The sequence below is a fragment of the Sphingomonas sp. P4_G2 genome (genome assembly GCF_056401155.1).
Map to the genome: position 1 here is coordinate 514048 of NZ_JBFUJY010000001.1, position 57671 is coordinate 571718.

The 57671-nt window shown below is 65.3% G+C and carries 47 protein-coding genes (2 of these 47 only partly in view); 30 read left to right on the forward strand and 17 right to left on the reverse strand.

Annotated features, from left to right (window positions below; translation table 11 throughout):
- Both AC1DRD_RS02325 and AC1DRD_RS02330 read left to right on the forward strand, forming a co-directional pair.
- Window positions 1–402 carry the 3' end of a polysaccharide deacetylase family protein gene (locus AC1DRD_RS02325; protein ID WP_478040038.1) on the forward strand. It extends 543 nt beyond the left edge of the window, so only the last 402 of its 945 coding nucleotides appear in the window; the start codon falls outside the window, past its left edge; the stop codon is at window positions 400–402.
- Entirely contained in the window at window positions 399–1316 is a 918-nt protein-coding gene (locus AC1DRD_RS02330) for a GNAT family N-acetyltransferase (protein WP_478040040.1), read from the forward strand. Before AC1DRD_RS02325 ends, AC1DRD_RS02330 begins: the two co-directional genes overlap by 4 nt.
- A gap of 35 nt (window positions 1317–1351) precedes the next feature.
- Here the strand turns inward: AC1DRD_RS02330 and AC1DRD_RS02335 are convergent, their stop codons facing one another.
- Window positions 1352–2857, reverse strand: coding sequence for a serine hydrolase domain-containing protein (locus AC1DRD_RS02335; protein ID WP_478040042.1), 1506 nt, complete (start codon window positions 2855–2857; stop codon window positions 1352–1354).
- 424 nt (window positions 2858–3281) lie between these two features.
- On the opposite strand from AC1DRD_RS02335, the gene AC1DRD_RS02340 reads away from it, so the two are divergent.
- From AC1DRD_RS02340 to AC1DRD_RS02385, 10 genes are all read left to right on the forward strand, one after another.
- Window positions 3282–5723 carry a TonB-dependent receptor gene (locus AC1DRD_RS02340; protein WP_478040044.1) on the forward strand — a complete coding sequence of 814 codons (2442 nt, stop codon included), beginning with the start codon at window positions 3282–3284 and terminating at the stop codon, window positions 5721–5723.
- Between the two features lie 17 nt (window positions 5724–5740).
- Window positions 5741–6976 (forward strand): parallel beta-helix domain-containing protein, encoded by a 1236-nt coding sequence (locus tag AC1DRD_RS02345; RefSeq protein WP_478040046.1) that lies wholly within the window; start codon window positions 5741–5743, stop codon window positions 6974–6976.
- Window positions 6973–8139 carry an SO2930 family diheme c-type cytochrome gene (locus AC1DRD_RS02350; RefSeq protein ID WP_478040047.1) on the forward strand — a complete coding sequence of 389 codons (1167 nt, stop codon included), beginning with the start codon at window positions 6973–6975 and terminating at the stop codon, window positions 8137–8139. The genes AC1DRD_RS02345 and AC1DRD_RS02350 overlap by 4 nt, the downstream gene beginning before the upstream one ends.
- 39 nt (window positions 8140–8178) lie before the next feature.
- Window positions 8179–8799 (forward strand): TetR/AcrR family transcriptional regulator, encoded by a 621-nt coding sequence (locus tag AC1DRD_RS02355; RefSeq protein ID WP_478040049.1) that lies wholly within the window; start codon window positions 8179–8181, stop codon window positions 8797–8799.
- A gap of 115 nt (window positions 8800–8914) precedes the next feature.
- Window positions 8915–9763 (forward strand): chromate resistance protein ChrB domain-containing protein, encoded by an 849-nt coding sequence (locus AC1DRD_RS02360; RefSeq protein ID WP_478040051.1) that lies wholly within the window; start codon window positions 8915–8917, stop codon window positions 9761–9763.
- On the forward strand, window positions 9760–11163 hold the full coding sequence (chrA, locus tag AC1DRD_RS02365) for a chromate efflux transporter (protein WP_478040053.1): 1404 nt from the start codon (window positions 9760–9762) through the stop codon (window positions 11161–11163). Before AC1DRD_RS02360 ends, chrA begins: the two co-directional genes overlap by 4 nt.
- A 45-nt stretch (window positions 11164–11208) precedes the next feature.
- Window positions 11209–11910 (forward strand): superoxide dismutase, encoded by a 702-nt coding sequence (locus AC1DRD_RS02370; protein WP_478040054.1) that lies wholly within the window; start codon window positions 11209–11211, stop codon window positions 11908–11910.
- Between the two features lie 10 nt (window positions 11911–11920).
- Window positions 11921–12910 carry a YncE family protein gene (locus AC1DRD_RS02375; RefSeq protein WP_478040056.1) on the forward strand — a complete coding sequence of 330 codons (990 nt, stop codon included), beginning with the start codon at window positions 11921–11923 and terminating at the stop codon, window positions 12908–12910.
- 86 nt (window positions 12911–12996) lie between these two features.
- Window positions 12997–13263, forward strand: a complete 267-nt coding sequence (locus tag AC1DRD_RS02380; protein ID WP_478040058.1) for a metal-sensing transcriptional repressor — start codon at window positions 12997–12999, stop codon at window positions 13261–13263.
- Window positions 13260–14156 carry a DMT family transporter gene (locus AC1DRD_RS02385; protein ID WP_478027766.1) on the forward strand — a complete coding sequence of 299 codons (897 nt, stop codon included), beginning with the start codon at window positions 13260–13262 and terminating at the stop codon, window positions 14154–14156. Before AC1DRD_RS02380 ends, AC1DRD_RS02385 begins: the two co-directional genes overlap by 4 nt.
- 75 nt (window positions 14157–14231) lie before the next feature.
- On the opposite strand, the gene AC1DRD_RS02390 is transcribed toward AC1DRD_RS02385, so the two are convergent.
- The 3 genes from AC1DRD_RS02390 to AC1DRD_RS02400 all read right to left on the reverse strand — a co-directional run bounded on the left by AC1DRD_RS02390 (window position 14232) and on the right by AC1DRD_RS02400 (window position 19359).
- The gene (locus tag AC1DRD_RS02390) at window positions 14232–15404 is read right to left on the reverse strand and encodes an NnrS family protein (protein ID WP_478040060.1); all 1173 of its coding nucleotides are present in this window, start codon (window positions 15402–15404) and stop codon (window positions 14232–14234) included.
- 51 nt (window positions 15405–15455) lie between these two features.
- Window positions 15456–17741 (reverse strand): nitric-oxide reductase large subunit, encoded by a 2286-nt coding sequence (locus AC1DRD_RS02395; RefSeq protein WP_478040061.1) that lies wholly within the window; start codon window positions 17739–17741, stop codon window positions 15456–15458.
- A gap of 379 nt (window positions 17742–18120) precedes the next feature.
- On the reverse strand, window positions 18121–19359 hold the full coding sequence (locus AC1DRD_RS02400) for a threonine ammonia-lyase (RefSeq protein WP_478040063.1): 1239 nt from the start codon (window positions 19357–19359) through the stop codon (window positions 18121–18123).
- A gap of 96 nt (window positions 19360–19455) precedes the next feature.
- On the opposite strand from AC1DRD_RS02400, the gene AC1DRD_RS02405 reads away from it, so the two are divergent.
- Window positions 19456–21111: an amidohydrolase gene (locus tag AC1DRD_RS02405; protein WP_478027770.1), complete on the forward strand. Its 1656-nt coding sequence runs from the start codon at window positions 19456–19458 to the stop codon at window positions 21109–21111.
- A 380-nt stretch (window positions 21112–21491) separates the two neighbouring features.
- The gene (locus AC1DRD_RS02410; RefSeq protein ID WP_478027771.1) at window positions 21492–21707 is read left to right on the forward strand and encodes a hypothetical protein; all 216 of its coding nucleotides are present in this window, start codon (window positions 21492–21494) and stop codon (window positions 21705–21707) included.
- 2 nt (window positions 21708–21709) lie between these two features.
- Here the strand turns inward: AC1DRD_RS02410 and AC1DRD_RS02415 are convergent, their stop codons facing one another.
- From AC1DRD_RS02415 to AC1DRD_RS02435, 5 genes are all read right to left on the reverse strand, one after another.
- A complete protein-coding gene (locus AC1DRD_RS02415) occupies window positions 21710–21913 on the reverse strand; it encodes a hypothetical protein (RefSeq protein ID WP_478040065.1) in 204 nt (67 codons plus the stop codon).
- Window positions 21914–22046: 133 nt separating this feature from the next.
- Window positions 22047–22232 (reverse strand): hypothetical protein, encoded by a 186-nt coding sequence (locus tag AC1DRD_RS02420; protein ID WP_478027773.1) that lies wholly within the window; start codon window positions 22230–22232, stop codon window positions 22047–22049.
- A gap of 61 nt (window positions 22233–22293) precedes the next feature.
- Window positions 22294–22506 (reverse strand): cold-shock protein, encoded by a 213-nt coding sequence (locus AC1DRD_RS02425; RefSeq protein ID WP_478027774.1) that lies wholly within the window; start codon window positions 22504–22506, stop codon window positions 22294–22296.
- Between the two features lie 310 nt (window positions 22507–22816).
- Window positions 22817–23518 carry a response regulator transcription factor CtrA gene (gene ctrA / locus AC1DRD_RS02430; RefSeq protein WP_478027775.1) on the reverse strand — a complete coding sequence of 234 codons (702 nt, stop codon included), beginning with the start codon at window positions 23516–23518 and terminating at the stop codon, window positions 22817–22819.
- Window positions 23519–23676: 158 nt separating this feature from the next.
- Window positions 23677–24591, reverse strand: coding sequence for a LysR family transcriptional regulator (locus tag AC1DRD_RS02435; protein WP_478027776.1), 915 nt, complete (start codon window positions 24589–24591; stop codon window positions 23677–23679).
- Window positions 24592–24703: 112 nt separating this feature from the next.
- On the opposite strand from AC1DRD_RS02435, the gene AC1DRD_RS02440 reads away from it, so the two are divergent.
- From AC1DRD_RS02440 to AC1DRD_RS02450, 3 genes are all read left to right on the forward strand, one after another.
- Entirely contained in the window at window positions 24704–25426 is a 723-nt protein-coding gene (locus tag AC1DRD_RS02440) for a pirin family protein (protein ID WP_066805806.1), read from the forward strand.
- 113 nt (window positions 25427–25539) lie between these two features.
- Window positions 25540–26142, forward strand: a complete 603-nt coding sequence (gene wrbA / locus AC1DRD_RS02445) for an NAD(P)H:quinone oxidoreductase (RefSeq protein WP_478027778.1) — start codon at window positions 25540–25542, stop codon at window positions 26140–26142.
- Window positions 26143–26231: 89 nt separating this feature from the next.
- Window positions 26232–26846: a hypothetical protein gene (locus tag AC1DRD_RS02450; protein ID WP_478040067.1), complete on the forward strand. Its 615-nt coding sequence runs from the start codon at window positions 26232–26234 to the stop codon at window positions 26844–26846.
- A 228-nt stretch (window positions 26847–27074) separates the two neighbouring features.
- Here AC1DRD_RS02450 and AC1DRD_RS02455 read toward each other — a convergent pair whose 3' ends face one another.
- Window positions 27075–29132: an alkaline phosphatase D family protein gene (locus AC1DRD_RS02455; RefSeq protein WP_478040069.1), complete on the reverse strand. Its 2058-nt coding sequence runs from the start codon at window positions 29130–29132 to the stop codon at window positions 27075–27077.
- Between the two features lie 196 nt (window positions 29133–29328).
- Between AC1DRD_RS02455 and AC1DRD_RS02460 the strand changes: the two genes are divergently transcribed.
- Window positions 29329–29997, forward strand: coding sequence for an FABP family protein (locus AC1DRD_RS02460; RefSeq protein ID WP_478040071.1), 669 nt, complete (start codon window positions 29329–29331; stop codon window positions 29995–29997).
- On the opposite strand, the gene AC1DRD_RS02465 is transcribed toward AC1DRD_RS02460, so the two are convergent.
- The 5 genes from AC1DRD_RS02465 to AC1DRD_RS02485 all read right to left on the reverse strand — a co-directional run bounded on the left by AC1DRD_RS02465 (window position 29994) and on the right by AC1DRD_RS02485 (window position 37114).
- The gene (locus AC1DRD_RS02465) at window positions 29994–31412 is read right to left on the reverse strand and encodes an efflux transporter outer membrane subunit (protein ID WP_478040073.1); all 1419 of its coding nucleotides are present in this window, start codon (window positions 31410–31412) and stop codon (window positions 29994–29996) included. The genes AC1DRD_RS02460 and AC1DRD_RS02465 overlap by 4 nt on opposite strands.
- Window positions 31409–34597 (reverse strand): efflux RND transporter permease subunit, encoded by a 3189-nt coding sequence (locus AC1DRD_RS02470; RefSeq protein ID WP_478040075.1) that lies wholly within the window; start codon window positions 34595–34597, stop codon window positions 31409–31411. The genes AC1DRD_RS02465 and AC1DRD_RS02470 overlap by 4 nt, the downstream gene beginning before the upstream one ends.
- Window positions 34598–34601: 4 nt before the next feature.
- Window positions 34602–35810: an efflux RND transporter periplasmic adaptor subunit gene (locus AC1DRD_RS02475; RefSeq protein ID WP_478040077.1), complete on the reverse strand. Its 1209-nt coding sequence runs from the start codon at window positions 35808–35810 to the stop codon at window positions 34602–34604.
- 80 nt (window positions 35811–35890) lie between these two features.
- Window positions 35891–36361: a hypothetical protein gene (locus tag AC1DRD_RS02480; RefSeq protein ID WP_478040079.1), complete on the reverse strand. Its 471-nt coding sequence runs from the start codon at window positions 36359–36361 to the stop codon at window positions 35891–35893.
- A gap of 33 nt (window positions 36362–36394) precedes the next feature.
- Window positions 36395–37114 (reverse strand): FadR/GntR family transcriptional regulator, encoded by a 720-nt coding sequence (locus AC1DRD_RS02485; protein WP_478040081.1) that lies wholly within the window; start codon window positions 37112–37114, stop codon window positions 36395–36397.
- 220 nt (window positions 37115–37334) lie between these two features.
- On the opposite strand from AC1DRD_RS02485, the gene AC1DRD_RS02490 reads away from it, so the two are divergent.
- Window positions 37335–38156 carry a CDP-diacylglycerol diphosphatase gene (locus tag AC1DRD_RS02490; protein WP_478040083.1) on the forward strand — a complete coding sequence of 274 codons (822 nt, stop codon included), beginning with the start codon at window positions 37335–37337 and terminating at the stop codon, window positions 38154–38156.
- Between the two features lie 78 nt (window positions 38157–38234).
- Window positions 38235–39152, forward strand: a complete 918-nt coding sequence (locus AC1DRD_RS02495) for a haloalkane dehalogenase (RefSeq protein WP_478040085.1) — start codon at window positions 38235–38237, stop codon at window positions 39150–39152.
- A gap of 34 nt (window positions 39153–39186) precedes the next feature.
- Here AC1DRD_RS02495 and AC1DRD_RS02500 read toward each other — a convergent pair whose 3' ends face one another.
- The gene (locus AC1DRD_RS02500) at window positions 39187–40272 is read right to left on the reverse strand and encodes an MBL fold metallo-hydrolase (protein WP_478040087.1); all 1086 of its coding nucleotides are present in this window, start codon (window positions 40270–40272) and stop codon (window positions 39187–39189) included.
- A gap of 110 nt (window positions 40273–40382) precedes the next feature.
- Here AC1DRD_RS02500 and AC1DRD_RS02505 point away from each other — a divergent pair, with 110 nt between their 5' ends.
- Genes AC1DRD_RS02505 through AC1DRD_RS02515 form a run of 3 tightly spaced genes read left to right on the forward strand, consistent with a single transcriptional unit; the run spans window position 40383 to window position 43062 of the window.
- Window positions 40383–40769, forward strand: coding sequence for a hypothetical protein (locus AC1DRD_RS02505; RefSeq protein WP_478027801.1), 387 nt, complete (start codon window positions 40383–40385; stop codon window positions 40767–40769).
- Complete coding sequence (locus AC1DRD_RS02510) at window positions 40766–42460, forward strand: sulfatase-like hydrolase/transferase (protein WP_478040088.1); 1695 nt, start codon at window positions 40766–40768, stop codon at window positions 42458–42460. Before AC1DRD_RS02505 ends, AC1DRD_RS02510 begins: the two co-directional genes overlap by 4 nt.
- The gene (locus AC1DRD_RS02515) at window positions 42460–43062 is read left to right on the forward strand and encodes a TetR/AcrR family transcriptional regulator (protein WP_478040090.1); all 603 of its coding nucleotides are present in this window, start codon (window positions 42460–42462) and stop codon (window positions 43060–43062) included. The genes AC1DRD_RS02510 and AC1DRD_RS02515 overlap by 1 nt, the downstream gene beginning before the upstream one ends.
- Before the next feature lie 238 nt (window positions 43063–43300).
- On the opposite strand, the gene AC1DRD_RS02520 is transcribed toward AC1DRD_RS02515, so the two are convergent.
- Complete coding sequence (locus AC1DRD_RS02520; protein ID WP_478040092.1) at window positions 43301–43810, reverse strand: N-acetyltransferase family protein; 510 nt, start codon at window positions 43808–43810, stop codon at window positions 43301–43303.
- A gap of 340 nt (window positions 43811–44150) precedes the next feature.
- Here AC1DRD_RS02520 and AC1DRD_RS02525 point away from each other — a divergent pair, with 340 nt between their 5' ends.
- From AC1DRD_RS02525 to AC1DRD_RS02555, 7 genes are all read left to right on the forward strand, one after another.
- Window positions 44151–44867, forward strand: a complete 717-nt coding sequence (locus AC1DRD_RS02525; RefSeq protein WP_478040094.1) for a response regulator transcription factor — start codon at window positions 44151–44153, stop codon at window positions 44865–44867.
- A 704-nt stretch (window positions 44868–45571) separates the two neighbouring features.
- Complete coding sequence (locus AC1DRD_RS02530; RefSeq protein WP_478040096.1) at window positions 45572–46102, forward strand: hypothetical protein; 531 nt, start codon at window positions 45572–45574, stop codon at window positions 46100–46102.
- A gap of 173 nt (window positions 46103–46275) precedes the next feature.
- The gene (locus AC1DRD_RS02535; protein WP_478040098.1) at window positions 46276–55245 is read left to right on the forward strand and encodes a hypothetical protein; all 8970 of its coding nucleotides are present in this window, start codon (window positions 46276–46278) and stop codon (window positions 55243–55245) included.
- A 118-nt stretch (window positions 55246–55363) separates the two neighbouring features.
- Window positions 55364–55798: a hypothetical protein gene (locus AC1DRD_RS02540; RefSeq protein ID WP_478040100.1), complete on the forward strand. Its 435-nt coding sequence runs from the start codon at window positions 55364–55366 to the stop codon at window positions 55796–55798.
- Window positions 55799–55817: 19 nt separating this feature from the next.
- Window positions 55818–56348, forward strand: coding sequence for an OmpH/Skp family outer membrane protein (locus AC1DRD_RS02545; protein ID WP_478040102.1), 531 nt, complete (start codon window positions 55818–55820; stop codon window positions 56346–56348).
- 199 nt (window positions 56349–56547) lie between these two features.
- Window positions 56548–56811 (forward strand): ArsR/SmtB family transcription factor, encoded by a 264-nt coding sequence (locus tag AC1DRD_RS02550; RefSeq protein WP_478040104.1) that lies wholly within the window; start codon window positions 56548–56550, stop codon window positions 56809–56811.
- Between the two features lie 8 nt (window positions 56812–56819).
- Window positions 56820–57671, forward strand: partial view of a PhzF family phenazine biosynthesis protein gene (locus AC1DRD_RS02555; RefSeq protein ID WP_478040105.1) — the 5' portion only. 15 nt of this gene lie beyond the right edge of the window; the window shows 852 of its 867 coding nt (coding positions 1–852); the start codon lies at window positions 56820–56822; its stop codon lies beyond the right edge, outside the window.

The window sequence follows — 57671 nt, forward strand, 5'->3', positions numbered from 1 at the left end:
GTCGCGTACAATGGCGTGACCGAGGTCCCGGTGACGGTGATCGAGGACGTGCCGGGCAATCTGCGCCATTTCCAGATCTGCGCGTTGTCGCTGGGCGAGATGCGCGCCGCGCTCGATCATGCGGTGGCCGAGGAGCATGAGGCGGTGACCGTCGTCAGCCACGGCTTCGAGCTCGCCAATCGCGCTGGCACCCGCGCCAACGGGGTCCATGTCACGCGGTTCGAAGGATTGTGCGCGATGCTCGCCGACGCGCGATCGACGCTGCCGACCACCTGGTTCCGCGACCTGCCCGACTTCGCCAGTGCGAGTCAGGCGACTCCGCTCGCCCCCAACATGCTGCGCACGCGCTGGCGCCAGGCCGAGCAACTCTGGTCGAACCTGGTCGAGGAACGCGCGGCGTGAGCACTGCGCGCCCGCTGCCGCTCAAATTCCAGATCGGCGCGCGCACGCTCGGCGCGATCCGCCGCGACCTCGTTCGCGTGCCGCTCAGCCTCGACGACGCGATCGATGGGGACCTGCCCGATCTGCCGGCGCTCGATCCGACCGCTGACGGCTATCTCGTCACCTCGCTCGCCGAGCACCACCGCCATGCGCTCGCCTATGCGGCCAGCCCGGCGATCGCCTTCACGCGGCAGCGCTACACGCGCCGCTACGCCGACCTGACGATCGGGTTTCAGGCCTATCTCGATTGCCTGTCGTCGAACACGCGCTCGGGCATCAAGCGCAAGGCGAAGAAGGTCGCCGCCGCCTCGGGCGGTACGCTCGACGTGCGCCGCTTCGCGACTCCCGCCGAATTGCGCGAGTTCCACGAGGTCGCCCGCCGCCTCGCGCTCGCCACCTATCAGGAAAAGCTGATGGGTGCGGGCCTGCCCGACACGCCCGATTTCCTCCAGCGCATGTACGTCATGGCGGCGGAGGGCAATGTCCGCGCCTGGCTATTGTATGTCGGCGGTGAGCCTGCCGCTTATCTCTATTGTCCCGTCCATGACGGCACCGTGATCTACGAATATGTCGGCCACGATCCGCGGTTCGGCGATCTGTCGGTCGGCGCCGTCCTCCAGGTCGAGGCGTTGCGCGACCTGTTCGCCGACCCCGCCTGCCGCCGCTTCGACTTCACCGAGGGAGACGGCCAGCACAAGCGCCAGTTCGCCACCGGCGGCATCGATTGCTGCGACCTGCTGCTGCTGCGCCCGACCCTGGCCAATCGCCTTGCCGTCGCCGCCCTGGCGGGGTTCGACGGCACCATGGCGCTGGCCAAGACGGGTGTGGAGCGGCTGGGGTTGCAGGATTTGGCGAAGAAGGTCCGCCGCGCTTGAGTGGAGATGGACTCCGCTGAGTCACCTATTTCCGTTTACGATCCATCCGGTTTCGTCACAGGTGGCGCTGCCTTTGAGCGGACCAGCTTGATCGGTGGGCCACCTTCGACGAAGGTGAAGCTCGAATAATCGGGAGCGAACTCGGCGGTGACGCCCATGGCGGTCGACAGGAAACGCGTGCTGGACAGTGCGATCAGACGTTCGGGGGTGGGGCCGCCGGTATACGCAAACAGTCCCTCCGGCCGCGCTTCCAGAACGACCGAGAGCCCGGGCCCCTGGAAATACCCGGCAGCTTTGGAGAGCTCAGCGAACGATAACATTTTCTCCTCGGTCGCCGGCGCCGCAATATCCGTCCAGCCATAGTCGGTCGCGACGGCGCGAACGACTTCGTCCATCAGCCGCCGGCCCTGGCCTCCGTTGGTCAGCGCGACGATGCCTTCGCCCTTGCCGACATAGGCAATCATGAAGGATTGGAAGCCTTCGTTCACGCCGTCATGGCCAAATCGCGCGGCGCCGGTCGTGTATAGCGCGGTGCCGAGTCCCCAATTGTCTTTGACCGGCGTCAGCATCTCACGCGTCATGGCGGGCGAAAGGCGGTGCCCCTTTTTGCCCGCGGCGGAAGCTTGAACGTCCATCAGCAATCGCGCGAGGTCACTCGCGCTGGTCCACAATCCTGCCGGTCCCTGTTCGGGGTAGACATGGTAGTTACCGGGGATCGGCACGCCATTGGCGTGACCGAATGCCATGTCGGCGCGGATCGTTGCCGAAGGTGGTTGCGCATATGCACTGCGCGTCATGCCAAGCGGGCGCAGCAACTCGCGGTCGGCCAGTTCGGCGAAGGGAATTCCACTCACGTCGGAAAGGGCGAGTTGCGTCAGCACGTAGCCGCCGCCGGAATATTGATATTGTCCGCCGGCCGGCAGCACGCTGCGCACTGGCTCGCTGTTGCTGGGCGACGCGCCGTCCAGGATCTGGATCGGCGTCGGCAGCGGCGCGCCCGGTAAATAGCCGGCGAAACCATGAACCCCGAGTCCGGCTGTATGACTCAGCAATTCGCGAAGGGTGATGCCGTTGGGCGCCAGCTTCGGATCCTTTGGCAGCTGCCATGAACGAAGCGCGTCGTTGATGTTTCGGTCGAGCCCGATCTTGCCCTGCTCGACCAGCCGCAGAGCCACCATCGCCGTCGCGACCTTGCTGATCGATGCCGCCTGGAACGCGGTCTCCGGCGTGATCGGCGCGCAACTCGCAGTATCGCGAAAGCCCCAGCCGCGCGCCCAGGCGAGCTTGCCGTTATGGATCACCGCGACGCTGAGTCCGGGCACGTCATATTGGCGCATCCGCTCGGCAAGGCTGAACGGTTTGTCGCCCGGTGTGATGACCGGCGGCCGCAAGTTCGCTTCTACGTTGCGGGTATGGACGTTGCTCGGTCCGCCCGCGGCCTCGGCCGGAGCCGGGCATCGGTCCGGTTGCGCGGCCGCGGGACTCGCGAGCACCGCAACGATAACCGCGCCGAGCAATGTGAACCGGTGGTCTCTGCGCATTGTCTTTTCCCCTATCAGTGAGCGGCCACGTCCATCGCCGGGCGGCGAGACCCGGGTTCAATTCCCATGCTGAAGTGCAAAATTTCCAAAGCCAGACGAGCGACGTGCCCGGCGGAGCCTCGGCGAAAATGTGCGTCCGCCATCTGTAAAATCAGCAGGCGTTCGATCGCCAGCCCAACCGCCGAGGTCAATACAACATATGTAGATTTACGAGTCAATGGAGGTATTCGAGCCTTGTGGCACGCTCGGCGCACGACTGGTGCTCGGTGGCACGAGCGGAGGATAGGCCGCTCTCATTGGAGGCAGCAATGCGATCTGGGCCGGCATGGCCTTCCTCAAATACAGACCGCGAAGCCGTATAATATAGCCTTGACTATCATTTTATTATGACCTCCAATCCGCAAAAATAGCGGGAGGAGAGCCCATGAAGAGCGTGATCGAAAGAGGTCTGCTGGCGGGAACTGCGATGTTGTGGTCGATAGCGGCGGGCGCGCAAACCGCCCCGGCACCGCAGCCGGACCCCGCCCAGGCGCAGACGCCCCCGGCTGCGGCCGCCGACAATTCCGGGCAACTGGGCGACATCATCATCACTGCCCAGCGCCGCGAACAGTCGCTGCAAACCGTCCCGATCAGCGTTGCCGCTTTCAGTGCCGCCAATATCAAGGCGCTCAGCGCCGAATCGATCGGCGATCTCGACAATTTCACGCCGGGTCTGACGATCAACGATTCGTCGGTGACGCAACCCAGCTTCACCATTCGCGGGGTTTCGACCGACGATTTCGGGATCGGCACTGACCCGTCGGTCGGCATTTTTATCGACGGCATCTATTCCGGCCGCTCGGGATCGTCGCTGATCTTCTTCAACGACATCAACCGGGTCGAGGTGCTGAAGGGGCCGCAGGGGACGCTGTTCGGCCGCAACACCTCCGCCGGCGCGATCTCGATCATCACCAACAAGCCGTCGCCCGAGCCGGAAATGACCGCCACGGCGCAGTTCGGCAATTATGCCAAGACCAAGCTCGACGTGATGGGCAATGTGCCGATCACCGACACTTTGTATTTGCGCGTCGACGGCGTGATCAATCGCCGCAATGGCTTTATGAAGGACGCGGTCACCCATGACGATCGCGAGCGGGAGGATAGCAGTTCGGGGCGGGTCGCGCTGCGCTGGGCGCCGAGCGCCAATACCGATTTCGTCCTCGCTTATGATCATGACGATACCAACAAGGATGGCCCGGCCGCGGTCGGGATCAGCGCCTTTGCGCTGAGCAAGGATCCGTTCGGCCCGTTCGCCAACGACGTGATCGGCAACAAGGAAACCCGCATCCTGAACGGGGTCTCGTTGACCGCGACCCAGCGGATGGGCGCGTTCACCTTGACCAGCATCAGCTCGTTCAAACATTTCGAGACGCACAATCGGGAGGATGAGGACGGGACCAACGATCCCACCCGCTATCTCGACACCGAGAATGCCGAACGGAATTCCAGCCTCTATCAGGAAGTGCGGCTGGGCTATGAAAGCGACCGGATCAGCGCGATCGCCGGGGCCAGCTATTATCACGAGCGCGGCCGCCAGCAGAGCATCGTGACGGCGCTGACCGATTCGGTAAACCGGCTGATCAGCGACGCGACCGCAGGCCAATTCCCGATCTTCTCGATCCTCGACAGCGTCGGTCTGCCGGTTTTCGGTAACACCTTTCAGGAGACGATGAGCAACCGAGCGGCCAACGACAGCTATGCGGTGTTCGGCGACGCGACCTTCAAAGTGACGCCGCGATTGAGCCTGACCGCTGGCATTCGCTATACGCATGACCTGAAGAAATTCAGCTGGTTCAACGGCCCGTTCTCCGCACCTGGGCTCGATGCGATCAAGGCGCCTGGCGCGCTCTACAACGCGATCCTCGGCGTGCCGGCCTTTCCCGATGACGGCCTGTTCAGCGTGTCCGATTTCTTCGGTGCGACGATCGGCCCGAACGGCCTGATTTTCGACGAAGGCGCGCTGGAGGGCGTGCAGTTCACGCGCCGGGCAGCCTTCAACGACGTCTCGCCGCGCTTCGTCGTGCAATTTGATGCGACCCCCGACGTCCACCTCTATGCCTCGGCCTCGCGCGGTTACAAGGCCGGCGGGTTCAACTCGGTCCAGGTCAATTCCTTCTTCGAGCCGGAAAAGGTCTGGAATTTCGAGGGCGGCATCAAGTCCGAACTGTTCGACCGCCATGTGCGGTTCAACCTCTCCGGCTATTATTTCAAATACAGCAACCGCCAGGCGCTCAGCCTGGAGAATACCGGCGGCGCGGTTCCGCAATATATCACGCTGTCGGGCGACTCCGAGGCGTACGGCCTCGATCTCGACACGCAATTCGTGGTCTCGCGCGATTTCTCGATCACCGGCACCGCCGGACTGATCGAGTCCAAATGGGTCAAGCGGGTCGAACAGGGCATCGACATATCGGGCCAGCCGACCGGCGAGCCGGTGTTCCGCGGCATCATCGGGCTGCACTACAAGCACGACACTGGCAACGGCACGATCTTCGGCGATGCCAGCTACAGCTATACCTCGCGCCAGCGACTCAACGATGCGGCGCGCGCGATCAACGCGTTCATCGCGACGCCCGTCGCGGCGGGCGGCGCAGGCGTGGATTTGTCGAAGATCGACAAGCTGTGGGCACCGCGCAACATCGTCAACGCCAAGATCGGCTGGCGCTCCCCCGGTGAGCGTTATTCGATCGCTTTGTTCGCCGAGAACCTGCTCAACGAAAAATATCTGCGCACCTTGAATACGATAACCGCGGACACGTTCCAGACGCCCTATGTCCGGCGGGACCAGCCCGGCTTTTACGGCATCGAGCTCGGACTCAAATTCTGATCGAACGGGAGAGGATGATGACCAAAGGAATTGCGCTCGCCGGCTGCGTCGCGATGCTTGCGCTGATGAGCGGCTGCGGACCGAAAATCGACCAGCAGGGCTTCACCGTCGATCCCGATTTCGAGAAGAACCTGCAACAGAAGCTGCTCGACGCCAAACCGGGCAGCGTGATCGACATCCCGCCCGGTAAATATGCGCTGAGCCGCAGCCTCAGCCTGACGGTGGACGGCGTCACGGTCCGCGGCGCCGGAATGGGCAAGACCATCCTGTCCTTCGCCAGACAGAGTTCGGGTGCCGAAGGCATGCTGGTCACCGGCAACGACTTCACGATCGAGGATCTGGCGTTCGAGGACACCAAGGGCGACGCGCTCAAGGTCAACGGCGTCAAGAACACCGTGATCCGCCGGGTTCGCGCCGAATGGACCGGCGGCGGCAAGACATCGAACGGCGCCTATGGCCTTTATCCGGTGCAGGTCACCAACGTGCTGATCGAAGGCAGTGTGGTGAAGGGGGCATCCGACGCCGGCATCTATGTCGGGCAATCGAACAACATCATCGTCCGCGACAATCGTGCCGAGGGCAATGTCGCCGGAATCGAGATCGAGAATTCGAACAATGCCGATGTCTATGGCAACACCGCCACCGGCAATGCCGGCGGCATATTGGTGTTCAACATGCCCAATCTGCCGGTGCCGGGCAGCAAGACCCGCGTCTTCAAGAACCAGGTCGTCGCCAACAATCACGCCAATTTCGGTGCGAAGGGCAGTGCGGTCAGCTCGGTGCCGGCGGGATCCGGGGTGATCGTCAATTCCAACGACCAGGTCGAGATTTTCGATAACGACATCAAGGACAACAAGACCGCCAACGTCCTGATCTCGAGCTATTATTCGACCGGATTCGATACCAAGCGCGGCATTGCGGCGGCGTACGATCCGTATCCGGAGAATATCTATGTCACCGGCAACCGCTTTTCGGGCGGGGGCGAAGATCCGGGCAATCCGACGCTCGTCCCGCTCAAGGCCGTGAATGGCGGGCGGTTGCCCGATGTCTTGTGGGACGGCTTCACCAACCCGAAGATCAAGGATCCGGGCATCTGCGTCCAGAATGGCGCGGCGAAGACGCTCAACGCCGATGGCCCGTCCAAATTCGCCGGGGCGCGGATCGATACCGGGCGCAATTGCGCGCCGCCGGCCCGTCTGCCCGCGATCGTCCTGCCTGACGCGATGACGAAGGACAGCGGCACCAAGTCATGATCGTTCGCCTCGTCGTCTCGTTCTGCGCGGCGCTGCTGCTCGCGGCCTGCGGCCATGCGCCGCGGGCCGTGACTTTCCATGCCGACGACAATCCGGAAAAGCTGTCGGCCTGGGGCCTGTTTACATTGGCCGATGGTCGCATCGCCCCGCACGCGGGGATGGTGACCTACGAACTGCAGACGCCGCTGTTCAGCGATTATGCCCAGAAATGGCGGACGATCTGGATGCCCAAGGGGGTGCACGCCGCCTATCGGCCGGATACCGCTTTCGACTTTCCGGTCGGGACGATCGTCACCAAGACCTTCTATTATACCGCCCCGGCGAGCGCGACCGATCCGCAGACCAGCGACACTGTCGTCAAGATGACCCCGGCGACGTATCAGACCGGCGTAGCAGGCCTCGACCTCCGCCACGTCCGCCTGATCGAGACTCGATTGCTGGTCCGGCGCGCGACCGGCTGGGTCGCCCTGCCGTATATCTGGGATACCGACGGCCGCGACGCTACGTTGGCGCGGACCGGTGCCGATATCGCGCTGACGCTCGATGAGGGCGGGAAGAAGGTGTCGTTCGACTATTCCGTGCCGAACCAGAATCAGTGCGCGGGTTGCCATGTCCAGGACTTCCGCACCCGCGCGGTCGAGCCGATCGGGCTGAAAGCGCGCCACCTCAACCGCGACTTTCCCGGTGAAGGTGGCGCGATCGACCAGCTGAAGCGGCTGGTCGCGATGGGCTATCTGACCGGCGTGCCCGCCGGCGCCGTGCCACGCAATGCCAACTGGCAGGACCTCAAGATCGACCTGGTCGATCGTGCGCGTGCCTATCTCGATATCAATTGCAGCCATTGTCACAATCCGACCGGCGCGGCGCGCACCTCGGGGCTATGGCTCGACGCGGCGACGATCGACCCGCGCCTGCTCGGCATGTGCAAGCCGCCGGTCGCGGCCGGGCGCGGTACCGGAGACCGGCCGTTCGACGTCGTGCCCGGCCATCCCGAGCGCTCGATCCTGCCCTATCGCCTCGCCAGCACCGATCCCGGCGTGATGATGCCCGAGCTGGGCCGCGACCTCGAGCATCAGGAAGGCGTCACGTTGATCTACGACTATATCCTGAGCCTGAAGGGCGCATGCACCGAGGACGACGGAACCGGACAGGCCGCGCGATGAGCTGGTCCATCGCGCCACCGCCATCGATCAAGGCCTGACATGATCGTGCCTCCCAGCGATAGTCCACGCCCGCTCCCCAAACAGGAGCGCGCGCAGCAAACCTATGAACTGCTGCTCGACGTGGCGGGGGAATTGCTCGCCGAGGTCGGAATCGAGCGCATATCGACCAATCTGATCTGCGCGCGCGCCGGCCTCACGCCCCCCGCCCTGTATCGCTACTTCAAGGACAAATATTCGGTGCTGGAGGCACTGGGGCTGCGATTGATGGAGCGCCAGAACACCGTGCTCGAGGCGTGGATCGCGCGCCATGCCGGCAAGGGGCTCGACGATCTGCAGGACAATATCGAGGAGTTGTTGCGGGAGAATGCGGCCGTGACGCGCGCTGAACCGGGAGCGGTGTGGATCCTGCGCGCGCTCCACGGCTCGCCCCGGCTTGCCCATGTCCGCATCGACTCGCACCGTTATGTCACCGGCAAGCTGGTCGAGGCTTATGCGCCGCACCTTCCGCACATGAGTCGCGAGGATCTGTGGCTGTATATCCGCCTCACCATCGAACTCGGCTTTGGCGCGGACGAAATGTTGTACGAAGAACCGGGCGTGCTGGCTGACGCCGTGTTCCGTACCGTCGCCAACATGATGCGCGGCGGCCTGGCGACCTGACCTTCGTCATTGACAATCGAACGGCGACATTGCTCAATATGGTCATGGGGTCGGCGATCTCCCCACGAGGCGGCATGCTGAAGTATCGCGTCCCGATTCTTTCGAAGGACGCGCCATGCCTGCCATCAATGCGATCACTCCCGACAAACTTGCGCGGCTGATCGGCACGCCGAACTGCCCGGCCATTATCGACGTCCGGACGGCCGACAACTTTGTCGCCGACCCGCGCCATCTGCCCGGCGCGCTGCGACGGGACCACGCCGCCGTCACCGACTGGGCGCGCGAATTCGCAGGGCGCGGCATTGTGGTCAGCGGCCAGCACGGACGGGAGCTCAGCGAGGGGGTCGCGGCATGGCTGCGGCACGAGGGAATCGCCGCCGAAATCCTCGACGGCGGCATAGCCGGCTGGGCAACCGCCGAGCTGCCGATGATCCCCGATGCGGTGTTGCCGAAGCGCGACGGCCAGGGCCGCACGCTCTGGGTGACACGGGCGCGCCCCAAGGTCGATCGCATCGCGTGCCCGTGGTTGATCCGCCGCTTCGTCGATCCGCAGGCTGTGTTCCTGTTCGTCAGCCCGTCGGAAGTCGCAGGGGTCGCCGAGCGCTTCGGGGCGGCGCCGTTCGATATCGAGGGCGACGGCGTGATCTGGAGCCATGATGGCGAGCGCTGCACGTTCGACGTGATGGTCGAGCGGTTCGATCTGCAAAGCCTGCCTGGCCTCGCTCGACTGGCAGAGATCGTGCGCGGTGCTGATACCGGGCATCCGGAATTGGTGCCGCAGGCCGCGGGGCTGCTGGCAATCTCGCTCGGCTTATCGCGCATGTATTCCGATGACCTGGCGCAGCTCGAGGCCGGAATGCTGGTCTATGATGCGCTGTTTCGCTGGTGCCGCGACGCCACGCACGAGACTCACGATTGGGTGTCGCACCAGTCCAAGGTCTCGCGCGGCAAGGCCCCGGCATGACCGCGGCCGCACTCGCCGCAGAGACGCCCGTGACCCGCCCGGCGCCGGTGTCGCTCGGCGAGGCCTTCTGGGTCTGGCTGCGCATCGCCGCCTTGTCCTTCGGCGGCCCCGCCGGACAAATCGCGATCATGCACCGCATCCTGGTCGAGGAGAAGCGCTGGATCGGCGAGCACCGGTTCCTGCATGCGCTCAATTATTGCATGCTGCTGCCCGGCCCCGAAGCGCAGCAGCTCGCCACCTATATCGGCTGGCTGATGCACCGGACGAAGGGCGGGATCGTCGCCGGTGGCCTGTTCGTGCTGCCGGGCGTGGTGGCGATCATGGCGCTGAGCTGGATCTACGTGCTTTACGGCCATGTCGGGCTGGTCGCCGGACTGTTCTTCGGCCTCAAATGCGCGGTGCTCGCGGTCGTGCTGCAGGCGGTGGTGCGGATCGGCAGCCGTGCGCTCAAGAACAATGCGATGCGCGCGTTGGCAGGCAGTGCCTTCATCCTCATTTTCTTCCTCAACGTGCCGTTCCCGGTGATCGTGCTCGGCGCCGGACTGATCGGCTATGTTGGCAGCCGCGCCGGCATCGCCGCCTTTCTGGTCGGCGGCGGCCATGGCGCGAGCAAGGGAACAATCGTGCCCGACGCGGAGACGCTGCTGGGCGAGGAATTGCCGGCACACGCCAATCCGACGCTTGGCCAGTCGTTGCGGCAAGCGTCGATCTGGCTGGTGCTGTGGCTGGCGCCGGTCGTCGCCTTGCTGCTGCTGTTCGGACCGGGCGACGTCTTCACCAAGATCGCGACATTCTTTTCGACGATGGCGGTCGTCACTTTCGGCGGCGCCTATGCGGTGCTCGCTTATGTCGCGCAGCAAGCGGTCGACGCCTATCACTGGCTGACCGCGAAGGAGATGCTCGACGGACTCGGCATGGCGGAGACGACGCCGGGTCCGCTGATCATGGTGCTCCAGTTCGTCGGTTTCATCGGCGCCTATCGGCATCCCGGGATGCTCCCGCCGCTGCTCGCCGGCACGCTCGGCGGTCTGCTCGCGACCTGGGTGACGTTCATCCCCTGCTTCCTGTGGATATTCCTCGGCGCGCCGTTCATCGAGCGGCTGCGCGGCAATGTCGCGCTGTCCGGCGCGCTCTCGGCGATCACCGCGGCGGTGGTCGGCGTCATCCTGAACCTCGCGATCTGGTTCGCGATCCACACGATCTTTCGCGGCACCGTGCCGGTTACCGCGGGACCGATCCATTTCGACGCGCCATTGGTCGCGAGCATCGATCCCTGGGCAGCGGCGCTTGCCGCGCTCGCGATCCTCGCGGTGTTCCGGTTCAAGATCGGCATCTTCACCACCCTCGGCGCGGCGTCCGCAATCGGCATCGCGCTGAACCTCGCGGGGATCGTCCGGTGATCGTTGATCGGGCCTCCTTTCGGCCTTTCGTCCAGGAGCGATGTCATGACTGATGCTCGTCTCGACCGCCGTGACCTGCTGACCGTCGGCGCGCTGCTGTCGGTCGGTGCCGCCATCCTGCCCGCGGGTGCTGCTGCCGCCCCGCCGATCGCGGTGGGCTATGCGCCGCAGGCGCTGCCACTGCCGTTCGATCCCAAGAGCATCACAGGATTCTCCGAGAAGTTGCTCACCAGCCATCACGACAACAATTATGTCGGCGCGGTCAAGCGGATCGGCGCGATCACCGGGCAAGTCGCGGCGCTCGACCCGGCAACGGCGCCGGGGTTCCAGATCAACGGGCTCAAACGCGAGGAGTTGATCGCCTGGAATTCGATGATCCTGCATGAGCTGTATTTCGCCGGCCTGGGTTCACCGTCGAAACCCGGCGCGAAGCTGGCCGCTGCGATCGAGCGCGATTTCGGAAGCGATGCGCGCTGGCGGGCCGAGTTTGCGGGCCTGGGCAAGGCACTAGGTGGCGGTTCCGGATGGGTGCTGCTGACCTACAGCCACCGCGACAACCGGCTGGTCAACCAATGGGCGGCCGACCACACAATGACGTTGGCCGGTAGCACGCCGATCCTCGCGCTCGATATGTACGAGCATGCTTATGCTATGGACTATGGCGCGAAGGCGGCCGCCTATGTCGACGCTTTCATGGCGACGACGAACTGGGCGTCGGCCGATGCGCGCTTCGCCAAGGCGGCGTGAACGGTCCGGCATGGAAAGCATGTTCAGGCTCGCGGCGATGATGGCAGGGCTGGCGATGTCAAGCGCTTGCCATGCGTCGCCCCGAACCGTGTCGGCGAATGATCCGTCGTCGCCCTTGCGGCTCGAGCGGACAGTGAAGCTGCCGGGCGTCGCCGGACGCATCGACCATCTCGCGATCGACCTGCCGCACATGCAGGTGTTCGTTGCGGAATATGCCAACGGCACGGTTGACGCCGTGGATCTGGAGAACGGCAGGGTCTTGGGCCGGATCACCGGCCTGCACGAGCCGCAGGGCGTTGCCGTCCTCAGCGATGGACAGCTTGTCGTCGCGTGTGGTGATGGATCGGTACATTTCTACAGCGCAGCCGATCGGCGCGAAATGGCCGTGCTGAACTTGGGCGACGATGCCGACAATGTCCGGGTCGATGCCCGCAATGGTCACGTCATCGTCGGTTACGGCGGCGGTGCGCTCGCGGTGATCGACCCTGCGACGCATCGCCTGCTGTCCACGCTCAAGCTCGCCGGACACCCCGAGGGGTTTCGGCTGGCCGGTGGGACGGCGCTCATCAACATCCCTGATCGCGGATCGATCGTCGCCGCCGATATCGACGCCGGGACGGTGACCGCGACCTGGTCGACGGGAATGCGAAATCTGAACTTCCCGCTCGCTATCGGCCCGGACGGCGGCTGGTTCGCGCTCGCCTACCGCCTGCCGGCGGCGCTTCAGGTGCGGTCGATGGCAGGGGAGGTGGTGTCGACCCGACCGGGGTGTGGCGATGCGGACGATCTATTCGTCGATGGCGACCGGTTCCTCCTCGTCTGCGGCGCGGGTCATGTCGATGTCTCGTCGACGACGCACGCCGATAGCCAGATCGTGCGCGTCGCGACCGCACCCGGCGCGCGTACCGGTCTGTTCGTGCCAGAACTTCGCTCGCTGATCGTCGCTATCCCCGCACGCGGCAGCACGTCGGCCGCTTTGTGGGTGCTGAAGACGCACTGACCTCTTCGAATCGCGACGCTTCGTCGGGCCCGAATGAACCGCTATCGAGACTGGCCATATCCCCCCGGGGAGGATATGCCCGCGCGATGTCCCACGCCAACGATCCAAAACTTCTCAACCGGCTGCGCCGCGCCCACGGTCACTTGGCCACGATCATCGATATGGTCGAGACCGGCCGCGAGGGCCTCGACATCGCGCAACAGATGCAGGCAGTGATCAGCGCGCTCGAGGCGGCAAAGAAGGTGCTGGTCATCGACCATATCGAGCATCATCTGGAAACCGCGACCGGACCGCTGACCGACGCCGGCCGAGCGGAATTGGCGCGTATCGCGACCCTGGCCAAATATCTGTGACCAGGCCGTTCGCGCTGGGCGACATACGCAGAGGTGGATTGCTGGCGATCGCCGCCGCTGCCTTGTTCGGCGCCTCCACTCCCGCCGCCAAGGCGGTGGTGTCAGGTATCGATCCCTTGATGCTCGCGGGCTTGCTGTATCTCGGCTCGGGAATCGGCCTCACCATCTTTCGCATCGCAAGCGGACAGACGGGCTGGATGTTCAAGCGGACCGACTTGCCTTGGCTGGCGGCGGCTGTGGTGTTCGGCGGCATGGTCGGGCCGGCGCTGCTGATGCTGGGGCTGACGACGGTGACCGGATCGGCGGCATCGTTGCTGTTGACGCTGGAGGGGGTGTTTACCGCGCTGATCGCCTGGGTCGTCTTTCGAGAGCCGTTCAACCTCCGTATCGGCCTCGGCATGATAGCGATCGTCGCCGGGGCGGCGTTGCTGTCGCTCGGTGGAGGATCGGGTCGGGCAATGGTCGGCGGCGCGCTCGCGATTGGTGCGGCCTGTCTCTGCTGGGCAATCGACAACAATTGCACGTCGCGGATTTCGCACGCCGATGCACCGGCGCTGGCGGCGGTGAAAGGCTTGATCGCCGGCATCGTGAACGTCAGCCTTGCCCTGATCGCCGGCGCTACCTTGCCATCCGCGGGTTCGATCGCGCTCTCCGGCCTGATCGGGCTATTCGGTTATGGGATCAGTCTGGTGCTGTTCGTACTGGCATTGCGCCAGGTCGGCGCGGCACGGACCGGCGCCTATTTCTCGACGGCGCCGTTCCTCGGCGCGGTGCTCAGCCTGCTCCTTTTGCGCGAAGCCTGGAGCTGGTCGCTTCTCGGCGCCGGACTGCTGATGGCGCTTGGCGTCTGGCTGCATCTGACGGAACAGCGCCCGGAAGAGGCTATCGGCTAGGTCAGCCAAAAATGCCTCATTGTGCTGAGGGGCGGATCCATGATGCGCCGGGCAGCGTCAGCCGAGGCGTTTGTATCAGGCGTTTTCTTCGCCCGGCCGCGCCCCGAACAGCATCGGGCCATATGTCGCAAGATACAGGACGAACGCGGTTGCCCACGCCACCGCCGCGGCGTCCCTGCCGATTGCATAGTCGATCAGACCAAGTCCGGCGGTAACGCGAAGAACCGCGCCCAGGGTCACCAGGCAGTAGAGGAGGATTGTTGGCTTGGTGGCGACAAGAGCGCGGCCCGTGTGGCCCAAAGTTGCCCTGGTCATGACGGCCAAAATCATTGTCGACATTGCGCCGGCAGTAAGGGCATGAATCGCCGCCGATCGCGGAATCGAAACGTCCAGAATGCTGACGCCGAGCAGCGACAGACCCACCGGCACCCAAAGATATCCGACGTGAAGGATGAGGACGAGCGGATCGCGCGCGGACCTGAGTCCGCCCCATCGCGAGAGCCTGAGCGTCTGCAACAGTCCCGCGCCGACCAGGAGCCAGCCGGCAGGCGGCGAGTCCGGAAGCGCCACCCACGCCAGAAGCGCGATGCCGCTCACGCCGAGGACGAGCATGTCAAAGCGCGTGGGTTGCGACGGCAGCCGCTCGGTCATCCCCTGTTTGGTCATCCAGTTGCGTGTGAAGGACGGGACGATCCGCCCGCCGACCAACGAGATCATCATGACGATGAGGGCGATCGCGGCGCGGGCGCCGATGTCGGGGTCGGACAGGAGCCCGAGCGCAGCTGCGTGATCGATCGAGTTGGCGACGCCGAGCAGGAGGACAATGCCGACGAGAGGGAGATTGCGGTTTTTCGCCGCAAGGACCTCACGGGCAGCGAACCCGGCGAGCACGAGATAGAATCCGATATCGAGCAACGCCGCGACGGCCGGGCCGGTAACGGCTGAGAACAGCACCGCCAGCCTCGCCGCTGCCCATAGCCCGGCAAGTCCGGCGAGCGGCAACCCGGCGATCGGCAGCCGGCCCGTCCAGTTCGGAATCGCGGTCAGCAGGAAACCTGCGACGACCGCACCGACGAAACCGAACAGCATCTCGTGCCGGTGCCAGGCGAGGGGCGGGAATGCCGTGGGAAGAGCCGGCACGCCCCACAGCACGAGAAGCCAAAGCGCCAGTGCCACGACCGCCCAGAGCGCGCCCAGGAAGAAGAACGGCCGGAAGCCACCGCGCAGGAATGGCGGCGACGCCGCCATCCGCGCGCGCCGAAGCGCAAGCATCCGCTCTCCCCGTGTCGTCGTCACCCCTTATTCCGAAGCGACGGCTGCCTCACGGCCGCCGCGCAAGAACAGGGCCTTCACCATGAAGATCGCGAAAGCGACCACCCCGACCGTGAAGACGAGATCGCCGGGCACACGAGCCCAGACCAAGGCCTGCATGAGGGGGCTATGGATCACCTCGGCGCTTCGGGCGTAGGCATAATATTCGGTGTAGCTGAGGTAAGTCTGGTACAGGCCCTGCGGGAACAGCGACAGGAACACCATCATCGCAAGGCCGATGTTGAGACACCAGAACGAGGTCTTGAGCAGCCGGTTGCTCCAGCGCGACGGATCGGACAGTCCGCGCATGCAGAACAGCATCAGGCCAATTCCGAGCATGCCGTAGACGCCGAACAAGGCAGCATGGGCGTGCGTGGCGGTCGTGTTCAGGCCCTGCATGTAATAGAGCGCGATCGGCGGATTGATGAAGAAGCCGAACATGCCGGCGCCGATCATATTCCACACCAACACGCTCGCGAAGAAGGCGAACGGCCAGTGATAGACGGTCTGCCATTCCTGCTGATGCTCGACCTTGGCACGATTATAGGCCTCGAACCCGACCACGACGAGCGGCACCACTTCGAGCGCGGAGAATACCGCGCCGAGCGCGATCACCGCAGTCGGCGTTCCGCTGAAATATAGGTGGTGGAAGGTGCCGAGCACGCCGCCGCCGAGAAAGATCACCGTTGCGAACAGCACGGAGGTTGCCGCCACCGACATACGGACCAGCCCCATCTTCACGAACAGCGCCGAGACGATCGCAGTCGCGAACACCTCGAAGATGCCCTCGACCCACAGATGGACGACCCACCAGCGCCAATATTCCATGATCGAGATGTGGGTGCGTTCGCCATAGAGCAGCCCTGCGCCGAACAAGAGGCCGATCGAGACGGTGGAGATGACGACAAGAAAGACGAGCGACGTGCCGCCTTTCTCTTTGAGCGCGGGCCAGACACCGCGCAGCACCAGCACGGTCCAGAGCAGCAGTCCGACGAAAAGATAGATCTGCCAGAAGCGGCCGAGATCGAGATACTCATAGCCCTGATGGCCAAACCAGAAATTGGTGGCGCCGGTGTCCATCTGGCGGTTGATTGCCGCCCATTCGCCGGCAAAAGACCCGATCACGATGACGAGCAAGCTGACGAACAGGAAGTTGACGCCAAATCGTTGGAATTTGGGCTCGCGGCCGCCAAGCAGTGGAGCGACGTAGAGGCCGGTGGCGAGCCAAGCCGTCGCGATCCATAATACTGCGAGCTGCGTGTGCCAGGTTCGGGTTAGCGCATAGGGGAAATATTCGGCCATCGGCAGGCCGTAGAGACCCTGACCCTCGACCGCGTAGTGCGCGGTGACAATGCCAAGCAGGACCTGTGTCAGGAGAAGCGCGGTGACGACGAAGAAATATTTGGCGGTCGCGCGCATCGACGGGGTGAGCGTAATCGTCGCCAGCGCGTCGGTTGTGGCGAAGCCTTCGAGCGGTTCGAGGTCGCGCCGCCAGACGTCGAACTCGCGGGCATAGTACCAGACCAACGCACCGATCGAGCCGAGCAGCACGAAGATCGACAGGAAGCTCCACAGGAAGATCGCCCCGGTCGGCGTGTTGCCGACAAGCGGCTCGTGCGGCCAATTGCTGGTGTAGCTGATAGTGTCGCCTGGACGTTCGGCGGCGGTTGCCCATGCCGTCCAGAAGATGAACCCGCTCAGCGCATGCGCTTCGTCCTTGGTGAGGATCGCGTGCTGCGGCATGGCATAAAGCTCGCGCAGATGCTGGTCGGCCGGCGTGCGGTTGGTGAACAGGTCCTCAAAATGCGCCGCGGTCGCCTTGATCGCGGCGGCGCGCTGATCGCTGACAGTGATCGCCGTGGTTTGCGGATCATAGCCATTGGTGCGCATTTCGCGCTTCAGGATCGCGCCGACGCGCGCCTGTTCGGGCTCCGACATTGCGTTGAAATCGGTTCCTGCGATGCGCTCACGCAACGCGACGGCCTCGCGATGAAGCCAGTCGGCGCTCCAGTCGGGCGCGACGTAGCCGCCGTGGCCCCAGATCGAGCCCTGCTGCATTCCGCCGGTCGATTGCCATACGCTTTGCCCGCGCTGGACTTCCTCGCCGGAGTAGAGAATTTCCCCCGACGCCGAGCGGACCGCGCCGGGCATCGGCGGCTTCGAATGATAGATTTGCGCGCCGAAATAGAGCAGCGCTCCAAACATGATCGCCATGCCGACCGCGAGGATGATCCAGAGACGACGAAGCGAGAATTGTGAAGTGTAGTCGGCCATGGCGGCGTCCCCCTACTCGCGGGATTTGGACAGGCCACCCGTGACACCTTGGTGGGCGCTGGATATCGTCATCCGTCCGCGCCAACAGTTGATCGCGCGACCGGATCAAATGAGAATATTTCTTGCGCCGAGGGCCTACGCTCCAATCCGGCTACAAGCACTACGTAGTAGTACGTAACCGACGCTGCGAAGGCATTAGAGGCCGCCCGTTCGACGGTGCTTCGCAGTCAGGCCAGCGAGGTCGATGCGTTGATGAAGCCAATGGAGCTTTCCGGCTGGACCGAACGGAGTGCTGCATCTTTTCGACAGCCCAATGCCCGTTTAACGGGTTCGTGCAACGGCCCAATAGCAGACGCTAGCTACCGCGCCCGGCCCACCCTCAGGCCAGTTCCACCGGCGTCACCTCGTAATCCGCAGCCTTCAGCGCCGCCACCAGCCGGTCGAGATGCGCACGATCCCGCGCTTCGCACTCGATGTCGGTGATCAGCCCCTTGGCGGGCAGGGTGGTGAACACGCGCTGGTGATAGACTTCGATGATGTTGACGCGCTGGTCGCTGAAGATGCGGACGACGTTGAACAGCGCGCCGGGCTGGTCCTGCAATCGGATGCGCAACCGCGCCAGCCGGCCTGACCGCGCGAGGTCGCGCAGCAGCACGTTGGCGAGCAGGCGCGTGTCGATATTGCCGCCGCACAGCACGACGCCGACGGTCTTGCCCTTGAACCGCTCGGGATGTTCGAGCAGCGCCGCGAGCCCCGCCGCGCCGGCACCCTCGACCACCGATTTCTCGATTTGCAGCAACAGGCTGACCGCCTGTTCGAGGCTGCGTTCGCCGACCAGGACGATTTCGTCGACCAGTTCGCGGACCATCGCCGAGGTGATTCCGCCCGGTTCCTTGACCGCGATGCCCTCGGCCAACGTGTCGCCCGCGCACGGATATTGGGTGCCGTTGATGCGGTTGTACATCGACGGATAGAGCTCGGCTTCGACCCCGACCACTTCGATCGGATGGTCCGCCGCGGCGGCGACCACCGCCATGCCGCTGATCAGCCCGCCGCCGCCGATCGGAGTCAAGAAGGTGTCGATCGCCGGCACGTCCTCGAGCATCTCGACCGCGACCGTGCCCTGGCCGGCGATGACGCGCGCATCGTCGAACGGGTGGACGAAGGTGAAGCCGCATTCCTGCTCGAGCTGGCGGGCATGGGCATAGGCCGCGTCGAACGTGTCGCCCTGAAGCACGACCTTGGCACCATGGCCTTCAGTCTGCGTCACCTTCACGATCGGCGTGTTGGTCGGCATCACGATCGTCGCCGGAATGCCCAGGCGGTGCGCGTGATAGGCCAGGCCCTGGGCATGATTGCCCGCCGACGCCGCGATCACGCCCTTGGCGCGCGCAGCGTCGTCGAGCTGAAGCAAGGTATTGAGCGCGCCGCGCTCCTTATACGCCGCGGTGAATTGGAGGTTCTCGAACTTGAGATAGACGGTCGCGCCAGTCAGTTCGCTCAGCGTCTTGCTGATGAAGGTGGGCGTGCGGACGATCGAATCGCGAATGCGCGCATGCGCGGCGCGGACGTCTTCGATCGTGACGGGGATGACGGCGGTCGTTTCGGCGAGAGTCATGCCGGCTCGCCTAGACGATCTAGCGCGGCAGGGGAACACGGCTTATGCCCGCCGCAGCGCAGCGTTTTGAGCGCAAGAAACGGGAGTTGGCCGCGAATGATCCGTAAGCTGGTGGGGGCGGCCGTCGCGCTGTCGATGATCGCCACGCCCGCATTGGCCGACGGGCTGATCGACAATGTCAACGGCATCACGATGGACGCCGATGGCCGGGTGATCCACTTCAGCGGCGTGTTGATCGGCAACGACGGCAAGGTGAAGAAGCTGATTCAGTCGGGCGACAAACGCCCCGACAAGCTCGACTGGCTGTCGAACCAGAAGGGGCGGACCCTGCTCCCCGGGTTCATCGACGCGCATGGCCATGTCATCGACCTCGGCTTCCGCGCGCTCGAACTCGATCTGTCGGACACCAAGACGCTCGACGAGGCCAAGGCCAAGATCGCCGCTTACGCCCAGGCCAATCCCGAGAAGAAATGGATCTTGGGTGGTGGCTGGAACCAGGAGAAATGGGGCCTGGGCCGGTTCCCGACCGCGGCCGATCTCGACACGGCGGTCGGCGATCGCCCGGTCTGGCTTGAGCGCGCCGACGGCCATGCCAGCTGGGCCAATAGCGCGGCGATCAGGGAAGCGGGCGTTACGGCCAAAACCGCGAGCCCGGCAGGCGGCCGGATCGAGAAGATCGGTGTCCAGCCCGCTGGCGTGTTCGTCGATGCCGCGCAGCAATTGATCGAAAAGGTCGTGCCGCAGCCGTTGCCCAAGGAGCGCGACCTCGCGCTGGCGAAAGCGCAGGAGATCCTGCTCGCCTTCGGCATCACCGCGACGTCGGACATGGGCACGTCGATGGACGACTGGCTGGCGATGCGCCGCTCCGGCGACCGCGGCGCGCTGCGCGTGCGGATCATGAGCTATGGCCTCGGTGTCGATACCGCGGTCCGGATTGGCGGCAACGGCCCGACGCCGTGGCTGTATAACGATCGCCTGCGCATGGCCGGGGTCAAGCTGTTCGCGGATGGCGCGCTCGGTTCGCGCGGCGCCTGGCTGCTCAAACCCTATAGCGACGCGCCGGGTCAGTCGGGCGCGGGGTTCATGACCGACGACGTGCTGCAGAATTATATGAGCCGCGCGTCGATGGACGGGTTCCAGGTCGCGGTCCACGCGATCGGCGACCGTGCCAACCGCCAGGTGCTCGACGCGATCGAGGCGATGTCGAACACCTATAAGGGCGACCGCCGCTGGCGGATCGAACATGCCCAGATCGTCGACCCCGCCGATCTGCCGCGCTTTGCCAGCCTGAAGGTGATCGCCTCGATGCAGCCGACCCACGCGACGTCCGACCGGGCGATGGCGGAGGCGCGGCTTGGTCCGGACCGGCTGGTCGGCGCTTATGCGTGGGCGACGATGCTGAAAAACGGCGTTCCGCTCGCGTTCGGGTCGGATTATCCGGTCGAGAGCCCCGATCCCTGGGCAGGCTGGGCGGCGGCGTTCACGCGCCAGGACGCCAATGGCGAGCCGTTCGGCGGCTGGCGGCCCGAGGAAAAGGTGACGCGCGAACAGGCGTGGTGGGCCTTTACCCAGGGGGGCTCATATGCCGGGTTCGCCGAGGAGAAATTCGGCCGCCTCGCGCCCGGCCAACTCGCCGACTTCATCATTGTCGATCGCGATCCGATGCTGGCGAGCCCGAGCGACCTGCGCCAGACCAAGGTCGAGGAAACCTGGATCGGCGGCGCCAAGATCTATGTCCGCAAGACGGGCTGACGCCAGTTGATGGTTAGAGCGTGATGACGTGAGTTTGCCCCGTCGTGATTGCCCGGGCGTGTTCGCTGGCAAGGAGCGGTGTGCAGCGCGTAGCGGCGCTACGCGCAAGGACCGCGACGCAGACCAGCGGGCGCGCCCGGGCAACCGCAAAGCGGCGGGCGCCTTTTGGCGCAGGGCAGCGTCTCTCGTCGGTCACGATGCATTATGCATCGCTCCCTCCTCGTTCCTCGCCCTGCGCCAAAATCCGCTCCGTCACGACGGGGCAAACTCACGCCATCACGCTCTAAGACCGGATCGCTGCTGGCCGGGGTCGGCCGGCCGTGATAAGAGACTATATCAGCGGCAGTTTCCCTTGAGCGCCGCTGACTGAGAGACCGATCGTGCTCCCGCTTGCAGGCTGGAGAACCATCATCGTCTCTCACCAGGCACTCGCTATTGTCTTCATCGTGATTGCCGTCCCGATCCTGGTGACGATGCTGGTGATATTGCTTCGCGCGGCGAGCGAGCGCCGGCGCCTGTTGCGCGGCTTCGACGATCGGCTTCGCGTGCGACTGCCGTCGAGCGCGCGCCGTCCGGCCAGAAACCGCGAGCAATAGCGTCAGGCCAGATCCCAGCGATCGGCGACGTGCATGATCGCCGCCTGGACGACATCGTCATCGTCGGGCGAGCAGCAGACAGTAACGTCCCAATTGCAGCATTGCGCGGTCGCGGCTTGAGCTGGGACCGGCTCATCAAACGCGATACGACCGGTGACGTCGGCGCTGAGCAGCACGGTTAGTGCCCAGTCCAGTTCGCCCTTCAATTCGGCGGCCGACTTGAACTCGCGTTCGATCGTCTGTCCCTCCGCTGAAATGGCATTCGGTCCTATCGGCCGGTGTGCGATGGCAGCCGCGGATCGGGCGGATTGTCGCCTCGATCGCGGCTCCGCATCGGCGTCAATCGACCAGCGCGTCGACCGGTCGGTTCTGGGCGCGGGCGCGTTCGACCCGTTCCTGGCGTTCGGCCATGGCTTCCCATGCCGCCGCAGCCCGCAGGCAGCGATCGCGGACATTGTCCAGCTTCGCCGCATCGGCCTCCGCTTGCGCGACGGCCGCATTTTCACGAAAAGTATTTTGCGCCAAGGCGGTTCTCCGGCTTGGGGAAAGCGGCGGCGCGGGATCGCGCCGCCGTATCAACTTGGCGTCAGTCGACGTTCTGCAGGTTGCAGGCCGCCATCTTGCCATTCTTCGACGCTTCCAGTTCGTACGACACGCGCTGGTTCTGCTCCAGCGTCGCCATGCCGGCGCGCTCGACCGCGCTGATGTGAACGAACGAATCTTCGCCGCCGGCGTCGGGGGAGATGAAGCCAAACCCCTTGGTGGCATTGAAAAACTTGACGGTGCCAGTGATGGCCATGAATATTTCCTTCGATTTCCGTCTTCCGAATGAAGACTTACCGCTTAAGGGGCAGGGAAAGAAGGATTGGTGCCGCAGCGCCGAAAACCGTCGATATGCGACTCTAGCGAGTGCGACCTAGCGTATTCGGGCCGAATTTGAAAGGGTGAGCCCGAGACCGCCCGTGGCGGCTCGGCTTTTCGATCCCGCGCGGTGCGTTTTCGGACGGTGAACTTTGCTCGGACGCCGGCCGTCCTTGCCGACAAGAAGAGGGCCGCGGTGCCTTGCGGCGCCACGACCCCCATCCCCCTTTTAACCTTGATTTTTTGGCTCAGGCGACCTGCGCCGCCTCGACCTCGTCGGTCTCGCGCAGCACATAGCCGCGGCCCCACACGGTCTCGATGTAATTCTCGCCGTCGGTCGCCAGGCTGAGCTTCTTGCGCAGCTTGCAGATGAAGACGTCGATGATCTTGAGTTCGGGCTCGTCCATTCCGCCATAGAGATGGTTGAGGAACATTTCCTTGGTCAGCGTCGTGCCCTTGCGGAGCGACAACAGCTCGAGCATCGCATATTCCTTGCCGGTCAGGTGGACACGGGCACCATCGACCTCAACGGTCTTGGCATCCAGGTTCACCGCCAGCTTGCCGGTCTTGATCACCGATTGCGAATGGCCCTTCGAGCGGCGGACGACGGCATGGATGCGCGCGGTCAGCTCTTCGCGATGGAATGGCTTGGTGACGTAATCGTCGGCGCCGAAACCAAACGAGCGGACCTTCGAGTCCATCTCGCTAATACCCGACAGAATGAGCACCGGGGTCTGGACCCGCGCGGTGCGCAGCTTCTTCAGCACGTCATAACCGTGCATGTCCGGCAGGTTCAGGTCGAGCAGGATGATATCGTAATCATACAGCTTGCCGAGGTCCAAACCTTCTTCGCCAAGGTCGGTCGTATAGACGTTGAACCCTTCGGTCGTCAGCATGAGCTCGATGGCCTTGGCCGTCGTCGGCTCGTCCTCGATCAGCAACACGCGCATCAGCGAAACCCCCTGTCACTTGCGGCAAGCTGCCCCCGTTGGCCGCCCACACTCGACATATTCCATTAACCTAAGCACATCTGAAGGACAAAGGTTAATTCTTCGCTAACCGGCCTGACTCCGCGAGTCGCGGGGTGTCAAAGTGATTCGCAAGCCGATTAATGTCGCGTTTGCGACGCGCATAATTCCTTAAACCGGGCGGCAAGGAACTCAATCAGGAGTTCTACGCGAGCGGGCCGTAACGCACTCGGCGGCGTGACGAGGTGAAGCGCGATCGACGGACCTTTCCAGTCGGTGAGAATTGCTTCCAGCCGTCCTGCCGCAATTTCCTCGTCGACGATGAAATCGGGCAGGCGCGCGATCCCCAGCCCCGCGTGGAGCAGCGGCAAATTGGCGTCGCCATTGTCGCTGGTGAAGCGTCCGTTGGGCCGCACCGCGACTTCCTCGCCCGACGGCCCACGAAAGGTCCAGGTCGTACTGGGGACGTTGGCATAAGCGAAGATGTCGTGCTCGCCGAGTTCGAGCGGATGTTTGGGCCGTCCGCGCCGGTCGAGATAGAGCGGGGAGGCGACGATGCGCGTTTCGACCGGCGCTAGCCGCCGCGCGCGCAAGGAGCTGTCGGGCAGATCGGCGATGCGTAGCGCGATGTCGAACCCTTCGGCGACGATGTCGACCTTCGCGTCGGACAGCCTCAGATCGATATGGACGCCGGGATGCTCGACCATGAAATCGGCGACGACGGGCGCGACATGGCGGATGCCGAACGTCAGCGGCGCGGCGACGCGGATCAGGCCGACCGGCGCCGCGGCGGCATCGTGCGCGCTCTCCTCGGCGGCCTGACCCTCGGCCAGGATGCGCTGGGCATGCTCGCTGAGACTCTCGCCGCTCTGCGTCAGCGTCAGCCGGCGCGAGGTGCGGTGGAACAGCGACGTGCCGAGCGACTGTTCGAGCCGGGTGATCGCCTTGGATATGGTTGCCTTGGACACGCCCAGCGCGTCGGCTGCGCCGCTGAACGAGCGGTGTTCGGCCACCGTCGCGAAGATCGCCCAGGCCTCGAAATCGGGTAGCTTCATCATTCCTCCCGGTGAACCAAGATGGCTTATAATAGGAAACGATCGGTTTCAATCGTTTCCATTTACGCGATGCCGGTGATGCCTATCTTGGCGGCAACGAATGGAGGTTTTCATGACCGACACCAATATTGCCACCCGTATCGAGCGCCGCGCTTTCGACAGTCTGGGCCATGCCGATCACGGCTGGCTCAATGCCCGGCATCATTTCAGTTTCGCCGATTATTACGACCCCAAGCGCATGAGCTGGGGGACCATCCGCGTGTGGAACGACGACGAGATCGGCCCGAATTCGGGCTTTCCGCCGCATCCGCACCGCGACATGGAAATCATCACTTATGTCCGCAAGGGCGCGATCACGCACCAGGATTCGATGGGTAATGTCGGCCGCACCGCTGCGGGCGACGTCCAGGTGATGAGCGCCGGCACCGGCGTCCGCCACGCAGAATATAATCTCGAGCCTGAATCGACCACGCTGTTCCAGATCTGGATCGAGCCCAAGCGGCTCGGCGGCTCGCCGTCCTGGGGCGCCAAGCCGTTCCCCAAGGACGATCGCTCGGGCAAGTTCGTGACGCTCGCCAGCGGGTTCGCCGAGGATGATGGCGCCTTGCCGATCCGCGCCGATGCCCGAGTGATGGGCGCCACCGTCAAGGCCGGCGAGAGCGTCAGTCACACGGTGGGCGAGGGGCGCCACGCTTATCTCGTCCCCGCCACCGGCGCGGTCGAGATCGACGGTGAGCGCTACGAGGCGCGAGACGGCATCGCGATTTCGGGCGGCCAGACCGTCGAGATCAAGGCGCTCGACGACGCCGAACTCGTCCTGGTCGACGCAGACTAAGACTGCACCCTATTCCCCCCGAGCCGGCGCGGCGTTCCTCCCAACGCGCCGGCCCAGCCCCCTCCCTGACCCCGGGGAGGGGGCCTCCCATAAAGCAACTGAAGGAGTCCCCAATGACCAAGGTCCTTGTTCTCTATTATTCGTCCTACGGCCATATGGAGCAGATGGCCGACGCCATCGCCGAAGGCGCGCGCGGCGCCGGTGCCGAGGTCGACATCCGCCGCGTCCCCGAAACCGCGCCGGCCGAAGTCGCCAAGGCCGCCGGGTTCAAGCCGGACATCTCGCATCCGGTGATCGAGGGTATCGACAAGCTCGCCGAATATGACGCGATCATCGTCGGCTCGCCGACCCGCTTCGGCCGCATGTCGAGCCAGATGGCCTCGTTCCTCGACCAGGCCGGCGGCTTGTGGATGCGCGGCGCCTTGAACGGCAAAGTCGGCGCGGCGTTCACCTCGACCGCGACCCAGCATGGCGGCCAGGAAGTGACCCTGTTCTCGATCATCACCAACCTGCTGCATTTCGGGTTGACGATCGTCGGGCTCGATTATGGTTTTGCCGGCCAGATGGGCGTCAAGGAAGTCCATGGCAATTCGCCTTACGGCGCCAGCACGATCGCCGATGGCGACGGCAGCCGCCAGCCGAGCCAGGTCGATCTCGACGGCGCCCGTTACCAGGGCCGCCGCGTCGCCGAAGTCGCGGCGAAGCTTGCCGCCTGACCCATGGGCCGGTCGCACGATCGGCTTCATGGTCTAGCCCCCTCGCGCCGCCTCCCTTATGGTCCCTCCGGCCATAGAGGAGGCGGACGATGTTCAGGCTAGCTGTTGCCGCGATTGCCTTCGTGGCAAGCGTACCGGCGGTCGCCGCGGAGGTGCCCGCCACCGGCGCCAATGTCCGCAGCGTCACCTATCCCCAGGGAACGTACCGCCAGACCGGCCCGCGCGCCTGGGCCGAATTCGACAAAGCGGGCAAGCAGACCAATGCCTTTGTCGAGGATGCGCGCGACGAATGGTCGGTCTTCCTGTTCGATCCGGCGCGTAACGTCCGCGTCCAGATCGACCTCTACCGCAAGAAGATCCGCTACACCGAAAATGGCGGATCCTATGCGGATCTCTATGATGTGACCGGATCGGCGGCGGCTGCCGGCGCCGCGGCCGCCACGCCACCCGCGCGGACATCGCCGCCGCTGGCATCGTCCAATGGCTTCTGGAACAACAGCCCTGTCCGCTATGGCGTCGGCGCTGCCGGTGGCAACCTCGCCGGGGTACTGCGCGGGGTGGATGGCGGCGCGATCAGCGGGCAGGGCGATGCCAACCTCCGCTGCCCGGAGGCGGCGCGCGCGGTCAACGGCACCTGGACCGGCCAATGGCACCAGGGGCAGGGCGGCTTTCCTGGCCTCTGCCTGGTGCGGTTCGAGCATTAGGCGCGAGGATTAGGTTGAGAACCAAAATAAGCCGTTGTTCTTGAAGCGATCCATTTTCCAAAATTCGTCATCCCAGCGAAAGCTGGGATCTCAAGCGGCATCGCGTCGCCGCCAGAGACCCCAGCTTTCGCTGGGGTGACGGGAGATGCGCTGGGGTGACCGGAGGATTCCGCGGGGATGACGACGGGACTATGAGTCCCCCAACCCAGGAGCCGGTCGCACCTTCCCTCAAATCGACAGTTTCGGATCGCCCTCGATCACGCGCTGCTCCAGCGTCGGCCGATCGCCGGGAGCCCAGCGCTTGGCGCGGTGCGATACGCGATACCGTAGCGGCCCGCCGTCGGGCGTCGTCGCGCGCGCGATCGGGCGGACGATGCAAACGAACTCGGTGTCGATCGTGTCGGGCCCGGCGCTGACCACGGCATAGCCATGCCCGGCCATGTCGACGAATTCGAGATGCGGCGCGACGTCTGGATTGGTCACCGCGCGTGCCTTCGCAATATCGCCGCTGGCCGCATATTCCAGCGCGCTGCGCACGCCGCGCTTGATCGTCAGATTGATCGTGTGCTCGGGCGCAGCAGCCGTCGTCTTGCGCACGTACAGCGGCAGGACCGGAGAATCCTTGAAAAATTCGGCGGCTTCGCCCAGCCCCGGTGCGGAAATCGAGCCCGTGATGAAGCTCAGCCCGACCGGCGCGAATCCGGCCGGCGGCAAGGCCGGCGCGGCATAGCCGGCCCAGAAGCTGTGGCGGTCGCCCGAGACGGTGACGAACCCTGACACCTTGTGGTCGCGGACGGTGTCGTAGATTTCCGCGCGCTCGGCGAACGCGCCGCTGAAATCGCCGCTGCCGAACGTCCCGAAGCCCTTGCCCGGCCATGGCGCCTTGATCAATCCGGCGGGCAGGTTCTGCGGATCGGTCCGCATGTCGAGCGTGCCGTTGGTCGCACCCCAGATCTTCCACGTCGCGGTCGACCGGGTCAGCCGGTCCTTGAGCCACGCTTTCTGCTCACGGCCAAGCACGGTGAAAGCGGGCTCGTCCTTGCGGAAATTGGGGATGCTCTTGTCGCCGATCGCGATGGTCGCGGGGGGCTTGCCGCCGGCATAGTCCTTTCCGCCGTCGACGATCTCCATCCACTCTTGCGGGAGGACCGGATAGTCTCCGGAGTCGAGCGCCGCCGCCTCGGGCCGGTCGGTCGGGTCCGCCGCTTTGTAGCTGTGGAAGTCGGTCAGGATCAGGTCGACATGCCGGCCATAGCGCAACGCGCGATAGGCGGTCATGCTGCCGACCGCGATGCGATTGTTGGGCTCGGTGCCGAAGCCTTGATCGTCGAACGTCTCGATCGGCGCTTTCGTCACCGCGGGCGGGCCGAACCGGTCGAGCCCGGCACCCGACGCCTTGCGGACGCGTGACGGGATATATTCCCACCACGCCTGGTTGGCGGCGACGCGCAGCGGCTGCGCGGGTTCGACCTTGCCGCCATATTTGATGAAGCTCTGCCAGCCCTGCCACGAGAATTCGTGATTGTCGCCGATACACACGAACGGGAAATACGCGCGGGCGTCCTGGACGTCGGGGTCGTCGATATGCGCGCGATAGACGTGGCGATAGCCGGCGAGATTGGTCGGCACGTGGAAATTGGATACTTTGCGCGCGTCCGGGATACGCCCGAGATCGTAGACGGTGCGCGAATAGCGGTGCGGTACTTCGTCGGGATATTCGACGACTTCGTAGATGAAGTCGCCGAGATGGAGCACGAAACCCAGCTTGCGGTCAGCGGGCGCGCGCTCGTCCTCCCAGATCATCCGGCGAAAGGCGTTCTGCGCCCCTTCGTTGACGCTCTGGCACGACACGAACGCGAAGCGCACTGTGCGCGGGTCATCCTGGCGCGGCGCGGTGATTGTCCGCCCCATACGGCTTCCGGCCCCGGTCTCGTCGGTGAAGCGGTACCAATAGACCGTGGCGGGCTTCAGTCCCCCGACCAGCACGCGGCAGGTCCAGTCTGATTCCGCCAGTACGGGCGTGCGGGCGATTGCCACGACCTTCTTGAAATCGGGGTCGAGCGACACCTCGACAGTCAAATCGGCGCGCGCCCTTCCGGTGAACGGGCGCCGCGTCCACAGGATGACGCTCTGCTCGTCGGGGTCGCCCGAGGCGACGCCTTGCGGATAGAGGCTACGATCTTCGCGCCAGGCGAGGTGTGATGTGGCAGGCGAGCGGGTGGCCCACAAAGCGGTCGCGCCCAGCGCCGCGGCGGCGGAAATGAATTCGCGTCTATCCATGCTCATCGTCCCCGCTTCTTTGTGCCAAACCCTTATGTCGCGCGCCGGTCACCCATGCATGATCGGGTGGAGCGCTGTTCTATGACACGAACACACCTGGACCCGGTCGGCGGCGCAGGCAAGAGGGGAGGTGCCGACGGGCAAACTTGCCCTTCCCGTTCATCGCGCATTGTTGGTATCGGGATGGCCGAAAGGAACCGCCATGACTCCCTTCCCCGCCGACGTCTTCACTGAGCCGACCGATGTCGATCCCGACACGCTCGCCAATCTCGGGCCGCTGCGGCGGCTGGCGGGCGGCTGGGAAGCGCGCAAGGGCGTCGACCTCAATCCCAAGGCCGACGGGCCGGAGCGGCGCGAGTTCATCGAGCGGATCGACTTCCAACCGATCGATCCGCAGGCGAACGGCCCGCAGCTCTTCTATGGCCTGCGCTACCATATCCACATCATCACGGCCGAAGAGGACATCACGTTCCACGACCAGGTCGGCTATTGGCTGTGGGAGCCCGCGACCGGGCTGGTGATGCAGACGCTGGCGATCCCGCGCGGCCAGGTCGCGTTGGCGGCCGGTCACGCCACCGCCGATGCCGACACGATCACCGTCGATGCCGAGCGCGGCCAGACCCAATATGGCATCTGCTCGACCGCGTTCCTCGAATACGCCTTCCGCACCGATCATTACCGCATCGAAATCACGTTCAACGCCGACGGCTCGTGGAGCTATGTCACCGATACGACTCTGGCCGTGCACGGCCAGGACAAACCGTTCGCGCATCGCGACCAGAACACGTTGGTGCGGATCAGCGATCCTGTCCCCAACCCCTGGGCGCAGATCATCGCGGCGCGCAAGGCCAAGGAGGACGCGGCCTCCTAGTTCGTCGGCGCCTTGGGGCCGTCCTTGGTGGCTTCGACCAATGAATCGCCACCCAAGGCGCGGTACAGCGTGACCAGGTTGCTCGCGCGGATCAGCTGAGTGTTGATCAGCGTCTGTTGCGCCGAATAGAGCGAGCGCTGTGCGACCAGGCTGTCGAGATAGGAATCGATCCCGCCGCGGTACCGCATGTCCGACAGCTTGTAATTGTCGGCCGCGGCGTCGAGCTGGTCGCGCGTCGCGGTCAGCTGGTCGGTGATCGTGCCACGCCGGGCCAGCGCGTCGGCAACTTCGCGGAAGGCGGTCTGGATGGTCTTTTCGTAGGTCGCGACCGCGGCGTCGCGCTGCGCCTTGGTCACGTCGACATTGGCCTTGCCGGCGCCTGCGCGGAAGATCGGATAGGCCGCCGCGCCGCCGGCCTGCCAATTGAACGCACCGCCGGTGAACAGCGAGCCCAGCGCGTTGCTGACGAAGCCGACTAGCCCGGTCAGGCTGATCTTGGGAAACAAGGCCGCGCGCGCCGCGCCGATCTCGGCATTGGCGGCGCGCAATTGATATTCTGCCTCGACCACGTCGGGACGGCGAAGCAGGATCGACGAATCGAGCCCCGCCGGGAGTTCCGCCAGCGTCGCGCCGGCTTCGTCGATCGAATTGGGCAAATTGGCCGGATCGATCGGCGCGCCGACCAGCAATTGCAGCGCGTTGGCGTCCTGCGCCAGCAAGGTTGTCTGGTTGGCGACGTCAGCCTTGGCGGTGTCGAGCGTCAATTGCGCCTGGCGCAGATCGGTGCGCGGTGCGATCCCACCGTTGAGGCGCTTTTGCGTCAGCTCGACACTCTTTTGCGCGCTCGCCGCAGTGTCCTGCGCAATCTTGAGCAGGCTCTTGTCCGATGCATAGGCCAGCCAACCGTCGGCGATGTCGCCGATCATCGTCAGCCGCGTCGCGCGTGCAGCCGCTTCGGTCGCGAAATAGCTGTTGAGCGCGCGGTCGCTTTCCGAGCGGATGCGGCCGAACAGGTCGACCTCGAACGCGTTGATGCCGATATTGGCGTCGAAGCTCGATTTCGATCCGGTCGATCCCTGGCCCCCGCGGAAGGTAGCGCCGGCACTGGCGTCGACCTCGGGAAACAATTCGGCACGCTGAATGCGGAACTGGCCACGCGCCGCGGCGATGTTGGCGGCGGCGACGCGCAGGTCGCGATTGTTCGCCAGCGCCTGGACGATCAGCGCCTGCAACCGCGGATCGCGAAAGATGTCCTGATAGCGCACCGTTGGCAGCGTCGCCTCGCTGTTGCGCAGATACGCATCGCCGACCGGCCAACTCTGCGGCACCGGCGCTGCCGGGCGGACATATTTGGGCGCCATCGAGCAGGCGGTCAGGCTCGCCATCATCGTCACGGCGGTCAGCTTGCGGATCATGCCGTCGCCTCCGGTTCGGCCGGCGGCGGGGCCGGATGCTCGTGGTGGAGGTGTTTCAGCGCATCGCGCGCCGTGCGGCGGACCAGCACGAAGAACAACGGGATGTAGAACACCGCCAGGATCGTCGCGGTCAGCATGCCGCCGATCACCGCGGTGCCGATCGCGACGCGGCTGTTGGCGCCGGCACCGGTCGCGATCGCCAGCGGCAGCACGCCGAAGATGAAGGCGAAGCTGGTCATCAGGATCGGGCGGAGACGGATGCGCGCGGCTTCCAGCGCGGCCTCGATCACGCGCTTACCCGATTTCTCCGCCTGTTCGGCGAATTCGATCATCAGGATCGCGTTCTTGGCCGCGAGCCCCATTGTCGTCAGCAGCCCGATCTGCAGATAGACGTCGTTTTGCAGTCCCCGCAGCGTCACCGCGAACACCGATCCGACCAGCCCGAGCGGAATGATCAGCAGCACCGCGATCGGGATCGTCCAGCTCTCGTACAGCGCGGCCAGGCACAGGAACACGACCAGCAGCGACAGGCCGTAGAGGATCGGCGCCTGGCCCGAGGACAGACGCTCCTGGTACGACGCGCCACTCCATTCGATCGAGGTGCCGGGGATCTTGGCCGCCATTTCCTGGATCCGCTTCATCGCGTCGCCCGAGCTCTTGCCCGGCGCCGACTGGCCGGAGATTTCGTACGAGGAAATGCCGTTGAAGCGGCTGAGCGAGGTCGGCGCGTTCGACCAGGAGATCGTCGCGAAGGAGGAGAAGGGGACCATCTGTCCGCTCGCGCCGCGAACATACCATTTGGCGATGTCTTCGGGCGACGAACGATAGGGCGCGTCGCCCTGGACATAGACGCGTTTGACGCGGCCGCGGTCGTTGAAGTCGTTGACGTAACTGCCGCCCCAGGCGGTCGACAGCGTCGCGTTGACGCTGGCCTGGGTCAGCCCGAGCACTGACAGTTTCTGCGCGTCGGTGTCGACCTTGAGCGTCGGCTGGTCGGGCAAGTCGCTGGGGCGCACCGCGGCCAGCGTGGGGTCGGCGCGCGCATCAGACAGCAACTTGTCGCGCGCCGCCCGGAACTGGTCGCGAGTCAGGCCGCCGGTATTCTCCAGCTCGACGGTGAAGCCCGACGATTGGCCGAGGCCGCGCACAGCCGCTGGCACGGTCGCGTAGAATTCGACGTCGCGTAAGGCACCCAGCGCCTTGGTCGCGCGGTTGGTGATCGCGTCGGCGCCGTTCTCGCTGCCCTTGCGCTCGCTCCAGTCCTTCAGCGCGACGAAGCCGCGGCCGGCATTCTGGCCACCGCCACCGCCGCCACCACCGCCGCCCGAACCGGCCACGCTCAAGATGGCGGCGGTGTTCTTGCCTTCGGTCTTGAGGAAATAATCCTCGATCGTCTTCTGCGCTGCCTGGGTGCGGTTGATCGTCGCGCCGGCGGGCAGATTGAACTGGATCTGCGCGAAGCCCTGATCCTCGGTCGGCAGGAAGCCGGTCGGCAACCGCACGAACAGGATGACCAGGATCGCGATGACGCAGGCATAGATCGTCAGGAACAACCATTTGCGATCGACCACCCTGGCCACCCGCTCGGTGTACCAGTTCACCATCCGCTCGAAATTGGTGTTGAACCAGTCGCGCGCTTTTTCGGTGTGGCGATAGACCCAGCCGTCGTGATGCTCCTCTTCCTTGCGCTTGAGCAAGGTCGTGGTCAGCGCCGGCGTCAGGATCAGCGCGACGACCACCGACAGCACCATCGCCGACACGATCGTCAGCGAGAATTGGCGATAGATCACGCCGGTCGATCCGCCGAAGAACGCCATCGGCAGGAACACCGCCGACAGGACCAACGCGATCGCGACCAGTGCGATCTGGATCTCACTCATCGACTGGATAGTGGCATCGCGGGGGGACATCCCCGGATTCTCCTCCATCACGCGCTCGACATTCTCGACCACGACGATCGCGTCGTCGACCAGCAGGCCGATCGCCAGCACCAGCCCGAACAAAGTCAGCGTGTTGATCGAGAAGCCCGCCACTGCGAACACGCCGAACGTGCCGAGCAGCACGACCGGCACCGCGATCGTCGGGATCAGGGTCGCGCGCCAGCTCTGCAGGAAGACGAACATGACGATGACGACCAGCACGATCGCCTCGAACAGCGTCTTCACCACGTCGTTGATCGACAGTTTGATGAAGGTCGTCGAATCGTTGGGGAAATCGTAGGCGAAGCCCTGCGGGAAGTTCTTCGACTGGTTCTCGATCTCTTTCTTGACCAACTCGGCGGTGGTCAGCGCGTCGGCACCCGGCGCCAGGCTGACCGCGATGCCCGCGCCGGGGTGACCGTTGACGCGGCTGATCGAGGCATAGCTTTCCGCGCCGAGTTCGATCCGCGCGACATCGGCCAGCCGCACGGTCGATCCGTCGGGCTGGGTCTTGACGACGATATTGGCGAATTGCGCGGGGGTCGACAGGCGCGACTGTGCCGTGACGGTCGCGTCGAGCATCTGGTCCGGGCCGCTCGGCACCGCGCCGACCTCGCCCGCCGCGACCTCCGCATTCTGCGCGGTGATCGCGGTGGTGATGTCGGCGGGGACCAGGCTGTAGCTCTGCAGCTTGTCGGGATTGAGCCAGATCCGCATGCCATATTGCGCGCCGAACACATTGGTGTCGCCGACACCCGGAATGCGCCCGATCGTGTCCTGCAGGTTGGACACCAGATAGTCCGAGACGTCGATATTGGTCTTCTGGTCGGTGGTGTCGTAGATCGCCGCGATCAGCAGGAAGTCGGGGTTCGACTTGGTCACCGTCAGGCCCTGTTGCTGGACCTGCTGGGGCAAGCGGCTCAGCGCCTGCTGCACCTTGTTCTGGACCTGAACCTGCGCGATGTCGGGGTTGGTGCCCTTCTGAAACGTCGCGCTGATCGTCACCTGGCCGCGCGACGACGAATTCGAGCTGAAATAGAGCAGCCCGTCGATCCCCGTCAGCTGCTGTTCGATCACCTGGGTGACGCTGTTCTCCAGCGTGACCGCCGACGCGCCCGGATAGGTCGCGCGGATGTTGACCTGCGGCGGCGCCACGTCGGGGAATTGCTCGACCGGCAGCGTGAAGATGCTGCCCAGGCCGACCAGCATGATGATGATCGCGATGACCCAGGCGAAGATCGGCCGGTCGATGAAGATGCGCGACATGGGCTCAGCCGCCCTTGCCGGTGCGCTTGCCCCCTTGCGGCACCCCGATCTTCTGCGGCGAGCCGGCGGGTACCGCCTTGACCGGCTGGTTGGGCTTCAGCTTGCCAATCCCTTCGGTGATCACCTTGTCGCCCTGTTTCAGGCCGCCGGTCACCACCCAATTGATACCAACCGTGCGCGACGTGGTGACATTGCGCGGGATCGCCTCGCTGTCGGCGCTGAGCACATAAACCTGGGCATTGCCCTGGGGATCGCGCGTCACCGCGGTCTGCGGGATCAGGAACGCATTGGGGTCGCTCGCCTGGGCGAAGTCGGCGCGGACGAACATGCCCGGCAGCAACAGCCCCTGCGGATTGGGGAAGCGCGCGCGCAAATTCACCGTGCCGGTGGTCGGATCGACCGTGACTTCGGAGAATTCGACGCTGCCGACATAGCCATAGTCGCTGCCATCCTCGAGCTTCAGATGGACTTCGGCCTTGGTCGGCACCGCCCCACCGCCGGCGAGCGCGCGGCGCAGGCGCAATAGGTCGGCGGAGCTTTGCTGGATATCGACATAGATCGGGTCGAGCGCCGAGATCACCGCCAGCGGATCGGTCTGGTTGTTGGCGACCAAGGCGCCTTCGGTGAACAGCGATCGGCCGATTTTGCCGCTGATCGGCGCGGGCACGGTGGTGAAACGCAGGTTGATCTTCGCGGTGTCCAGCGCGGCGCGGTTCTGGGCGACCGCGGCTTTGGCCTGGCGCGCCGCGGCGGCGGCGTCGGTGTAATCCTGCGCCGCGACTGCTTGCTCCTTGGCCAAGGGGGCGTAGCGATCGGCCTTGATCTTGGCTGCCTCGGCGCTCGCCTGCGCGCTGGCCAGATTGGCGGCGGCCTGGTTGGTCGCCGCGCGATAGAGGCTGGGGTCGATCTGATAGAGCGGCTGGCCCTTCTTGACGAACGACCCTTCGGTGAAGAAGCGCTTGCGAATGATGCCCGATACCTGCGGCCGGACCTCGGACGTCTGATAGGCATTGGTCCGCGCGGCGAGTTCGGTCACCATCGGGACGCTGGCCGGCTGGATGACGATATAGCCGACCTCGGGCGTGCCTTGCTGGCCGCGCCGGCCACCCTTCGCTTCATTGTCGCGCGCGCCGCACGCGCTCAGCGCGAACAAGCCGATCGATAGGGCGGCAAGGGCGGATCGCGCCACCCGACGATGGGGAAGTAGAGGCATGGGCGGCTGATGGTTTCCCGATCGGTGCGTGTCAAACACCGCTTTGTCGCAAATTTTATCAGTCGCGAACCCGCAACACGCTATTTCGTTGCGATCAGGATTCGCGTTTGCGCGGTCTTCGCGCCCGACAATTGCACAATATAGGTGCCCGGTTGCAGCGCGAAGTCGACGATCTTGCGGATCCCCGAACAGGGCGCGCCTTCCATATGCGCGACCGAAGTCAACGACTTGCCGTCGCGCACCAGGTCAATCCACGCGCCATTCTGCAACGCCACGCGATAGGTGCCCGCGGTCGCCACGGTGACGTGATAGACGCCGCCGAAGGTGCCCGCGGCGGGCTTGCGTTCGAGCGGCAGCGGGAAGGTGACGCTGTCGATCGGTTCGAGCGTCAGCGCGATATTCTTGCCCGGTGCGATCACGTCGCCGGTCATGCCCGGCGCCACGCTCCAGGCTTCGAGTCCGGCCGGCGGCGCGACGGTGGCGGTGCAGACGGGCGCGGCGGTGGCGGGTGCCGCCTGCAGCAACAGGACGGCGAACAGGCTGGCTATCATCGCGCGCGACTCCGGATCGTGGAGCGAGTTGCCCTAGATCGCTGCCGAATAGCGCGCAAACAAATCGGCGATCGAGATGTCGAAATGCGTGTTCATCTCGGACACCGCCGCCGCCGTGTCGCGGTTGGCGATTGCCTCCGCCAGGCGGCGATGCTGCTCGATGACCATCGCCCGCTGCTCGGCGGTGGTGCGGGTGTGCCAGGCGGTGGGCACGGCGATGGTCATCAGCGATTCGAACGAACGGATGATGGTGTAGAACAGCACGTTGCCGCTCGCCTTGGCGATCGCCTGGTGAAAGGCGATGTCGTGGCGGGTCAGTTCGTCGAGATCGTCGCCATGCGCCGCCATCGCCTGGGCATGGCCGATGATCGCGCGCGCTTCCGCATCGCTGCGCCGGATCGCGGCGAGTTCTGCGGCGCGCAATTCCAGCGTGCGACGGACATCCCAGATCTCGTTGACGGTGACTTGCGCGGTGGCGACGGCGTGGTCGAGCGAGGTCGACAGCACCGACCCGTCGATCGCCGCGACGCGCGCCTTGCGGCCGTTGCCGACATCGATCTGGTGCAAGGCGGCCAGGGTCGAAAAGGCTTCGCGCATCACCGCTCGGCTGACGCCCAATTGTTCCGCGAACGCGCCTTCTCCGGGCAACGTGTCGCCGACCTTCAGGTCGTTGTCGCGGATATGGTCGCGCACGCAGCAGACCGCGCGATCGACCAGAGACCCGCCTTCGATGGCGCGTACCCTCTCGCTCATGCGGCAAGACGATGCGCATGATGACGCCTCGGCGCAACCCCGTGGCGGCACGGAGACCCTCGAAAGCCGATGACGATCAACAAGGCGGACAGCGGCAACGGCCCTTGCGCGCTGGCGAGGTTGCGCGGGGACTGGCGCCATCCGGCGAGCGCCTGCTTGGGCGCCGCGAGACGCGCCGCTATAGGATACCTCGTGCGCTCGGGGTGCAAAAGGGAAATAGATGACGCGATCCAGAGGTCTCGGCGCCATTCTTGCTATCATAGGCAGCGCGTTCCTCGCGGGATGCGCGACGCCGATGAGTGCGCCGCGATCGGCGGTCGTCCTGCCGCCACCGCCGGTCCATGCCAATGGTCAGGTGCTGTGGGGCATCGTCAACGGCAAATGCGTCCCCGATCAGCAGGCGAGCGGCAAGCCCGATCCCTGTACCGAGGTGTCGATCGGTAACGGCGTCGACACAGGCTATGTCGTGCTCAAGGACCGCGTCGGCGTCAGCCAGTATCTGGTCATGCCGACGCGGCTGATCACCGGGATCGAGGACGCGCAATTGCTCGCGCCCGGCGCGACCAATTATTTCGATCCCGCCTGGCGCGTGCGCCGGCTGGTCGACCAGCGGCTCGGCACGACGTTGACTCGCGACGATGTCGGGATCGCGGTCAACTCGATCTACGGGCGGTCGCAGGACCTGCTCCACCTGCACGTCGATTGTCTGCGCATCGATGTCCGCGACGATCTCCACCGGCGCCTCACGACGCTTGGCCGAGGCTGGTCGGCACCGATCACGCTCGCCGGCCATGGCTATTACGCGTTGCGCATCGATGGCGACGACAGCGTGCCGACCGACCCGTTCACCGCCTTGGCCAAGGGATTGAAGGTGCCGCCAGCCGAGATGGGCGCCTGGACGCTGGTGCTGGCGGGCGCGACCTTCTCCGATGGGCCGGGATTCGTGCTGCTTGCGGCGCGCGCCGACCCGGCGGCGGATTATGACGGGTCAGGCGAAAGCCTGCAGGACCATCAATGTGCCGGGCACGTCGCACGGGGCTGATCGCTCGCGGGCGCACGCGTTGACCCTCCGCACCTATTATGGCACGCATAGTGCCAATAAATGGAGCGAGAGGGTGCCATGGAAGTGCTGAGAACGCCGGACGAGCGCTTCGTCGACCTGGCTGATTATCCCTTCGCGCCGCATTATCTCATGGTGACCGATGCCGACGGCACCGACCTGCGCATCCATTATGTCGATGAGGGGCCGCGCGACGCGGCGCCGATCCTGCTGATGCACGGCGAGCCGAGCTGGTCGTATCTCTACCGCAAGTTCGTCCCCGATCTGGTCGCGCGCGGACATCGCGTGATCGCGCCCGATCTGATCGGCTTCGGTAAGTCGGACAAACCGGCGGCACGGACCGATTACACCTATGAGCGTCACGTCGCCTGGATGAGCGATTGGCTGATAGCGCTCGACCTGACCGATATCACCCTGTTCTGCCAGGATTGGGGCGGGCTGATCGGGCTGCGGCTGGTCGCGGCGTTTCCCGATCGCTTCGCACGGCTGGTCGTGTCCAACACCGGGCTGCCGGTCGGGACCGGATCGTCCGAGGGGTTCGATGCCTGGCTGGCGTTCAGCCAGAACGTGCCGCAATTTCCGGTCGGCTTCATCGTCAACGGCGGGACCACACGCGACCTCACCGCCGCCGAGATCGCGGCCTATGACGCGCCATTCCCCGACGAAAGCTACAAGGAAGGTGCGCGCCAGTTTCCGGTTTTGGTGCCGATCACGCCCGATCACGCTTCGATCGCGGAGAACCGCGCTGCCTGGGCCGTGCTCGAGCGCTTCGAACGGCCGGTGTTGACCGCATTCGGCGACAAGGATGCCGTGACCAAAGGCGGGGAACGCGCCTTCATCGAGCGCGTGCCCGGCGCGCGCGGTCAGCCGCACCAGATCATCGCCGGGGGCGGTCACTTCATCCAGGAGGATGCGCCCGCGGAATTGTGCGCCCTGATCGACGATCTCATCCGCGCCGATACGGGCGTCGCGGCGTGAAGGTCGTCAACGAGCTGTTCCCGCCTGCGGAAATTTAACCGATCGGCAGCCGCGTGAACTCCACCCCGCGCGATCCGGGGAGCAGGCTGAACATCATCCCGTCTTCGCCGACCAGGATCGGCCCGTCATAGAGAAGCCGCGCGTCGCCCAGGAACGCCGGATACATCATCCGCGATGGTAGTTGCGGGATGACATGGCTGAACACCACGAAGCGCACGCCCGCCGCTTGCGCCTCGCGCGCGACCGCTTCAGGCGAGGCGTGATAGCTCAAGATGTCGCGTGTGATCTGCGCGGTGCCCTTGATCCCACGCCGGGTCAGCGCCGCGGTCGTGAGCTTGACGAGCTCGGGCTGCAGTCCTTCGTGGACCAGCAGGTCGGCGCCGCGCGCCGCCGCGACTAAGGCAGTGCTGGTCGTCGTATCGCCGCTCAACACCGCCGACCGGCCCTTATAGTCGAAGCGATAACCGACCGCCGGGTCTACCGGCCCGTGATCGACGCGGAAGGCGGAGACGCGCAGGCCGTCGCGCTCGAACACGACCACGCTGTCGTTCGATCCGCGCGGCGGGATGGCGAAGGGCCGGGCGACCCCGCCGGCGCCCGACGGCGGCGCGATCACCGGGCCGTGATGCGCGGTGCGATAGCCCGAATCGAGCGCATAGCCGGCGTCGAACCCGGCGACCACGCGCTCGACGCCGGGCGGGCCATAGATTGGCAGCGGGCTGGTTGCGGCATTGCCGGTCCAGCGCAACAGCATCATCGGGCCCAGGCCATCGATATGATCCGAATGGAAATGGGTCAGGAAGATGCCGTCGATCCGGCCGTTGGGTATCCCCATCAGGACGATGTTGCGCGCGCCGCCTTCGCCCGAATCGACCACGAAGATGTGCTTGCCCGCGATGATTATCGTGCAGGCGCCGGCACGCGTCGGGTCGGGCAGCGGAGATCCGGTCCCGCACAAGCCGACATGCAGCCCATCGCTCAGCGCGGCCGTCCGGTCCAGCCCGGCGCGCTCGTCGAGCGCCGCGCCCAGCATCATCGCGCCCGCTTGCCGCTGGAACGATGCCATGCCGATGACTGCCGCCAAAGCCACCGCGATTGCGGCGACGATCCGTTTCCGCATCCCCTTCTCCCTATGCCGGAAGGATGCGCGCATCTTTTGGCATTATCAATGCCGAAACATTGCGCTGCACGTTGCGGGTGTTACAATGCGCAAAACAGGGGAGGGGTCGGATGCGCACTATCGTTCGCGTTGTCGTGGGTCTGGTCGGGCTGTTCAACATCGTGCTGGGGCTCGGCTTCCTGCTCGACCCGGCGCAAGCGGGATTGCGCTTTTTCCTGACCTCGTTGGGGACGCAGGGAATGGCGACGATGCGCGCCGATTTCACCGCCTTCTTCGTCACCGGCGGCGTCTTCGCGCTGGTCGCTGCGTGGCGGGCATGGCGCTCGCCGCTGCTCGTCCCGCTGTCCTTGTTGTCGATCGCCATCGTCGGCCGCATGATCAGCCTGGTCGCCGACGGGGCGCCGACGATCGCGTTCACGCCGATGGCGGCTGAAGCGATCATGATTGCACTGCTGGCCTGGGGCTGGCGCACGTTCGACGCGGAGCCGCGGCAATGAAGACATGGGCCAAGTGGACGCTCGGCACGGTCGGCGTGATCGGCTTGGCGGGGTTCGCTGCCAAGGATTACGTCTTTCTCCATTTGCCGGGATGGATCGCGCCGCGCGTCGCCGACAACCGTCCGGTCAAATGGCAGCCCGGTCCCGCGACCGCCGCGGTGCCGGCGGACAAACGGCCGCCCAATATCGTGCTGATCGTGGCCGACGATCTCGGCTATAACGATATCAGCTTCAATGGCGGCGGGGTCGCCGGGGGCTTGCTCAAGACGCCCAATATCGATGCCCTGGGCCGCGGCGGCGTGAGCTTCGCCGACGGTTATGCCGGCAATGCGACCTGCGCGCCCAGCCGCGCGGCGCTGATGACCGGGCGCTATCCCACGCGCTTCGGCTACGAATTCACGCCCGCGGAAGTTCACCCGCCGGCCTGGTTCCCCTCCCGCCTGATCCGCACCGACGCCGCGTTTTCGCGCAACATCGCCAACTTCAAGACCGATTGGGAACACAAGACGATCTTCGACGAGGATGCCGCGCGCGCGCCGGCGACCACCGCCGACAAGGGCGTGCCGGGCAGCGAGATCACCATCGCCGAATTGCTCCGGACACGCGGCTATCACACCGTGCATCTCGGCAAATGGCATCTCGGCGACGGCAAGGGCATGCGGCCCGAGGAACAGGGGTTCGACGAAAGCCTGGGCTTCATGATCGGCGGGCAGATGTATTTGCCCGAGAACAGCCCCGACGTCGAAAACTCGAAACAGGATTTCGACCCGATCGACAAATTTCTCTGGGCCAACCTCCCGTTCAGCGTGCAGTATAATGGCGGCGAGCGGTTCCGGCCGGCGCGCTACATGACCGACTATCTGACCGATCAGGCGGTCGCCGCGATCGGCGCCAACCGCAACCGGCCGTTCTTCCTCTATCTGGCGTATAACGCGCCGCACACGCCGCTTCAGGCGCTCAAGGCCGATTACGACGCGCTGCCGCAGATCGCCGACCATCGATTGCGCGTCTATGCCGCGATGATCCGCGCGCTCGACCGCGGCGTCGGCCGGGTGATGGCGACGCTCAAGGCGCAGGGGCTCGACCAGAACACGTTGGTCATCTTCACCAGCGACAATGGCGGCGCGCATTATATCGGGCTGCCCGACATCAATCGTCCCTATCGTGGCTGGAAAGCGACCTTCTTCGAAGGCGGCGTCAAGGTGCCGTTCTTCATGCGCTGGCCGGCGAAAATCCGTCCGGGCACCAGTATTGCGGGGCCGGTCAGCCATTTCGATATCTTCTCGACCGCCGGCGACGTCGCGGGCGCGGCGCTCCCCAAGGACCGCGTGATCGACGGCGTCGACCTGATGCCGTTCGTCGAGGGCAAGCGCACCGGTGCGCCGCACAACACGTTGTTCTGGCGCAGCGGGCCGTATCGCGTGGTGCGCGACGGCGACTGGAAGTTGCAACTGCTCGATTTGCCGCATGTCGCGTTGCTCTACGACATGAAGACCGACCCGACCGAGCGGCGCGACGTCGCCTCGCTCCATCCCGACGTCGTGGCGCGGCTCAAGGGGCTGATTGCCCTGCACGATCGCGACAGCGTAAAGCCGGCCTGGCCGTCGCTGATCCGTACGCCGATCGCGATCGATCTGCCGCTCGGTACCAAGCCGCGCGCTGGCGAAACCTATATTTACTGGTCGAACTGATGAACCCACCCGACGTCATGGCCCCAGACGGCCGCCGCCGCCGCTCCCAGAACAGCCGCAATGCTATCGTCGCGGCGATGCTCGAACTGGTCGCCGAGGGGCGGATCACGCCGAGCGCCGAGGAGGTGGCGTCGCGCGCCAAAGTCGGCCTGCGCACGGTGTTCCGGCACTTCACCGACATGGAAAGCCTCTACGCCGCGATGACCGGGCGGCTGGCCGAACATTATGAGATGTGGCTGATCCCGTTCGATTCGACCGAGTGGCAAGGCCAGCTGATCGAGGCGATCGAGCGACGGACGGCGACCTACGAACGCCTGTTGCCGTTCAAGCGCGCGGGCGACGCGCATCGCCACATGTCGCCGGCGATCCAGGCCGAACATGCCCGCATGCTGGGGATGATGCGGCAGCGGCTGCGCTCGTTTCTGCCGCGCGCGATCACCGAGGACGAGGCGCGGTTCGAGACGATCGACCTGATGTTGAGCTTTGAGGCGTGGCAGCGGCTGCGCGACGAGCAGGGTCTGTCGATCGACCTGGCGCGCCGGATCGTCCTGCGCGAAGTGCTGCGGCTAGCGGGGGTGGAGGGTTCCGGCCCTGCGGCTTAAAGCGGGAGCCTCTAGGTTGGGTCGTATTCGTCATCCCCGCGGAATCCTCCCGTCACCCCAGGGCACCCTCCCGTCACCCCAGCGCCCCTCCCATCACCCCAGTGCCCCTCCCGTCACCCCAGCGAAAGCTGGGGTCTCTGGCGGTGACGCAAGGCCGCTTGAGATCCCAGCTTTCGCTGGGATGACGAGTTTGGGGAATGGATCGGTTCAACAACAGCGGCCAGCTTGGGCTCCCGGCCTAGCCCTCGCCGTCCAGCGCGCGCTGCATATATATTGTATCCAATATCCGACCGAACTTGCGGCCGACGCCGATCATCCTGCCAGCGTGGACGAACCCGCATTTGGCGTGAAGCGCGACCGAGGCTGGCTCGCCGCCACCGATGACCGCGATCATCTGGCGAAATCCCGCCTGGCGCGCCGCCTCGACCAGCGCGGGCAGCAAGCGCGATCCGATCCCCCGGCCGAGCTGGTCGGGCGCGAGATAGATGCTGTTCTCGCAGGTCTCGGCATAAGCCGGCCGGTCGCGGAATTGGGTGGCATAGGCATAGCCGACCACGGCGCCGTCCCGCTCGGCGACCACGAACGGCCATCCGCGCGCGGTGATCGACGCGATCTTCTCGCGCCACGCCGCGACCTCCGGCGGTTCCGTGTCGAACGTCGCGGTGCCGTGCAGCACATGGTGGGCATAGATCGCCGCGATCGACGCGGCGTCGTCGGGCCGAATGGGACGGATGCAAAGCTCGGTCATGGCCGCAACCTCGCAAGCCATCGCGGCCGACGCAACCGGGTGGCGCCGCGCTTTTCGAATTTTTGCGATCATCGCCCTGCCGAAGAATAAGCTCTCAACACCGTATTCTGCTGGATGCGATTCCGTATCGCTGCGATACATGCCTCGGATGCGATGAACTGCTTGCCTGGCGTATTGAGTTCCGATCCGGACCTACCTAAGCAATTACTCTGACGTATTATCAGGGGGTTGTGGTGAAATTGGTATTTCCTTTCCAAGGTATATCTCTCAACCATTTGATCCGCTTAGATTTTTTACCAGATTTCCGGCGACTGATTCCGCAGCCGAATTCGGTAGCATAATGCGCATCATCCTTATCGAAGGGGATGCGCGATCTCGCGCCGTGCTGCACGAATGCCTGCAGCGTGAGGGATTCGACGTCGAAGCGATCGCATCGCCGCTGGAATTCTATCGCTCCATGGCAACGAGCGGCTGCGATATCGCTGTCGTCGACGCCGATCTTGCCGAAGGGGCAGGGCTGGATATTCTGTCCTGGCTGCGCGGGATGGGAAATATCGGCATCATCGCCCTGAGCACCGGAAACGAGGCGCGCAATCGCATCGCGTGCTTCGAGAGCGGGGCGGACCTCCATTTCACTAAGCCGGTCGATGGCGAAGAGCTGATCCACGGCTTGCGCAACCTGCTCCGCCGCCTCGCCCTTAACGGGGGCGCGCGTGCGGCACCCGCCGCGTCGTCCGATTGGTTCTTCGATACCAACCACTGGAGACTGCAGGCGCCGAACGGGCCGTCGGTGAAGCTCAGCGCGGTCGAGGCGAAATTCGTCCGGCGCCTGCTGACCCAGACGGGAACGGTCGTCTCGCGCGCGGAATTGCGTGCTGAACTCGGTTATGCGGACGATGCGGTCGGGGACAAGAATCTCGACGCCGTGATCCGCCGATTGCGGCGCAAGATCGAAGGCGCCACCGGCTCCCCCGCGCCGATCCAGACGGTGCACGGGCAAGGCTATCTCTTCTCGGCCCAACTCCGATTGGACAGGCGCCGCGCGCTCGAGCGTTAGCCTGGGCTGCGAATAGCACGCGACCGCGGCCACTTTGGAGCGAACTGTCGGAGCGAGCTGTCGTAGTCGGGCATCACATTTAGCCGTCATGCCGGGCTTGTCCCGGCATCCACCGTGCAGGTTGGCGCATAGCAAGAGCTTCTTTTCCCGGGCTTGCCGCCTGGTGGCGTTCGAGCGAGATCGTGTCCCCCGGACACGATCTTGGCTTGCCGGGGGCAAGCCAAAGCTCGAACGGGCACAAGGCCGGCATGACGAAAAAGCGGATCGCGCACGACTCCAGACTTTGCATTTCCGCCGACTCGCTTGCCGCGCCGGCCGCGAACATGTCCCCGAACGACAATTGAAACAGTTTCGTTACAACTGTTTACAATCGAAAGTCAGTCGGAATTAGTATCATTCAGTATATTTTCCCATCTAGACGTCGATATCATACTAAATCCGACCAGATTAACTCACTGTTAACTAAGAAAAATCCGTTTAATACCTATTGCATAGCCCAATTTGTCTGCTTAGTCTGGTAGTGCTGACAAAAGGGGTCAGATGGGGTCAAACGTCTAATCCATCTATTGGTGAGGGTGTCGAAGCAACTTCTTGGATGATTATCCAAGTGGGGCGCTTGTGTAACGAAAAGGGGTATTGGTGTGATCAAGCAATTCAGGGCAGTTTCTGCCCTTTCCCGCCGCGCGACTGTTTCCGGACGGGGCGTGCGGCGCCTGATGCTCGCCACGTTGGGCACCGCCTTTCTGGCGGGTAACGTCGCCGCCACGCCGCAGGCAGCGGCACCGGCCCAACCCGCCAATCCATTCCAGGCCCAGGTCGGCCAGCTCGGCGTGCGCAAATGCGCCAATCTCTTCTCGGCGCTCGGCCAGACGGTCGCGCTCGGCTCCGATTATTCGGGGCAAGTGCAGACCGAGAAGGCAGCGCCGGACGCGCATGGCGTGGTGGGCGTGCTCGGCATGACGTATAAGACCGCCGCCTACAATTCTCAGGCTGCCGGGGTCGTCGTGGCGACGCCGGTCGGCACGAAGTGCGAGGGGCAGCTGGTCCGCGTCGCGCCGTTCCAGCGTGCGTGCAAGGACGTCGTTGCCCTGCTGCCGGCGGGCAGTGTCATCGCGGGCTCGCTGTCCGGTGTGCCGCTCTACAATCTCGGCGGCAATCAGGGTCAGGCGATGCTGATCGCTACCGGCAATGCCTGTGTGGTGGTGACCGTTGCGCGAGGCGCCGACATCGGGTGATCCCGGGAGGGCCGGGATGAGCCAAGGCGCGTCGCTCGGTCCTCTCCAATAGCCGCAATTTGAGTTTCGGAAGTCGTGAAAGCGTCCCCGTGCGTCGGGGCGATGGGGACGCTGTGTGTTCGCTCCGGGCCATCGGCTGAGGTGCCGCGGCCAGTTCAACAAGGGGAAGTGCCATGTCCGGGTATGAGTCGCAGAATGTTCGTCGCACTCGCTTTGCCGCAAACTGGGTCGTCGGCGCGGAGGGCGCGAGCTGGTCACAGCGGCGGCGCCTGATGGCGGTGCTGCGCCGCGCGCACCGCGTGCTGGGCATCGACCACAAGGACATGGGCGTCGGATCGCTCGGCTTCGGCGGCGGCGCCCGCTCGGTGCTGCTGGCGTCTGCGAGCCCGGCAAGCGTGATCGGCGGCCTGGCCGCGCTCGCCGCGCTCGGCTTGCCCGCGCCGGCATTTGCCCAGACCTCCGTCGGAAACGGCACGGCGTCGGGGCCCCGGAGCATTGCGATCGGAACCACCACCCAGACTGCGACCGCGAGCGGGGCGGATAGTGTCGCGATTGGCAATACGGCAACGGCATCTGGACAGGATTCCGTGGCGGAAGGTCATAATACCAACGCTGCCGCCCAGAACGCCGTCGCCATCGGCTTCCAGGCCGCCGCGACCCAGATCAACTCTGTCTATCTCGGCGCGCGTAGCCTCGCGGGAACCGGAGCGCTTGCGCAGGGGGCCATCGGCATCGGCACCGATGTGACGGCTTCCCAGCTCAATGCGATTGGGATCGGAACTCGCGCGATTTCATCGACACAATATTCGGTGGCAATCGGCCAAGACGCGTCGGCCACAGGCGCCGGCGGGGCCGTGGCGATAGGCGGCGGCGCGACTTCAAGCAACATCAACACTGTCGCGATTGGCGTTGCAGCAAATGCCGCCGCGGCCGGTGCCAGCGCGCTGGGCACCAACGCCCAGGCAACGGGAGGAAATTCCACCGCCGTTGGCGTCGGCTCCACCGCCAGCAATAACTGGGCGTTGGCTGGGGGCTACGGATCGGTAGCTAGCGGCGATTCTTCCCTTTCCCTCGGCCGGGTGTCCGCCGCCACAGGCACTGCCTCCACCGCCGTCGGTAACGGTGCTCAGGCGGCTGGTAACAGTGCGACCGCGCTCGGAGCGCAGGCGACAGCCGTCGGCGGCAGCACGGTTGCGGTCGGTCAGGGCGCTGGCGCGGGATCCACCACCGGCAACGCGAGCTCGGTTGCGGTGGGCATTGCGGCGGGCACGCTCGTCAGCGGCGGACAGAACACCGCTGTCGGCGGGGGTGTCCCCAACGTCTTGAGAGGCGCCGGTTCCGGCGTCACGGGCCAGCGCAACGTCGCCCTAGGCACCGGCGATGGCACTGTCGCCTATGACGCCACGCTCTCCGCTTCCGCGGGCAGCCTGGTCACGGGCACCGACAACGTCGCGATCGGCACCAATGCCGGTATCGGCGTTACCGTCAATAACACTACGTCGATCGGCCACAACGCTCAAGCCAGCCAAGCCAACGCCGCGGCCATTGGCCTTGGAGCGACTGCCAGCGGTGTGAACTCCATCTATCTGGGCGCCCGCACCGGCGCCGGAACAGGCGCCCTTGCCGGGAGCGCGATCGCCATCGGCACGGACGTGACCGCATCCCAGACCGACTCCATGGCAATCGGTCGCCAGAGCACGGCGTCCGGCAACGCCGCCGCCGCGGTCGGGACCGCCGCACAGGCAACGGCGACAAGCGCGGCAGCATTCGGTCCCTCCGCCAATGCTTCGGCCAATTTCGCGTTAGCCCTGGGCAATGGGGCAGTGTCGAGCGGAATCGGCTCCGTTGCCGCAGGTTCGGGAGCGCAGGGCACGGGCACCGCCGCTGTGGCGGTCGGCAACAATTCCAGTGCGACGGCCGCGAACGCTGTGGCGGTCGGCCTCGGCGCGGTGGCGAACTCGACCGATGCTGTGGCGGTCGGCAGGGGCTCGACCGCGACGGGCGGCAAGGCCACCGCCATCGGCGCCGGCAACACCGCGTTCGGCGACGGCGCAGTGGCGATCGGCGATCCGAGCTATGCCAGCGGCACCGGCGCCTTCACTGGCGGCGCCAACAACATCGCCAACAGCGATGGAACGGCGACGGCGACGGCCGCGAACCAGGCCAATGGCGCGGTCGCGATCGGCAATGGCAACAAGGCGGTCGGCCAGGGCAGTGTAGCGCTAGGCAACACCAGCAGTGCGCTTGCGGCGGGCGCGGTGGCGTTCGGCGACTCCGCGATCGCCAACAATGCGCGCGATGTGGCGCTAGGCTCGGGCTCGGTCACGGCGGCAGCGGTGGGAACCGCGAGCACGGTGATCGGCGGCACGACCTATAATTTCGCCGGCACCACGCCGACCAGCACCGTCAGCGTCGGCAGCGGGACCGACCAGCGCACCATCACCAATGTCGCCGCGGGTCGCATCAGCGGCAGCTCGACCGATGCGATCAACGGATCGCAGCTGTTCGCCACCAACCAGGCAGTAGGCGCGCTGGGCCAGGGCTGGACGGTGAGCGCCCAGGGCGCCAACGCGACCAATGTCGGCGCGACCAGCGCGACCGGCAACAGCATCGACCTGAAGAACGGCGACGGCAACATCGTCGTGACCAAGGGCACGGCCAGCAACGACGTCACCTTCGATCTGGCCAACGATGTGACGGTCAACAGCGTGACCGCGGGCGGCACGGTGCTGGGTACCACCGGCCTGACCATCGCCGGCGGCCCGAGTGTGACCACCACCGGGATCAACGCGGCCGGCACGAAGATCACCAATGTCGCGGCGGGCGTGAATCCGAGCGATGCCGTCAACGTCAGCCAGCTGACCTCGTCGACCGGTGCGGTGGTGACTACCGGTCAGAACTTCACCGGCAATGACGCGACCGCCGGCATCGTTCACCGCGACCTTGGCACGGCCTTGACGATCAAGGGCACGGCGACCACGGCGGGCAGCTATTCGGGCGCCAATCTGAAAACGGTGACCGACCCGGCCACGGGGTCGATCAATCTGCAGATGGCGGACGCCCCGGTGTTCACCAGCGTCACCACCGGCAACAGCCTGCTCAACACCAACGGCCTGACCATCGCCGGCGGCCCCAGCGTGACTACCACCGGCATCAACGCGGCCGGCACGACCATCACCAATGTCGCGGCCGGGGTGAACCCGACCGACGCCGTCAATGTCAGCCAGCTGACCACCGCCACCGCTGCGGTGCAGGGGCATTATTATAGCGTCAATGACGGCGGCACGGTGCGCGGCAACTATACCAATAACGGCGCGACCGGTCTGAACTCCGTCGCCTCGGGGCCGAACGCGGTTTCGGCGGCATCGAACAGCGTCGCGATCGGCAATGGCGCCCTCAATCAAAGTTCGGGTGCCGATTTTGGGGCGGTCGCGGTCGGCGGTTCGGCGCGTACCGGCCAGAGCAACGCGACGGCGATCGGTTCGCAAGCCGCAGCGCTCGGCACGAATTCGATCGCGCTCGGGGCGGCGGCGTCCGGAAGCAGCGCCTATGCCATCGCCATCGGCGCGGGGCCAACGACGGGGGCCGGCGCAACCGCTTCAGGAGCCATCGCGATCGGCAGTGGCGGCGGCACCCCGCTCCTGGGGACGGCAGCCTCGGCATCGGGGCAACGCGCCGTCGCCATCGGGCAGAACACGGTTGCCGGTTTCACGAATTCGGTCGCGTTGGGATATAAGGCAACGTCCGGCAGCGCCTCCTCGGTCGCCGTCGGCGATTCCGCCACGACCGGCGCGACCGGCGTGAACGTCGCGATCGGCAATCTGAGCACGGCAACTGCCGGCACCGCCGCCGGCGGCGCGGTGGCGATCGGACGCTCCAACACCGCGTTCGGCGACGGCGCGGTGGCGATCGGCGATCCGAGCTTCGCCAGTGGCACCGGCGCCTTCACCGGCGGCGCCAACAACATCGCCAATAGCGACGGGACGGCGACGGCGACGGCCGCGAACCAGGCCAATGGCGCGGTCGCGATCGGCAACAACAACAAGGCGATCGGCCAGGGCAGCGTCGCGCTCGGCAACGGCTCGACCGCGGGTGCGGCCGGCCTTGCCGGCAATGTCGCGCTGGGCAACGGCGCGATCGCCGCGGCGAGCGCGGGCGATGTCGCGCTGGGCTCGGGCTCGGTCACCGCGACGGCGGTAGGCACGGCGGGCGTGACGATCAACGGCACCAATTATGCCTTTGTCGGCACCACGCCCAGCAGCACGGTGAGCGTCGGCGCCCCCGGCGCTGAGCGGACCGTGACCAATGTCGCCGCGGGCCGCATCAGCGGCAGCTCGACCGATGCGATCAACGGGTCGCAGCTGTTCGCCACTAACCAGGCGGTGGGCGCATTGGGCCAGGGCTGGACGGTGACCGCCCAGGGCGCCAACGCGACCAATGTCGGCGCGAGCAGCGCGACCGGCAACAGCATTGATCTCAAGAACGGCGACGGCAACATCGTCGTGACCAAGGGCACCGCCAGCAACGACGTCACCTTCAACCTGGCGAACGATGTGGCTGTCAACAGCGTGACCGCCGGCGGCACGGTGCTCGGCACCACCGGCTTGACCATTGCGGGCGGCCCCAGCGTGACCACCACGGGGATCAACGCGGGCGGGACGACCATCACCAATGTCGCGTCAGGCGTGAACCCGACCGACGCGGTCAACGTCAGCCAGCTGACAGCGTCGACCGGCGGCGCGGTGGCCGCGGGCCTGAACTTCACCGCCAACGACGCGACCGCCGGCATCGTCCATCGCGACCTCGGCGCGACCCTGTCGATCAAGGGCACGGCAACCACGGCGGGCAGCTATTCGGGTGCCAATCTGAAGACGGTGACCGACCCGGCGACGGGCGCGATCAACCTGCAGATGGCGGACGCTCCGGTGTTCACCAGCGTCACCACCGGCAACAGCCTGCTCAACACCAATGGCCTGACCATCACCGGCGGTCCGAGCGTGACCATCGCCGGGATCAACGCGGCCAACAAGGTCATCACCAATGTCGCGCCGGGGGCGATCAATGCGACCTCGACCGATGCGGTCAACGGCTCGCAACTGTTCGCCACCAGCCAGGCGGCCACTGCCGGCTGGAACGTGACGGCCCAGGGCGCCAACGCGACCAATGTCGGTGTGGCCAGCGCTACGGGCACCAGTGTCGACCTGAACAATAGCGACGGCAACATCGTGGTCAGCAAGACCGCGGCCAGCAACAATGTCGGGTTCAACCTCGCCCCGATCCTGGCGATCGGCACCGCGGTGAATGTCGGCGGCGCGGGCGGTGCCAGCATCACCAGCACCGGCTTCACCACCAATGGCGGCACCGGTCCGAGCCTGACCAATATCGGGATCAACGCGGCCGGCACGACCATCACCAATGTCGCGGCGGGCGTGAACCCGACCGATGCGGTCAATGTCAGCCAGCTGACCGCGTCGACCGGCGGCGTGGTGACCGCGGGCCTGAACTTCACCGCCAACGACGCGACCGCGGGCATCGTCCATCGCGACCTCGGCGCGACCCTGAGCATCCAGGGCACGGCGACCACGGCGGGCAGCTATTCGGGCGCCAATCTGAAAACGGTGACCGACCCGGTGACGGGGGCGATCAACCTGCAGATGGCGGACGCCCCGGTGTTCACCAGCGTCACCACCGGCAACAGCCTGCTCAACACCAACGGCCTGACCATCACCGGCGGTCCGAGCGTGACCATCGCCGGGATCAACGCGGCCAACAAGGTCATCACCAACGTCGCACCGGGCGTGATCAGTGCGACCTCGACCGACGCGGTCAACGGCTCGCAGCTGTTCGCGACCAGCCAGGCGGCGAATGCGGGTTGGAATGTCCGCACCAATGGCGATGCGGCGACCAATGTCGCGCCAGGCGGCACGGTCCAGTTCCTCGACGGACAGAATATCAAGGTCACGCGCACCGGCACCGATATAACGGTCGCCACCAACCCCGACCTGACGGTCAACAGCGTGACGGCCGGCGGGACGCTGCTGAACACTGGCGGCCTGACCATCGCCGGCGGGCCCAGCGTCACTACCACCGGCATCAATGCCGGCAATAAGGTCATCACCAACGTTGCGCCGGGCGCGATCAATGCGACGTCGACCGATGCGGTCAACGGCTCGCAATTGTACGCGACCAACCAGCAGGTGGCGACCAATACGACTGACATCACCAATCTCGGCAACACGGTCAACAACATCAACAATGGCGGCGGTATCAAGTATTTCCACGCCACCTCGACCTTGGCCGACAGCCAGGCGCTGGGCACGGATTCGGTCGCGATCGGGCCGAACGCGGTGGCCAATAACGCCGGCGACATCGCGCTCGGCAACGGTTCGACCACCACGGCGGCGGTGGCGACCGGCGGTATCACGATCAACGGCAGCAATTACGCCTTCGCCGGAACTTCGCCGACCAGCACGCTGAGCATCGGTGCCGTGGGTGCCGAGCGGACGATCACCAATGTCGCGGCGGGACAGGTCAACGGTGGGTCGACCGATGCGGTCAACGGATCGCAGCTGTTCGCCACCAACCAGGCCGTCGATAGCCTTGGCACGAACGTGACCAACCTCGGCAGCACGGTCACCAACCTGGGCAACACGGTCACCAATCTCGGCAATACCGTGACCAGCATCGGCGCCACCGTCACCAACATCACCAATGGCGGCGGCATCAAATATTTCCATGCCACCTCGACCCTGGCCGACAGCCAGGCGCTGGGCACGGACTCGGTCGCGATCGGACCCAATGCGGTGGCCAACAATGCCGGCGACATCGCGCTCGGCAACGGCTCGACCACCACGGCGGCAGTGGCGACCGGCGGCATCACGATCAACGGCACCAATTACGCCTTCGCCGGAACCTCACCGACCAGCACGCTGAGCATCGGTGCCGTGGGTGCCGAGCGGACGATCACCAATGTCGCGGCGGGACAGGTCAATGGCGGGTCGACCGATGCGGTCAACGGATCGCAGCTGTTCGCCACCAACCAGGCGGTCGACAGCCTCGGCACGAACGTGACCAATCTCGGCAATACGGTCACCAACCTCGGCAACACCGTCACCACGCTCGGTAACACCGTGACCAGCATCGGGGCGACCGTCACCAACATCACCAATGGCGGCGGCATCAAATATTTCCACTCCACCTCGACGCTCGCCGACAGCCAGGCGGTAGGCACCAACAGCGTCGCGGTCGGGCCGCAGGCTGTGGCCAACAACACCGACAGTATCGCGATGGGCAACAATGCGGTGGCGAGCGTCGATGGCTCGCTCGCGCTGGGCAGCGGGTCGCTCTCCGATCGCGCGCTCGCCCCTTCGATCGGCGCCATTCCGGCGGGGCTGGGCTTCGTGCCCTATAATACCAGCGATGCCACGCTGCTCGGGGCGGTGTCGGTCGGCAATTCGACGACCGGCGAATATCGCCAGATCATCAACGTCGCCGACGGTACCGCGGCGAATGACGCGGTGACGCTCCGCCAGCTTCAGGGCGCGATCGGATCGGTGTCGGTCACCTCGACCAAATATTTCCACGCCAATTCGGTGGCTTTGGACTCGCTGGCTGTCGGGGTCGACTCCGTGGCCGTGGGACCGACTACGGTGGTCAATGGCGACAATGGCGTCGGCATCGGCAATGGCGCGGTAGTCGATCAGACCGCGCCCGGCGGCACCGCGATCGGCCAGAATGCCCGGGTCTCGCGAGCCGACGGTATCGCGCTCGGCACCAACTCGGTCGCCACCGGAATCCAGTCGATCGCGATCGGACCCGGCGCCAATGCAAGCTTCGCGGGCAGCGTCGCGCTCGGTGCGGGCGCGGTGACGACGGTGGGATCGCGGATCGGCTATTCCGCTTATGGCCTAGGCACGCCGCAAAGCTCGGCCGGCGAAGTCTCGGTCGGCGCGGCGGGCGCCGAGCGCCAGGTCACCAACGTCGCGGCGGGTTCGGCGCCGACCGATGCGGTCAATGTCAGCCAGCTCAACCAGGTCGCGCAGAACACCGCCACGTCGCTGGGCGGCGGCGCGTCCTACAATCCCACCACCGGCGCCTATACCGCGCCGAGCTACGCGGTCGGCGGCAACACGTACAACAATGTCGGCGATGCGCTGGGCGCGCAGAACACCCAGATCACCAACCTCGACAACCGCGTGACCAATATCGCCGGCAGTGTCACCACGGTCGCCAATAACGTCACCAACCTGGGCAACAGCACGGCGGCGGGGCTGGGCGGCAATTCGAGCTACGATTCGAGCACCGGCACCGTCACGACCAACCTGAACGTCGGCGGGAACAATTATACCAACGTCAACGACGCGTTGCAGGCGATCAATCAGACCGCCGGCGCCGGCTGGAATATCCAGGCCAATGGCGGCCCGACGACCAACATCGGGTCGAACGGCACGCTCAACGTCACCGCCGGCTCCAACACCGTCGTGACGCTGAACGGCAACCAGCTCCAGGTCGCGGTGGCCGACAGTCCGACCTTCGCCGGCACGGTGACTGCCAATGGCGGCCTATCCGTGGGGCAGAACACGGTGGTCAACATGGGCGGCAATGTCGTCCGGAACGTTGGCGCGGGTGCCGTGAACGCGGGATCGTCCGATGCCGTCAACGGCTCGCAACTCTATGCGGTGCAGCAGGTCGCGGGCAATTCGGTGCAATATGATGCCGGCGGCAAGTCGGTGACGTTCAACCCCGGCGGCCCGGCGACGGTGCTGAGCAATGTCGCGGCGGGTGTCGCGCCGACCGATGCGGTCAACGTCCAGCAGCTCAACAGCGGTATGGCCAGCACACTGGCCTCGGCCAATGCCTATACCGATATCAAGCTGGCCGGGATCCAATATGATCTCGGGAAGATACAGCGGAATGCCAATGCCGGAACCGCCGGCGCCTTGGCCGCGGCGGGTCTCCCCCAGGCGTTCGAACCCGGTCGCGGCATGCTCGCTTTCGGTGCCGGCACCTATCAGGGCCAGTCGGCCTTCGCGCTCGGTCTTTCGCGGGTGATGGATGACGGTCGCACCATCTTCAAGGCCGGGGTGACCTACGACACCCAGCAGCGGGTCGGTGCCAATGCCGGCTTCGGCATCCAGTTCTGATCCTAGAGCGGCGTGGCCGATTTTGAATCGGACACGCCGCTCTAAACATTTGTGGTCGCATCGCTTTTCGCGGAAAACCGGAACCCACTTTTCCGCGCGATGCTCTAAGGAGGACGCAATGAGACTCAGCTTTCTCACGCTTACTTTTCTCGTCGGTTGCGGTCTTTCGGGCTCCGCGGCGACCGCCAAGGATGCCGCCTCGGCCCCCGTTCCGGTCTATGTGGCGAAGGTCGATCCGGATGCTTTCCCTCACCGGCCGCTGGAGGAAAAGAAGCTGGGCGCGACGGTCAGCCCGGCGGCGGTGCGGATGATCACGCCGGGTGTCGACAAGTTCAGCATCTACCGGTTGATCGGCCCGCCCCATTTCGGCGAGGGCATCACCCGGCGGTGGAATTATGTGCTGTTTTTTCCGGTCGCGCCGGGAAGCCTCGAGCGGGTTCGCTGCCGGATGGAAATCCGCTTCGAGCGGCCGCCTGGCCATTATAGCGTGACCGTGTCCGAGGTGATCTGGCAGGACCAGGCCTGTGCGGACCGGGTTGCAGCCGCGCGCTGATTGGGCGAGAGGCGGCGGCATGCGATTGTTCGGACAGCTCGCCGCCTTTCTGTTGGTCTGTATCGGGGCGTCCGTTTCGGCCCAGACCTTTGGGCCGCCGATCCAGGGCCTGTGCCTGTTGTCGCGCACCGGCGCGATCGGCGCGTCGCGGGCGGGTCAGTCGATGCAGGCGCAGCTCAAGCAGATGCAGGCGTCGCTGTCGGGCGATCTCGCGCAGCGGCGGAACGGCATCGAGCAGCAGCGGCGGCAGCTCGAGGCGCGCCAGAACGCCACCGCGCCGATCGAATATCAGCGGCAAATGGCCGCGCTCGACCAGCAGGCGCGCGAGATCGAGCAGCAGCAGAATGTGCGTTTCATTGCGGCCCAAGAGCGCGGTCAGCAGCAGATCGATCGCGCGCTGAACGAGGCGCTTGGCCGCATCGTGACGCGCAACGTCTGCAGTTTGGTGGTCGAACGCAACAACACCTATGGCTGGAACAACGCCATGGACATCACGCCAGCGGTCACGCGCGAGATGGACGGCCTGGTGCAGACGGTCACGCTCCAGTAGAATGATGCGGCCGCCAAAGGCGTCCGGGTGCGACCCCGTGGCGCTGGACGTTCGGGTGCCGGGTTAGTCCGATTTTTCGCAGCTCAATATCAGCACGCCTTTGCACTTGCATTGAAGGGCAGTAATTCGCTATTTCGCAAATGTGCTAAATAGCAAACCTGCGATCGATCTCGCCGCGCTAAAGGCGATCGCCAGCCCGGTGCGGTTGAAAATCCTTGAATTGTTGAAGGACCCCGTCGCCAATTTCCCGCCTCAGGTCGATGGCGATCTCGTGACCGACGGGGTCTGTGCCGACTTCATCAGGGAGCGGCTCGGATTTGCTCCGGCGACTGCATCGCGGCATCTCGGCCTGCTCGCCGATTGCGGGCTGCTCGTGCCAACCCGCAAGAAAGGCTGGACCTTCTATCGCCGTGACGAGTCGGCAATCGCGGCGTTGGCCGCCGGCCTCGCCGCCGGATTGTGACCTCTCTTATGAATGCCCTCCGCTATCTCCACGTCGACGTATTCGCCGGCCGCCCCTATGCAGGCAATAGCCTGCCCGTTTTCACGGATGCACCCGATCTGACCATGGAGCAGATGCTGGCGATCACGCGCGAGCTCCGGCATTTCGAAGCCATTTTCCTTGCGGAAACGCCGACCCCGGGCACCTATCGCGCGCGCATTTTCGATCTGTTCGCGGAACTGCCTTTCGCCGGCCACCCCATTATTGGCGCGGCATGCGCGCTGCACTGCCATGGCCACCCTGAAGAGGAGCGTCATTGGATCTTCGAACTAGCGGAGCGGACGGTGAGCGTGGTGACGCAGCGCGCGATAACCGGCTTCGCGGCGATGCTGGATCAGGGAGAGGCGGTCTTCCTGGGGGAATGCGATGACCGCGACGACGTGGCGGCTGCCTTCGACCTTGACCCGTCCGATCTCCACCCGCAGTTGCCGATGGTCGTCGTGAGCACGGGCTTGCGGTACCTGATCGTGCCGGTTTCGCCCGGAGCGCTGGAGAAGGCGCGGATCAGAACCGACATTTCCGCGCTGGTGAAGCGGGCGGGCGCGCAATTTGCGGTGCTGTTGGACGAGGCGGCGCTGGAAATCCGCCACTGGAACAACGACGGGATCGTCGAGGACGTCGCCACCGGCAGCGCCGCCGGAACGGTCGGCGCCTATCGCATGCGCTACTGCGATGCCCGATCCGGCGAGATCTTCACGCTGAATCAAGGCAGGTTCTCGGGGCGGCCGAGCGTGATCGACGTCAAGCCGCGCGGAACGGCGGATGCGGTCCATTCCGTTCTCGTCGGCGGCAAGGTCGCCATTGTCGGCCATGGCGTGCTG

Excerpts from the sequence above, each read along its gene's own strand:
- AC1DRD_RS02335 (WP_478040042.1), bottom strand. The coding sequence starts at position 2,857 with ATGCGCAGAGACCACCGGTTCACATTGCTCGGCGCGGTTATCGTTGCG.
- AC1DRD_RS02340 (WP_478040044.1), top strand. The coding sequence starts at position 3,282 with ATGAAGAGCGTGATCGAAAGAGGTCTGCTGGCGGGAACTGCGATGTTG.
- AC1DRD_RS02345 (WP_478040046.1), top strand. The coding sequence starts at position 5,741 with ATGACCAAAGGAATTGCGCTCGCCGGCTGCGTCGCGATGCTTGCGCTG.
- AC1DRD_RS02350 (WP_478040047.1), top strand. The coding sequence starts at position 6,973 with ATGATCGTTCGCCTCGTCGTCTCGTTCTGCGCGGCGCTGCTGCTCGCG.
- AC1DRD_RS02355 (WP_478040049.1), top strand. The coding sequence starts at position 8,179 with ATGATCGTGCCTCCCAGCGATAGTCCACGCCCGCTCCCCAAACAGGAG.
- AC1DRD_RS02360 (WP_478040051.1), top strand. The coding sequence starts at position 8,915 with ATGCCTGCCATCAATGCGATCACTCCCGACAAACTTGCGCGGCTGATC.
- chrA (WP_478040053.1), top strand. The coding sequence starts at position 9,760 with ATGACCGCGGCCGCACTCGCCGCAGAGACGCCCGTGACCCGCCCGGCG.
- AC1DRD_RS02370 (WP_478040054.1), top strand. The coding sequence starts at position 11,209 with ATGACTGATGCTCGTCTCGACCGCCGTGACCTGCTGACCGTCGGCGCG.
- AC1DRD_RS02375 (WP_478040056.1), top strand. The coding sequence starts at position 11,921 with ATGGAAAGCATGTTCAGGCTCGCGGCGATGATGGCAGGGCTGGCGATG.
- AC1DRD_RS02380 (WP_478040058.1), top strand. The coding sequence starts at position 12,997 with ATGTCCCACGCCAACGATCCAAAACTTCTCAACCGGCTGCGCCGCGCC.
- AC1DRD_RS02390 (WP_478040060.1), bottom strand. The coding sequence starts at position 15,404 with ATGGCGGCGTCGCCGCCATTCCTGCGCGGTGGCTTCCGGCCGTTCTTC.
- AC1DRD_RS02395 (WP_478040061.1), bottom strand. The coding sequence starts at position 17,741 with ATGGCCGACTACACTTCACAATTCTCGCTTCGTCGTCTCTGGATCATC.
- AC1DRD_RS02400 (WP_478040063.1), bottom strand. The coding sequence starts at position 19,359 with ATGACTCTCGCCGAAACGACCGCCGTCATCCCCGTCACGATCGAAGAC.
- AC1DRD_RS02405 (WP_478027770.1), top strand. The coding sequence starts at position 19,456 with ATGATCCGTAAGCTGGTGGGGGCGGCCGTCGCGCTGTCGATGATCGCC.
- AC1DRD_RS02425 (WP_478027774.1), bottom strand. The coding sequence starts at position 22,506 with ATGGCCATCACTGGCACCGTCAAGTTTTTCAATGCCACCAAGGGGTTT.
- ctrA (WP_478027775.1), bottom strand. The coding sequence starts at position 23,518 with ATGCGCGTGTTGCTGATCGAGGACGAGCCGACGACGGCCAAGGCCATC.
- AC1DRD_RS02435 (WP_478027776.1), bottom strand. The coding sequence starts at position 24,591 with ATGAAGCTACCCGATTTCGAGGCCTGGGCGATCTTCGCGACGGTGGCC.
- AC1DRD_RS02440 (WP_066805806.1), top strand. The coding sequence starts at position 24,704 with ATGACCGACACCAATATTGCCACCCGTATCGAGCGCCGCGCTTTCGAC.
- wrbA (WP_478027778.1), top strand. The coding sequence starts at position 25,540 with ATGACCAAGGTCCTTGTTCTCTATTATTCGTCCTACGGCCATATGGAG.
- AC1DRD_RS02450 (WP_478040067.1), top strand. The coding sequence starts at position 26,232 with ATGTTCAGGCTAGCTGTTGCCGCGATTGCCTTCGTGGCAAGCGTACCG.
- AC1DRD_RS02455 (WP_478040069.1), bottom strand. The coding sequence starts at position 29,132 with ATGAGCATGGATAGACGCGAATTCATTTCCGCCGCCGCGGCGCTGGGC.
- AC1DRD_RS02460 (WP_478040071.1), top strand. The coding sequence starts at position 29,329 with ATGACTCCCTTCCCCGCCGACGTCTTCACTGAGCCGACCGATGTCGAT.
- AC1DRD_RS02465 (WP_478040073.1), bottom strand. The coding sequence starts at position 31,412 with ATGATCCGCAAGCTGACCGCCGTGACGATGATGGCGAGCCTGACCGCC.
- AC1DRD_RS02470 (WP_478040075.1), bottom strand. The coding sequence starts at position 34,597 with ATGTCGCGCATCTTCATCGACCGGCCGATCTTCGCCTGGGTCATCGCG.
- AC1DRD_RS02475 (WP_478040077.1), bottom strand. The coding sequence starts at position 35,810 with ATGCCTCTACTTCCCCATCGTCGGGTGGCGCGATCCGCCCTTGCCGCC.
- AC1DRD_RS02480 (WP_478040079.1), bottom strand. The coding sequence starts at position 36,361 with ATGATAGCCAGCCTGTTCGCCGTCCTGTTGCTGCAGGCGGCACCCGCC.
- AC1DRD_RS02485 (WP_478040081.1), bottom strand. The coding sequence starts at position 37,114 with ATGAGCGAGAGGGTACGCGCCATCGAAGGCGGGTCTCTGGTCGATCGC.
- AC1DRD_RS02490 (WP_478040083.1), top strand. The coding sequence starts at position 37,335 with ATGACGCGATCCAGAGGTCTCGGCGCCATTCTTGCTATCATAGGCAGC.
- AC1DRD_RS02495 (WP_478040085.1), top strand. The coding sequence starts at position 38,235 with ATGGAAGTGCTGAGAACGCCGGACGAGCGCTTCGTCGACCTGGCTGAT.
- AC1DRD_RS02500 (WP_478040087.1), bottom strand. The coding sequence starts at position 40,272 with ATGCGGAAACGGATCGTCGCCGCAATCGCGGTGGCTTTGGCGGCAGTC.
- AC1DRD_RS02505 (WP_478027801.1), top strand. The coding sequence starts at position 40,383 with ATGCGCACTATCGTTCGCGTTGTCGTGGGTCTGGTCGGGCTGTTCAAC.
- AC1DRD_RS02510 (WP_478040088.1), top strand. The coding sequence starts at position 40,766 with ATGAAGACATGGGCCAAGTGGACGCTCGGCACGGTCGGCGTGATCGGC.
- AC1DRD_RS02515 (WP_478040090.1), top strand. The coding sequence starts at position 42,460 with ATGAACCCACCCGACGTCATGGCCCCAGACGGCCGCCGCCGCCGCTCC.
- AC1DRD_RS02520 (WP_478040092.1), bottom strand. The coding sequence starts at position 43,810 with ATGACCGAGCTTTGCATCCGTCCCATTCGGCCCGACGACGCCGCGTCG.
- AC1DRD_RS02525 (WP_478040094.1), top strand. The coding sequence starts at position 44,151 with ATGCGCATCATCCTTATCGAAGGGGATGCGCGATCTCGCGCCGTGCTG.
- AC1DRD_RS02535 (WP_478040098.1), top strand. The coding sequence starts at position 46,276 with ATGTCCGGGTATGAGTCGCAGAATGTTCGTCGCACTCGCTTTGCCGCA.
- AC1DRD_RS02540 (WP_478040100.1), top strand. The coding sequence starts at position 55,364 with ATGAGACTCAGCTTTCTCACGCTTACTTTTCTCGTCGGTTGCGGTCTT.
- AC1DRD_RS02545 (WP_478040102.1), top strand. The coding sequence starts at position 55,818 with ATGCGATTGTTCGGACAGCTCGCCGCCTTTCTGTTGGTCTGTATCGGG.